A 57413-nucleotide genomic window follows, 5' to 3' on the forward strand; every position below is an offset into this window, starting at 1 on the left:
GGTATTGTAAATTTTAACGGCCAGCCCGGAACGCCCCCTGATCGCGTAGACTTCGCCTTCCCCCCCCTTTCCGAGCAACTCAGCAACTGAAACCCGATCCTTTCCGACAATAATTTCTTGCATCGTCATCGCCCGGAAATGAGAATCAGCGTTTTATCATCGTCGGAGCGAGCACAAACCGATGGACCGGCAAGGTAGGTAGCCAGCTTCGCCGAAAGGTCGATCAGGCGTCCTTCACCCGATGCCACATCGACCGGATGCATCATTGGATCGAAAAACCGTGTATACGCGGCCCGTTCCAGATGTGACAATGCCAGATCGCCAACGCCGTCAGAGAACAGAGTGAAAGCATCATGTTCACTCGGATGACGGGTGATGTTTAGACGCGGCCCAGGGTCATCGGTGACAAAATATGTACTGGATGCGTATTCACCGTTCTCGGGCCAACAAAGCACATCCCACTCAGCGCCTTTCCTCCCGACAATGGCGCTATCGCCAACATGCAAAGTGACCGTTTCGTCCGGCGAGACCACAATTGCAGCCAATGTTGCGGCAAATTGCCGGGAAACAGTGCCACGCCCGGCAGCTATTGCAGAAATCCGCCCCCTCAGTTCATCTATCCAATCCGCCAAAACCTCATTGGTCGGCAACTCGGAAGTTTCATCAACCCATTCGCGGAATCGAACCGAGAGGAAACGGCAAATTAGCCATGCGCCAAATGCTCCGAATTTGGCACTGCCGGCACCATCTGACACAACAGCGAAGATACAGCCATTGCGCAATTCCGCAATAGCATAGGCGTCTTGCAACCTATCGCCATTCTGGATATGGGACGTACCAATTACGGATGCGGATGCCCATCGCCAAGCCAAAGCGTTACTCAACTACAGCCCAGCCATCTGGGGAGGCAGGATTCTTGAGCGGAACCGCGTCGCCGGGGTTGGACTGCGAGACAGCACTAAGGGAGCTGGACAACCATTGGAACAGTTCTTTGAAGGCCAGCCCCTTAAGCTTAAGTGGCTGGCGGGTGGCGATCTGGCCAAGCACATCCATATTTGCCTGCACCACCCCTACGGCATAGAACATAAACTCCTTGAGTTCCTCGCCTTGATGGACGCGCCGCTTGGCCTCTTCCCAACCGTCAGTAGGGGCGCCATCGGTAATCAGGAATACCCACGGGCGGTAGTATTTGACACCATTCTCACGGTAGCGGTCCTTGCGCTGACGAAGCATTTCCAGTCCAGTCACAATAGCCTCACCCATCGGCGTTGCATTGTCCGCGACCAGCGTTTCAGGATAGAAATGATCCACGGTGGCAAACTTGGACTTGATCTCCACAGGTCCGAAAGTGATCATCGCCAGCTCTACACGCTTTGCGGCCATCGGATCATTCATGAGTTCTTGTCTCAACGTCGCCAGCCCCTCGTTCAATTCTGAAATTGGCGCACCGCTCATTGAATAGGAGGTGTCCAGAAGCAGAACTACCGGGCAACGCTGTTCCGGGTTTTCAGCGAATTCCACATCACTGAATGGTTGTTGATCGAATTCATTCATATTCTTCACCTTATTCCTAAATAGCTGCACCGAATAGTAGATCACTTAAAGGGAATTCAGCCCGGATTGTGCGATCTGATCAATTGCCAAATCAAAATAAAGCGCCAACCGGACTGAGCAATGCCGATCATAGCACCCATCCCCCGAAATGAACGACGTCAGATGCAGAAAATTGTCCATAAAACACCCGATAAAAATCATGCCCGCTGGCTCATGGCACTGCTGATGTTGCACCGGGGAGAACGCGTCTGCAACGTCGCCAGAACGCTCTGCTTCGCCCGCTCATCCATCGGTCGCTGGATTATCTGGTTTACACTATCGGGCGTTGAAGGTCTGAAATCTTTGCCTGCCGGACGTTCCCGTCGCTGATTGCCCATCGCCGGCATAGTGTGGCTCAGAGCGGCTCCGACGCTGTGCATCCGCGATCTGCATAAAGATGGCCGCAATCCATAAAGCACTGGACGAATGCAGCGCAGAGCACCCGGTCTTTTATGAGGATGAAGTGGATATCCACCTCAATCCCAAAATCGGTGCGGATTGGCAGCTGCGCGGGTATCAGAAACGAGTGGTCACACCGGGGCAGAATGAAAAATATTATCTGGCCGGGGCATTGCACAGCGGCACAGGGAAGGTCAGTTACGTTGGAGGTAGCATCAAAAGTTCGGTGCTATTTATTAGTCTGCTGAAACACCTTAAAGCCACATATCGCTGGGCAAAAACTATCACGCATATAGTGGATAACTACATCATCCACAAGAGCCAGGAAACCCAGCGCAGGCTGAAAGCGAACCCGAAGTTCAGGGGCATTTATCAACAAGTTTACTCGCCGTGGGTAAATAATGTTGAGCGGCTATGGCAGGCGCTGCACGACACGGTAACCCGGAACCATCAGTGCCGGACAATGTGACAACTTCTGAAAAAGGTTCGCCATTTTATGGAAACCGTCAGCCCATTCCCCGGAGCTAAACATGGGCAGGCAAAAGTGTAGCGGTATTAGGCGCAGCTCTTTAGCTGCCAGGGAATACCAGACACAAAAACAAAAAAGCCCGCAATTACGCGGGCTTAGAGGTACTTTACTGCTTTTACGTGCAGGCTGTTGCCAGACGTTAAATCATTCCCACTCAATCGTCGCTGGCGGCTTACCGCTGATGTCGTACACCACGCGGGAAATGCCGTTCACTTCATTGATGATGCGGTTGGACACGCGGCCGAGGAAATCGTACGGCAAATGCGCCCAGTGTGCGGTCATGAAGTCGATGGTTTCAACGGCACGCAGGGAAACCACCCAGTCGTATTTACGGCCATCGCCCATCACGCCCACGGAACGCACTGGCAGGAACACGGTGAACGCCTGGCTCACTTTATTGTACAGGTCAGCTTTGTGCAGTTCTTCGATGAAGATTGCGTCCGCGCGGCGCAGCAGGTCGCAGTACTCTTTCTTCACTTCGCCCAGCACACGCACGCCAAGGCCTGGGCCCGGGAACGGGTGACGGTACAGCATGTCGTACGGCAGGCCCAGTTCCAGACCAATTTTACGCACTTCATCTTTGAACAGCTCACGCAGCGGTTCAACCAGCCCCATCTTCATCTCTTTCGGCAGGCCGCCCACGTTGTGGTGAGATTTGATGACGTGTGCTTTACCGGTCGCGGAAGCGGCAGATTCGATAACGTCAGGATAGATAGTTCCCTGCGCCAGCCACTTCACGTCTTCCAGCTTCAACGCTTCTTCATCGAACACTTCGACAAACACGCGGCCGATGATTTTACGTTTCGCTTCCGGGTCATTCTCGCCCGCCAGCGCGTCGAGGAAGCGTTTTTCGCCTTCGACGTGAACGATGTTCAGACCAAAGTGGTCACCGAACATGTCCATAACTTGCTGAGCTTCATTCAGACGCAGCAGACCGTTATCCACGAACACGCAGGTCAGGTTTTTACCGATAGCGCGGTGCAGCAGCATGGCGGTCACGGAAGAATCCACGCCGCCAGAGAGGCCGAGGATCACTTTATCGTCGCCTACTTGCTGACGAATACGCTCAACTGCGTCATCGATAATCTTGGCTGGCGTCCACAGTGCTTCGCACTGGCAGATATCAATGACGAAGCGCTCAAGCATGCGCAGACCCTGACGGGTGTGGGTCACTTCCGGGTGGAACTGCACGCCGTAGAAGCGTTTTTCTTCATTCGCCATGATCGCGAATGGGCAGCTCTCGGTGCTGGCAACGGTGACGAAATCAGACGGGATAGCCGTCACTTTATCACCGTGGCTCATCCACACGTCGAGCAACGCTTTACCGTCTGCGGTCAGGGAATCTTCGATACCGCGAACCAGGGCGCTGTCAATCTGCACTTCAACCTGAGCGTAGCCGAACTCACGTTCGTTAGAGCCTTCAACGTGGCCGCCTAACTGCATAGCCATGGTCTGCATGCCGTAGCAAACGCCAAACACGGGCACGCCAGCCTGGAACACATAGTCCGGGGCGCGCGGGCTGCCTGCTTCGGTGGTGCTTTCCGGGCCGCCGGAGAGGATGATACCGCTCGGATTAAACTCACGAATCTGTGCTTCGGTAACGTCCCAGGCCCACAGCTCGCAGTAAACACCGAGTTCACGCACACGGCGCGCAACCAGTTGGGTGTACTGAGAACCAAAATCGAGGATAAGAATGCGATGCTTATGAATATTGTCGGTCATTGACGGTAATTCCAGGGCAAGTGAAACAAAATCAAAGCGCCCGGCATTAAGCCGGGCGCGGAAATACTCAAGAACCCATGCGGTAGTTCGGGGACTCTTTGGTGATCGTCACGTCGTGTACGTGGCTTTCCTGAATGCCCGCGCCGCTGATGCGAACGAACTCAGCCTGCGTACGCAGCGCGTCGATAGTACCACAGCCGGTCAGGCCCATGCAGGAGCGCAAGCCGCCCATCTGCTGGTGAATGATCTCTTTCAGGCGACCTTTGTACGCCACGCGGCCTTCGATCCCTTCCGGAACCAGTTTGTCAGCAGCGTTATCGCTCTGGAAGTAACGGTCAGAAGAGCCTTTGGACATCGCGCCCAGGGAACCCATACCGCGGTAAGATTTGTAAGAACGGCCCTGGTAAAGTTCGATTTCGCCCGGGGATTCTTCAGTACCCGCCAGCATGGAGCCCACCATCACCGCTGCTGCACCAGCAGCAATCGCTTTAGCGATATCACCGGAGAAACGAATACCGCCATCGGCGATAACAGGAATACCGGTGCCTTCCAGCGCTTCAACTGCGTCAGATACGGCGGTGATCTGAGGAACACCTACGCCAGTGACGATACGAGTCGTACAAATAGAACCAGGGCCGATACCTACTTTCACTGCGCTGACGCCAGCGTCTGCCAGGGCACGTGCACCGGCACCCGTCGCTACGTTACCCCCGATGATTTGCAGGTTCGGGTATTTAGCACGGGTTTCACGAATACGTTGCAGAACGCCTTCAGAATGACCGTGAGAGGAGTCGATCAGCAGAACGTCAACGCCTGCGGCAACCAGCGCATCAACGCGCTCTTCGTTACCAGCGCCTGCGCCAACGGCCGCACCCACACGCAGACGACCCTGCTCATCTTTACAGGCGTTAGGTTTACGCTCTGCTTTCTGGAAATCTTTTACGGTGATCATGCCGATCAGATGGAAGCTGTCATCGACCACCAGCGCTTTTTCGACGCGCTTTTCATGCATTTTCGCAAACACGACTTCGCGCGTTTCGCCTTCACGCACGGTCACCAGACGCTCTTTCGGCGTCATGTAGACGCTGACTGGCTGGCTCAAGTCCGTGACGAAACGTACGTCACGACCGGTAATGATGCCCACCAGCTCGTTGTTTTCTGTTACCACCGGGTAGCCAGCAAAGCCGTTGCGAGCGGTCAGCTCTTTGACTTCAGCCAGGGTTGTGGTTGGCAGCACGGTTTGCGGGTCGGTCACCACGCCAGATTCATGCTTCTTCACGCGGCGAACTTCTTCCGCCTGACGCTCGATAGACATGTTTTTGTGAATAAAGCCGATGCCGCCTTCCTGCGCCAGAGCAATGGCCAGGCGTGCTTCAGTCACGGTATCCATGGCTGCGGAGAGCATAGGAATATTCAGACGAATAGATTGAGTCAGTTGGGTGCTGAGGTCAGCGGTATTCGGCAGAACAGTGGAATGAGCGGGAACGAGGAGGACGTCGTCAAACGTCAGTGCTTCTTTGGCGATACGTAGCATGGGCAATATCTCTACCTGGGGGGTTAATAAATATTGCCGTGGCATTATACAGAGCGTAATCGGTTGCATCCACACTTTTTTGCAATTAATCCTTGCGATTACCTCTGAGCAGGTTACTATCGACTGAATAACCTGCTGATTTAGAATTTGATCTCGCTCACATGTTACCCTCTCACTCCCCCGCAATTTATACCGTCAGCCGCCTGAATCAGACGGTGCGACTGCTGCTTGAGCAGGAAATGGGACAGGTGTGGATCAGCGGCGAAATCTCCAACTTTTCTCAGCCCTCCTCCGGTCACTGGTATTTCACCCTCAAAGACGATAACGCTCAGGTACGCTGTGCAATGTTCCGCAACAGCAACCGCCGGGTAACGTTTCGTCCTCAGCACGGCCAGCAGGTTCTGGTTCGCGCCAATATCACGCTGTATGAACCCCGAGGTGATTATCAAATCATCGTCGAGAGCATGCAGCCAGCCGGGGAAGGTTTACTTCAGCAAAAATACGAGCAGCTGAAAACGCAGCTGTCTGCGGAAGGTCTGTTCGATCAGCAATTTAAGCAGCCACTTCCCTCACCGGCGCATTGCGTGGGCGTTATCACCTCGAAAACCGGTGCTGCGCTGCACGATGTTTTGCATGTCCTTAAACGCCGTGATCCGTCACTTCCCGTGGTGATTTACCCAACGGCTGTTCAGGGTGAAGATGCGCCAGCACAAATCGTTCGAGCCATCGAGCTGGCGAATATACGCGAAGAATGTGATGTGCTGATCGTGGGTCGTGGCGGCGGTTCGCTGGAAGATTTGTGGAGCTTTAACGACGAACGTGTAGCCCGGGCGATTTTCGCCAGCCGCATTCCGGTTGTGAGTGCTGTCGGCCATGAAACAGACGTCACGATTGCAGATTTCGTGGCGGATTTACGAGCCCCCACGCCTTCTGCTGCGGCTGAGATTGTTAGCCGTAATCAGCTGGAGCTGTTACGTCAGGTGCAGTCAGCACAACAGCGGCTGGAAATGGCGATGGACTACTTCCTTGCTAACCGTAATCGCCGCTTCAGCTTGTTGCATCATCGTCTGCAACAGCAGCACCCGCAGCTTCGGCTGGCGCGTCAGCAAACCGTGCTAGACAGACTGCGCCAGCGCATGAACGTTGCGCTCGACAGCCAGTTGAAAAAGGCAACCTTACGCCAGCAGCGCGTGACACAACGTCTTAATCAACAGAATCCTCAGCCACGTATTCATCGAACACAGACACGTATTCAGCAACTGGAATACCGTTTGTCGCAGACGATTCGAGCCCAACTCAGCAGCACACGTGAACGTTTTGGCAATGCCGTGACGCATCTGGAAGCCGTCAGCCCACTCTCGACGCTGGCACGCGGCTACAGCGTAACCACCGCCGCAGATGGCAAGCTGGTAAAACAGGCGAAACAGCTGAAGGCGGGAGAAACGCTGACCACACGTCTGGCAGATGGCGTGGTGGAAAGCGAAGTCACCAAAATCACACCGGTGAAAAAAACTCGCGCCCGTAAAGCTTAACCACTTTGCCGGGCGGCACTGCGTTTGCCCGGCCTGCAAAACCCCGATTCCTGCATGTCAATGTAGGCCCGGTAAGCGTCAGCGCCACCGGGCATTTCACACGTCTTTACGGTGCGACAGCCACAAACTCCACGCGTTTTTTCGAAATCAGTCCGTGTCCGTTCTGGCAGAAATAATCTACCGCTCCGCAAGCTTTTAGGACTTCCAGCGGCTTATGGCAGTCCGGGCACAACGCGGTCAGAGTGAAATCCTGTGAGCACTTTGCGCAATGCGCTTTATCGCCCTGCTGTTCCAGCGGGCCATGACAAACCGGGCAAGTCAGTTCCATCGTTAACTCCAAAGTCAGGCTGATATCATCGGGCTATTTTATCACAGCCCTCAATGCGGGCCGCGCAGTTGCTGCTGCAATTGCAGTAAAGCGGTCACTTCCGCGATACGACGATGCGTGAACTGGCTTATCTGCTGCGGCGCGCGACGAAACAGGCTGTTCTCACCCAAAATCATGCGTTGCAGACAGCGTTCATAAACCGGGCCGTTCAATGTCCAGCGCTGTACAGTTTCGCCTTTCATCACTTCCAGTACTTCTCCGGTGGCGCTGCGGTCCTGACTCAACACCGTGCCGTCTCGCAGAGTCAAGCGAATGCCTTTTTGGCCGCCAGACGGTCCGGCGTATTTATTCAGCCAGATATCAAAAGGTACACCGCTGATTTCACCTTGCAAATGCGCACGCCCTTCCGCAGTGGTGAAGTCGCCGTGAGCAATCGGCTTGCCCAGCCTGTCACTGGCCTCCGTCAGCGTAAGCACTAACTGATTGTTGGCGCCTGCCGCCGCAAGCGTTTCATGCATCATCGCCAGCACGTGGGTGCCGATATCGACAATCACACCGTCCGGGTGACGCAGCGTGCGAGTATCCGGTTCGCCGGTGGCAAAATTCAGCGCTATCGGCTCGCCTTGCTCGTTAAAACCGCTTGGCTCCTGCAGGAAACCTTCGATTTTCACGACATCGGCAAGAGAGGTGCTCAATGGCCCTGTCGCGGAAGCACCTGCTTCTGGCTGCCAGTCATTTTCAAGCTTGCCGTGAATCAGTTGTGTAACGCCATCTCGCGCCATCCAGTGATCCAACGCCAGTACACGGTCTCGATTTTCGGGCAGCGCCAGTAACGCCTGAAGATGCTCAAGCTGCGCGAGGCTCGCGGCAACGGGTTTCTCTATCACTATGCGGGGAATATCTGATTGAAGCGCCTGCTCAAGCACGGGCAAGTGCCAGAGTGAGGAGGTGGTGATAAACAACGTCTCAAGAGGCTCGGCAAGAAGTGCAGCGAGAGAGGCGCAGCGGTTTACGCCGCGGGGTTGCCGTTCAGGTTGAATATCAAACCCTGAACAGCGTAAAGAAGCATCAAAGAGGCGGTGTAATGCGGGTAAATACGCTGTCTCCAGGACAGCACCAAGACCAATAAATCCTACATGCATCTTTCACCTCGTTCATTGGATTACCGGGGGCCTATCCTACCCCCGGCAAGACCAAATGACACTCAGGCGTTGGTTACCGATTTTTGCTCAGGTTTGGTCTGAACGTTTTCCAGCATCCGGCGAACCGGAACGATGAGGATAATCAGCACCGCAGCACAAATCAGCAGGGCGATTGAGCAGCGAGCGAAGAGATCAGGCAGCATATCCAGCTGATCCGCTTTCACGTGACCGCCAATCAGGCCCGCTGCGAGGTTGCCCAGCGCGCTTGCGCAGAACCAAAGCCCCATCATCTGACCGCGCATTCTTTCCGGTGCCAGCAGCGTCATGGTCGCCAGACCAATCGGGCTCAGACACAGTTCACCCAGCGTCAGCATCAGGATACTGCCGACCAGCCACAGTGGAGATACGCCCGCGCCGCCGTTGCTCAGCACGTCCTTTGCAGCAAGCATCATCAGGCCAAAGCCCGCGGCCGCAAACAAAATGCCGATGACAAACTTAGTCATACTGCTCAGGCGTACGTTTTTACGCGCCAGCATCGGCCATGCCCAGCTGAATACAGGTGCCAGCAGAATAATAAACAGGGCGTTGATGGACTGGAACCAGACGGCCGGGATTTCAAAATCACCGATCATACGGTTGGTGTAATCGTTGGCGAACAGGTTAAAAGAGGTCGGCTTTTGTTCGAACGCAGACCAGAAGAAGGCCGCAGAAACCAGCAAGATGAAACAGACCAACAGTCTGGCGCGCTCTTTTCGGGTCAGGCCAGCAAACGCAAACAGATAAATAAAGTACAACGCGACCGACGCCGCAATCACGTAAACCAGCGTGCTGGCAACGGCGACAGGATTAATGACAATCACGCCCATAGAAATCAGCGCGACAATAATCGCCACACCCACGGCTAAAGCCAGTAACCAGCCGCCCACACCGTTTTTCTTCGCTACCGGGCTGTTCCAGGTGGAATCCAGGCCCACTTCGTTGTCGTAGCGTTTCATCGCCGGGACCGCAAAGATGCGGAAAATAACCAGCGCCACCAACATACCGATACCGCCGATACCAAAGCCCCAGTGCCAGCCGTGGGTTTTGATCAGCCAGCCGGAAATCAAGGGCGCGATGAACGACCCCATGTTGATGCCCATGTAGAACAGCGAGAAACCGCCGTCACGGCGTGCATCACCCTTTTTATACAGGGTGCCCACCATGACCGAGATACAGGTCTTGAACAGGCCTGAGCCGAGCACAATAAACATCAGGCCGATGAAGAACAGGCTGTCACCCATCATGGCGGACAGAGCAATCGACAGGTGACCCAGCGCAATCAGGATGGAACCGTACCAGACTGCTTTTTGTTGCCCTAACCAGTTATCGGCTAACCAACCACCGGGCAACGCAGCCAGATACATGCTGCCAGCGAAAATGCCGACGATGGCAGAAGCATTTTCACGCGCCAGCCCCATGCCGCCGTCATAGACGGTCGCCGCCATAAACAGGATCAGTAAAGGACGAATGCCATAGAACGAGAACCGCTCCCACATTTCCGTGAAGAACAGTGAGCCAAGCGGATAAGGATGACCGAAGAACGTTCGGCTTTCGTTTTTACTACCAGAGGAATACATAAACTCTCCCAACTAAAGATGTTGTCGCATTTGCAAGCACAGATTTGTCCGTCAGCCAGTTATTTATCCGGCCATTCATTGACAATCGGCGAAGTATTATTTAACCATTTGATAACCCGGCGCCAGCTTTATCTGGTGAGCGGTCAGGGACTTTAAGATGAAAATTCGACGTTTGTCTATTTTCTTAGATTTTATGTTGGCACAAAAGGGATAGTGATTGACATTATCAGGACTCATACAAACCGCAATAATGTGTGAGGATGGCGAATGAAAAAGCCCGCAAGAATGCGGGCTCAGATTGCTGACAAAGAAGGAAAAAGCGTGGTTTTTCCTTCTTTGTGGTGAGCAGCCGAAAATCAATGAATTGATTTTCCTTATTTTTTGTTCGGTCGCTAATGACAAAACTGCACTCGTTAGAGGTTTGTCATCAATCTCAGCCCGCAAGAATGCGGGCTTTGACAGAACGCGGCAAATCGCGATAGCGCGTTATTTGCCTTTTTTGATGTGAAAAACAAATAAGCGCCATTTCGACTGTTTTTAAAGGAATTAACCACTTATTACAATGATCTGTGTACACCCTTGTGTACACGAAGAGCAGGAGTTCTCAACTGTTCTGTATGATTATCAATCAATGAAAGTTACTCAATCCTACGCAGATTAGTGATTAAAATCACGCTCCAAAGGACTCAGCCGCTTTTCTGGCTTTGTAGTAAGCGTAGGTAGTATCTTCCATGACTCCCGCTGTATCACGGTAGCCGATTTGATTGCTCTCCAAACAAATGCACTCAAAACCTGCGACCATCTTTAGCAGATCCCAATACTGCGAATAGTCTTCTGATTGGTGCAGCCAGAAACGGAACTTGATCCCACTGATATCATGGGAGGGGAATTTATAAGCATTTTCCAACAGGATTTTGAAATCCTTCTCTCGAATTAACATTTCTGGCCCCAGCCAGGCAAAATCCTGATTTGCATATCGTAAGGAATAACTAAATCGCCGCCGATTATTAGACACTGGTTTATTCAGTTTCTTGACAACCAGAATATACGGTAGCCCGAATGAGAGTGTAGTCCCCTCAATTTCAATCGGTTCACCCATTTGTCATAGCCTCCCTCAAAAGCCAAAACCAGCAGAATATCAGATCTACACCAGCGTAAACTGCGCGAAGGCCCAACTATCCGTAACTGTCTGCACATCTTTTTTCTGCGCACTCCCCCCAAAAAAGCGGATCTTTCCGGATCAGGTAACACCAGGTTTTTCTCAACAAAAAATCTAGCAACGGCGAGGGCTGCAGCGACGTTTTTACGTTTCCGCGCACTTGAATTTTGCGCGAACTTTTTCGCATTTTGCGCAGTGGAGTTTTTTAATTTCGCAGGTGTAAAAATTCGATCAAGCGGGCCGTCATGCTGGCTGCGGCCTCCAGAGATTCGCCCCCCCTCTCCGCCAGATTTCTGCAGATAAGCATTTAAACAAAGGCGGCTTGATTGCCGCCTGACTGTTTTAAGTATTACGCACCAGCCAAACTACCTTTTCCCCGAGGAATACGGCCACAGCCGCCGCCAGCGCATTAAACACGATGTACATCGTGAAATAGTTATCCTCTACGCGATCAGGGTAAGGCTCCAGCTTCTCAGTCGGGATGTAATTCATCAGATTTGTGACTGTATATTTCAGGCTTTCGGCCAGCGGGTCGAATATCCCTGAAAGCATCAGGACAAATGTGATTGCCAAAAACACCAGGAGGCGTAACGACCACTTAGCCAGAAGTGACATTGCAGCCCCCTGAAGCATTACCGATCACCGTTACTTCACCATAAGCCCAGAGCTTGTCCCCCTGTAAAATACGGTGACGGTGGGCTTTCAGCAACGCAGCGCGTACCACGTAAAAATCACGCGATAGGAAAAAAGTTATGCAGCCCTCACTGATACCTGAACCGTCAGGCCGTGGCGGGTGTAAGCGGAAATGGCCGCGCTGGTAGTGATGGCGTGCATCGACGTCAAAATTCATATAGTCATCAACGAGCCCATCCTTTCTGAACAACGCAAACCAGTCGTAATAGTTATTACCTGTGAATGCGTGTTTAAACCAGGTTTGAGTGTGGGAGTAAAAGCTACCTTCCGGGCGATCAACTATCCAGTAACTACCCGGAGGCACGGTGGCGTTCGTCATGTATGAACATTCTGGCTTGTTTGCCAGATCACCCAACCCAGAAAAAACCGGAAACGAACCAACGCCCCCCACATCCAAACGGGCCACGCGGCCTTCGTCATAGAGATGATTAAAATCGACTCTGCAGCTGATCATCAAGCCACCACTCGCTGATTCCATGAGTCTGTGTATGAAATATTCCCGTCGAGATAAAGCCAGGTAATACTTTCATACGCCAGCGAAACAGATTCAGTAGGATTGTTCATCTGGCCGCCAGTATTCTTAAAGTTGTGCATCACTGGCGTGACTGCCACCACTTTGACGTTTTCCAAAATGATGTGCATGAATTCCTCCTCTACACCTGCGTCATTAATCCGATACCACTTAATGATCGCCTGCTGGAGTGTTTCGCCCTGACAGACGGCACGGTTCAGGTAAGGAGTGGCCTTATCCAGCTCTTTGGTGAAACTTAGCTGATCATGCACACGCGTGCCGGTAAGTTTGCCAAAGGTATTATCGTAAGGAATGTGTACGCCGTGGTTAAAGCTCTGCATTTCAATTGCACCCTCACGCAACAAAACGTTGCTACTCCCTTGGATCAGGGTTCCAGCAGAGTTGTAGAGCCAAATATAGGCAGGAACAGCCATGTCATTATCCTTTCAGTGAGTTTAATCCTCCTACTTTCTTACGCTTGCGTGGTGCTATTTCTTAAACTAAAGATGCTATTTATTGCGTGTAAACTCTGAAAATGAACATGCAGAAAAACCAATCATTTCACTTTTTGCATCACACCCTATCTTCATTGCAACTTATTCAATTAAAAGGAGATACCTCCTAATATATAATATGGGTTTTAATTCTTCAGGATAATCATATGCTGTATTACCGATTTCGCCCAATGAGCACTCTGTCAGTCAAAGAATTGCTTTACGATGAATTATATTTTTCATATCCCCGAGAACTAAACGACCCACTTGATGGAATAATTACGTATGAACTGAGCGAGGACTATCCAAAGTGGAAACGGCTTTTGGATTTCGCTTGGAAAAATATATCTGTAGACACAACTAAAATCGCCGATATCTTTGCTAAAAACTCACCTATTTCAGTAAGAATGCTGACTGAATCGCCTGATTTTTTATTAAAAAAATATCAACTGCGTTAGCCCCATCTCAACAAGGAATGGCGACACCTCTTGCAGAAATTTTAAGAAATAAAATCTCTACCTATCTCCCATCAGAGGGATGCTCAGTTTCATTTTCAAAGACCTATCAAAATGCATTAATGTGGTCACATTATACGGGCAAGCATGAAGGATTCTGCCTTTTATTCAGGAGCATCGATGGTCACATTAACCAAAGCCCATTAAACTATAACTCATCATTCAAAACAAGTCAGCAGGATTCACCATGTAATAACAGGAACTTCAAGGTTCACGATGTGCAATATGGAGTCAGACAAAGTATAGATGGTTTTACTTTATTCCCCAAACGTGTCTATGGAGAGGAGTTTTCTTCTGAAGATCACAAACTATATTGGGAAAACATAGAAAAGTTGTATTTAACGAAATCTGTATGTTGGGAATATGAGCAAGAGGCAAGATTATACACCCCCGCAGGTTCAGCATTATCACCAATAGATAGAATTTTTCACTATGACAGCAACCAAATAGCTGGGGTTATTTATGGAATGAGAATGACTGAGGATAATAAAAAAATCATTCGAGAGATTCTTTTGAGGAAAAGCAAGGAACGTTATATACGCTCTGAAGGTAACCGCATTCTCTTTAATATTATATCTTTTGAAGCCAAGTTTGATGATAACCAGCATTCGATATCTATAACACCATCAGAGATTTTTGACTGTGGCGAAGCAATAAAAGCAATCTCCTCTGAGTTCACAGAAAAATTTACTTCATGGTCAAATGGCGAAGCGCTATATTTTCAGCACACAGAAAAAGGAACAAGTTGCAAAAAGATAACACTCGATTAATATACATGCAGCCCGCTTTTATACGGGCTGTTTCTCAGATCAAACCCTCGGCTTAATCAGCTACTGCGAAACCGACATCAAACTTAACGCCCGTTGCCATGCGCTGGCCGTGATTACGGCGCAGTCCATCTGAAGCCCATCGCTGTCTGATCTCCCTTCAAACCGTTCATTCGATTTAATCCAGGCTTTAGCTTTGGCGTAACAGCCCTCCAGTTGTACCCAATGCGGGATAGATCATGAATGGGTACTCATTTTTATACCCAAACCCATTGAGTACATCCACGGGTACAACTGAGTTATGAGCTGTGATGCATCGTTATGCTAGCCCTTGATAGCAAAAAAGCCCGACACAATGCAGGCTTCTGGATTTTTTGAAAGCGGATGATTTTCAGTGAATCGTTATTTGCCTTTTTTGATGTGCTTAATCAGACGCTTACGTTTACGCATCTGGTTTGGCGTCAGCGTGTTGCGCTTGTTGGCAAACGGGTTCTCGCCTTCCTTGAACTGAATGCGGATAGGCGTGCCCATTACGTCCAGTGATTTACGGAAATAGTTCATCAGATAGCGTTTGTAGGAGTCCGGCAGGTCTTTCACCTGGTTGCCGTGAATCACCACAATTGGTGGGTTGTAACCGCCAGCATGCGCGTACTTCAGCTTCACACGACGACCACGGACCAGCGGTGGCTGGTGATCGTCTGCGGCCATGTTCATGATGCGGGTCAGCATCGCGGTACTCTGACGTTTGGTTGAGCTGTCGTAAGCTTCGCGAACGGATTCAAACAGGTTACCTACGCCACTGCCGTGCAATGCGGAGATAAAGTGCACACGCGCAAAGTCGATAAAGCCCAGACGGAAGTCGAGGGTCTCTTTGACCTGCTCACGCACTTCGTTGCTCAGGCCATCCCATTTGTTGACCACGATGACCAGTGAGCGCCCACTATTGAGGATAAAGCCCAGCAGCGAGAGATCCTGATCGGAAATGCCTTCACGGGCATCGATAACCAGCATCACCACGTTGGCGTCTTCAATCGCCTGCAGCGTTTTTATAACGGAGAATTTCTCAACGGTATCCGTGATTTTACCGCGCTTACGCACCCCGGCGGTGTCGATCAGAACGTATTCACGTTCATCGCGTTCCATCGGAATGTAAATGCTGTCGCGAGTGGTGCCCGGCATGTCATAAACAACGACGCGATCTTCACCGAGAATACGGTTAGTTAGCGTTGACTTACCGACGTTAGGACGGCCAACGATAGCCAGTTTGATGGGCAGGCTGCGCGGGTCGAAATCGTCTTCCGGCTCTTCAGCTTCTTCACCATTCTGCTCGGCTTCGAACTGTGCCCAGTATTCAGCGTCTTCGTCCACTTCTTCCGCTGGCGCAATTTCTTCCATAAACGGCAGCAAGGCTTCTTCAATCAGGCTGGTGACACCACGACCGTGTGAAGCGGCGATCGGATGAATATTGCCTAAGCCGAGTGACCAGAAATCGGCCATCGCTTGATCCGGGTCGATACCGTCCGTTTTGTTCGCCACCAGGAAAGTTGGCTTTTCACGGGAGCGCAGGTGTTTGGCAATCGCCACGTCTGCAGGCATCAGGCCTGCACGGGCATCAACCATAAACAGCACGACATCCGCTTCTTCAATCGCCAGCAGGGATTGTTCCGCCATGCGGGTTTCCACACCTTCTTCGGTGCCGTCGATACCGCCGGTATCGATACAGATAAACTCGCGGCCTTCCACTTCAGCACGACCGTACTTACGGTCACGAGTCAGACCCGGGAAATCCGCGACCAGCGCATCTCGTGTACGCGTCAGGCGGTTGAACAGCGTGGATTTTCCAACGTTAGGGCGCCCGACAAGCGCGACCACAGGTACCATGTTAAATGCCTCATTAATTCTAAAAACAGTAAAACGGCCCCTGCTTCAAACAGGAGCCGTCTTGCAATGCAAACCGCAAAAAGACTTAGCGCGTAATAGCGTACAGCGTGCCGTCTTTCGCCTGGATAACCAGTTGACCGTCAGCCTGTACGGGCTCGGTCAGGAAACCAGAGCTGTCTACTTTTTGCTGAGCGACAAAGTGTCCGTCCTGCGGGTCCAGCCAGTGCATGTAGCCTTCGCTATCACCGACGACCAGACTTCCATTATACAACACCGGAGCGGTCAGCAGGCGGTGCAGCAGATCGCTTTGTGTCCACAGCGTCACGCCACCGTCCGTGCTGAGTGCCAGCACGCGGTCATTCTGATCGACCAGATAGATACGGTTGCCTTCAACAACAAAATCGTTCACCGAACCCAGTTCACGTTTCCACATGATCTGGCCGCTGCGCAGATCCAGCGCCGTCAGGTTGCCGTTGTAAGCCAGCGCATAAACAACGCCATCTACGATAACCGGCGTGGTGTCGACATCGCTAAGACGATCGATTTCGGTTGGGCCAGTGGCCTGAGAAATACGTTGCTGCCAAATCAGCTGACCTTGCTGCATCAGCACGGCGTTAACGCGACCGTTATCACCCCCGACAATCACCGCACCAAAGGCTGTTGCCGGTGCAGATTCGCCACGCAGAGAGAGCGCAGGCATGTCGAGGTTAACGGTCCACTTAATCGCACCGTCGCTTTCATTCAGCGCCTGCAGCTGGCCGTTGCTGGTGTGAATCAGCACCATGCCATCGCTGGCAACCGGTCGAGACAGTGCTTCACCGGCAACGCGAGTTTGCCAGGCAACGCTACCGTCGCTGCTGTTCAGAGCATAAACCTGCGCTTTTTCAGAGCCGATATAGACGTGACCGCCGGCAACCGTAACACCGCCAGAAAGCAGCGCAGGCGCACGAGAGAACCAGCCATCTTTTTCAGCCAGGTTCACAGACCAGAGTTCTTTCCCGTCATTGGCGTTAACAGCCTTCACAGTACCTTTACGGTCTGCCGCGTAGACGTTGCCATCGGCAATCGCCGGATGCAGGTTAGAGTAGAAATCATCAATACCGCTACCCACGGACGTGCTCCAGGAAGTAGACGGCGTAAACTGGTTTTCAACCGTTGGCAGCGGGGACATTTTGACCACGTCTTCTTCGCCGCTAAACAGTGAACAACCGCTCAATAACGTAACAGACAGCAGTCCTGGCAAAAGTAATTTACGCAATTGCATCGAGTCCCTCTCAGATGGACAAATTATTCATTTTCATGCGCATCATTTCGCTGAGCGCAGGTGAAGCATTACTTTTCACGCCAGCTTCCCAGGCGGCGCGAGCCCCCTGCTTGTCGCCTTTGCTTAACAGAATCTCACCGCGTAAATCCGCGACGATGGCAGCCCAACCTTCCCCTTTAATCCCTTCGAGGGTTTTTAAGGCGGCATCAGGCTGTTTCATCTGCAACTGCACACGGGCCAGACGCATGTTGATAACGGATTTCAGGTTATCGTCAGAAGCAGCGGCTAAGCCAAGCTGCAACTGTTTTTCTGCTTTGTCCAACTGGTTAGCATCAACAAACTGCTGTGCCAGTTCGAGCCCGGCAAATGCACCGTAGGTGTTCTTCTCGCTCGCTGCGAATTTTTCCGCAGCGGCAAAGGTTTCTGGCTTGTTCGCCTTCACCGCTGTCACGGCATTTTCATAGGCCTGTGAAGACTCACGGGAGGTATTTTCCTGATGCGAGTTCCAGTAGCGCCAGCCAACCAGCGCCCCAATACCCAGAATCACGCCTACCGCCAGCGCTTTGCCATTCTCAGCAAAGAAATTCTTAATGGCGTCGACCTGTTCGTTTTCGTTACTGTAGACTTCCACGCAGTTCTTCTCCTGAATAATTTTCCCGGGCGATTAACCCAGCAATGTGCGCAAATGCGCGGCAACGCTGTCCTGCGTTACAGTCGCCTGCTCACCAGAGCGCAAATCTTTCACCACCACATTGCGGTCCGCCACTTCAGATTCACCCAGTACCAGTGCGGCGCGAGCGCCCCATTTATCAGCACGAGCAAACTGCTTCTTGAAGTTACCACCGCCATGGTTGGTCATCAGCTTGATGCCCGGCAGCTCGTCGCGTACCGCTTCCGCCAGACGCAGTGCGGCTGACTGAGTATCGGCGCCAGAAGCGACCAGGTATATATCGACAACAGGATCGGCTTTAAATTCCGGATTAACGGCCTGAACCAGCAAAACTAATCGCTCAAGGCCCATCGCAAAACCGACAGCCGGCGTTGCACGCCCGCCTAATTGTTCAACCAGACCGTCATAACGACCACCGGCACAGACAGTGCCCTGAGAGCCGAGGCTGCTGGTAACCCACTCAAACACCGTGCGGTTGTAGTAGTCGAGGCCACGCACCAGACGCTGATTCACGGTATAGGCAATGCCTGCCGCATCCAGCAAAGCACAAAGGCCTGCAAAGTGTTCGCGAGACTCTTCGTCCAGATAATCGCCGAGCGCTGGCGCATCATCCAGCAACGCCTGCACGTCCGGGTTCTTGGAATCCAGCACACGCAGCGGGTTGGTATACATGCGACGTTTGCAGTCTTCATCGAGCTTATCTTTGAACTGCTCAAGATAGGCTACCAGCGCATCACGATAGTTCGCACGCGCTTCCAGGGAACCGATGGAATTCAGTTCCAGGCTGACATGCTCAGAAATGCCCAGCGCACGCCACCAGCGGGCCGTCAGCATGATCAGCTCGGCGTCAATGTCCGGGCCTTGCAGACCAAACACTTCGCAACCCAACTGATGGAACTGGCGGTAACGCCCTTTCTGCGGACGCTCGTGGCGGAACATCGGACCGATGTACCACAGACGCTGTTCCTGATTGTACAGAAGACCATGTTCGATGCCGGCGCGTACGCAGCCCGCAGTGCCTTCAGGACGCAGCGTCAGGCTGTCGCCATTGCGGTCCTCAAAGGTGTACATCTCTTTTTCAACCACGTCGGTGACTTCACCGATAGCGCGTTTGAATAACGGGGTCTGCTCTACAATCGGCAAACGGATTTCGCTGTAACCGTAGCTGCCGAGCACCTGTTTCAGCGTGCCTTCAATGCGCTGCCAAAGAGCGGTATCGCCCGGCAGGTAATCGTTCATGCCGCGAATGGCTTGAATGTTTTTTGCCACGTGTTTTCTCTTTATAGATACAAAAATGAACCCTGACGCCGGTGCGCCTGCGGGTTCAATCATACACGGGAAGCGTGCTGCTTCCCAAGTCGTAATGACGGACAAAGCAGGTAAAAGTGGTGTTTTTCCTGCTTTGTGGGTGTCAGTCGAAAATCAATGCATTGATTTTCTTTGTTTTGATTTCAGGGCTGGCGCTGATTTGGTGAAGAAATGAACGACCGCCCTTCATCTGGATGTTATTTTGCTTCGACCTGCTGAACGTCAATGCGACGAGCTTCGTCGAGGATGCTGGCTTTGGCACGAATACGGGCTTCAAGCTGGCTAATCATATCGTCGTTATCCAGACGGTCTTTACGCACGCCGTCTTCGTACAGGCCGCTTTTCTTATTGCCGCCGGTCACGCCGAGCGTGGAAACCAGTGCTTCGCCTGGACCATTCACGACACAACCGATAATGGACACATCCATTGGCGTGATAATGTCTTCCAGACGCTGCTCCAGTGCGTTAACCGTACCGATCACATCAAATTCCTGACGTGAACAGGTTGGGCAAGCGATGAAGTTGATCCCGCGCGCGCGGATGCGCAACGACTTGAGAATGTCGAAACCGACTTTGATCTCTTCAATAGGATCCGCAGCCAACGAGATACGCAGCGTATCGCCGATCCCTTCTGACAGCAGTAAACCCAAACCGATCGCAGATTTCACTGCGCCAGCACGAGCACCACCCGCTTCGGTGATCCCCAGATGCAGAGGCTGATCGATTTGCTTCGCCAGAAGGCGGTAAGATTCCACAGCGAGGAACACATCAGACGCTTTCACGCTGATTTTGAATTGATCGAAGTTCAGACGATCCAGATGATCCACATGACGCATGGCAGATTCGAGCAGCGCCTGAGGCGTTGGCTCGCCATATTTTTCTTGCAGATCTTTTTCGAGCGATCCGGCGTTCACGCCGATGCGGATAGGAATATTTTTGTCGCGCGCGCAGTCAACAACCATGCGAATACGCTCTTCGTTGCCGATATTGCCCGGATTGATACGTAAACAGTCAACGCCGTATTCAGCCACTTTCAACGCAATGCGGTAGTCAAAGTGGATATCAGCCACCAGCGGGACAGTAACCTGCTGCTTGATGAGCTTGAAAGCTTCCGCCGCGTCCATCGTTGGAACGGAAACACGAACGATGTCGGCACCGACACGTTCAAGCGCTTTGATCTGGTTAACCGTTGCTTCCACATCGGTGGTGCGCGTGTTGGTCATGGACTGTACGGCGATAGGAGCTCCATCGCCAACAGGCACGTTCCCAACGTAAATACGCGTTGATTTTCTACGTTGAATTGGAGCCTGGTTATGCATGAAAAATCTCCCGCAGTACGCGTTTATTACTGAGCCTGAGCCGGCGATTGTTCGGCATTAAGGGTCAAACGTGCAACCTGGTTTGCTCTGATAAAACGGCTCAGATCAACCGGCTTACCCTGGAACTGGATCTGAACGGCCGCTGGTGCGCCAATTTTGAGTTTGTACGGAGCCTGGCCAGCTAGATTGAGCGTACCGTCTTTACGTTGCAACCCGCTGAACAACTTTTTGCCCGTAGAGTCGGTGACTTCCAGCCAGCAGTCAGCGTTGAAATTCATCACCAGCGCGCTAGCGTCTGCCGTTGCGCCAGCCTGATCGGTCGGCAGCGGATCTGCGGGGTTGACTGCTGGAGTTTCTGCGTTGGCTGCTGGAGCTGCCGTATTTGCTGTTGCGGCGTTGTCGACGTTTGCCTGAGAAGGCGGGACAACGGCATTGTTCTGCACATCCGGTGCAGGTGCTGTGGTTTCTGGTGCCGCCGTCTGAGCATTATCAGCCGTCGCATCTGGCGCCTGAGTTTGCGTACCGCTGGTGTCCAGCGGTACATTTTGACCGCTGTTGCTGTCGTTCGCATTCAGCTCAGCGCTGGATTGATCGGCCATGGTGGTGATCTCTTCCTGCTGGGCCTTGTGGTTCTGCCACCACCACGCGCCCGTCAGGCCAATCACCACAAACAGCACCAGCCAGGTGAAGCTCATTAACCAACCGTCACGTTTTTTGCGACGTTTGCCCAGAGACATATTCTGCCCCATGGTCACTTTCGCGGCGTGCGCTGGCATCTCTTTTGCCATCATCGGCAGCAGTTCTTCTTCAGGAATATGGACAAAACGGGCGTAGGAACGGATATAGCCTCGCAGGAACGTTGAAGCAAGCTCGGCGGGTGCCTTGTCGTCCTCAATGTCACGCACGGTGGAAACCTTCAGGCATAAGCGTTCGGCGACAGCTTGCTGGCTGAGTCCGAGTTGTTCACGGGCATTACGCAGACGCGTACCCGTAGTTTGTGCTGCTTGTTGATCTTGAGTGGCTTCAGTATTCATTCGCTACAGTTGCTGGTACGTAAATTTAAGGTTCTGGTGCGGGGTGAACCTGCACCGCGAAACATCTGATTGCCCGTCATCAGACAGGCAGTATAAAAACGCATGGCTAACCTGTTGTTGCCCGCTACATACTGCCTCAATCCTTGCAGAAACGCACCGTAATTATTAACTGGATCAGTGCGTTTCGGTTATTCCTTAAACATTTCAGTCCCTGCGCACAAAAACGTGCATTAGAGACTATTTATCAGACCGCTTTAACGTCGATCGGTTCACCCTGCATGCGTTTGCGCATCGTACGCTTAGTTCGATCGATAACATCGCCTGCCAGCTGACCACACGCGGCATCGATATCATCACCACGCGTTTTACGCACGATAGTGGTGAAACCATAGCCCATCAACACTTTGGAGAAACGGTCGATTCGGCTGTTAGAACTGCGACCATATGGCGCCCCTGGGAACGGGTTCCATGGAATCAGGTTTATCTTGCAAGGCGTGTCTTTCAGCAGCTCAGCCAACTGATGAGCGTGCTCGGTGCCATCGTTGACGTGATCCAGCATAACGTACTCAATGGTGACACGGCCCTGATTAGCGTTAGATTTTTCCAGATAACGGCGAACCGCGGCGAGGAACGTTTCGATATTGTACTTCTTATTAATCGGTACGATTTCGTTACGAATTCCATCGTTCGGCGCGTGCAGGGAAATGGCCAGCGCGACGTCAATCATATCACCCAGTTTATCCAGCGCAGGAACCACGCCTGAAGTAGACAGGGTTACACGGCGCTTGGACAGGCCGAATCCGAAATCATCGAGCATGATTTCCATCGCTGGCACGACGTTGGTCAGGTTGAGCAGCGGCTCACCCATGCCCATCATCACCACGTTGGTGATGGGACGCACGCCCGTTTTCTTCTGCGCGCCGATAATTTTCGCCGCACGCCAGACCTGGCCGATAATTTCTGAAACGCGCAGGTTACGGTTAAAGCCCTGCTGCGCCGTGGAACAGAATTTACACTCCAGCGCACAACCCACCTGTGAAGAGACGCACAATGTGGCGCGATCGTCTTCCGGGATGTACACGGTTTCAACGCGCTGATCGCCTACGGCAATCGCCCATTTGATGGTGCCATCAGAAGAACGCTGCTCTTCCACGACTTCCGGAGCGCGGATTTCAGCCAGTTCTTTGAGTTTGGTGCGCAGGACTTTGTTGATGTCAGTCATCTCATCAAAGTCGTCACAGCAGTAGTGATACAACCACTTCATCACCTGATCGGCGCGGAAAGGCTTCTCGCCTAAGTTCTGGAAAAACTCACGCATCTGCTGACGGTTTAAATCCAGCAGGTTAATTTTTCCGTTTTTTTCAGGAATGGCAGGCGTGACGACTTCAGTGGTGTTAACTAAATCAGACATAATGTTTTCCGGCCTCGTTGTTACACGTTATGGCCCCTGGAGGGTTGAAAAAGAAACGCCCCGGTGAGCGGTTTGCTCGTCCGGGGGCGTGACATTGTACAAATTCTGGCGCACGGATGCCACGTTTGCACGCGACATCAGTGAAATAAAGTGTAATACCCGATTAACGGGTACGAGCGCACACTTCGCCTTCACCGAAGAAGTAGGCGATTTCACGTTTTGCAGACTCAACGGAGTCAGAGCCGTGGGTGCCGTTCTCGGTGAAGCTGTCAGCGTAGTCTGCACGCAGGGTGCCAGCCAGCGCGTTCGCCGGGTTGGTTGCGCCCAGCAGGTCACGGTGACGCTGCACAGCATTTTCGCTTTCCAGCACGGACACCACGATTGGGCCAGAAGTCATGAACTCAACCAGACCATCGAAGAAGGGCTTACCGTCGTGTTCAGCGTAAAAGCCACGAGCCTGCTCAACGGTCAGGTGCAGCATTTTGGTACCGACAATCTTGAACCCTGCTGCTTCAAAGCGCGCAAAGATGTTGCCAATAACGTTTTTTGCCACCGCGTTCGGCTTAATGATGGAAAAAGTACGTTCAATAGCCATGATAACCTCTAAATATTGTGTTGTTGTGCATACGGACGTATGACCTGGCGCGCATTATAATGAGCAATAATCCTGCTGCCTATGGCTTAAGGTAACATTTTTTTAAAATAAGACGACTTTGAGCAACACTCACGACCAAGGCGCAAGAATCCTCTTATTGCAGGCTGAAACTCGCCGTCGCCGTTTGTCCCGCCTCGTCCATCACCACCAACTGATACTCTCCGGCATGGTCAAGCACCAGCGTGGCAGTATTCCCTGCCGACTCCAGTGGTTCACCGTTGAAATACCACCAGCGCCGCCCTTCTCCCCCGCTCGTTTGTAATGCCAGTGAAGCTTGCTTTGCCCCCGGAAGGCGCTTGATCACCATGCCATCACGCACGCCCGACAGCGTCAGGGGGATCAAATCCTGCTGATGTAATGGCGGGCAGGTTTTAGACGCCACAGGTAAACGCGCCGCACGACGTTCGCCCACAGGCAGCCACGGTTCCAGCGGGAGCGGCCAGACATCCAGGTTTTGCTGCTGTGCGCCCGGACAGTCCGCCGCCACGCGTTCGCCTTGCTGATTCAACCAGACGGGGAAACGAATCCCTCGCAAGCCTTCCTGCCCCGGCAACAGCAACGTCGGCGGCTGGCTGTTGTCCAGCAACCAGGTGGATAACCGGCGACGGCAGTTGGTGTCCCCGGCATCAAGTGACTGCCCGCTTGGCCAGCAAACAGTGCCAGCACTCACCGAAGCCGGACGAGGATCGACAGGCAGACCATTTTTAACCGAAGCGCTACGCGAGAGCAGCATATTGCTGACCTGGTTTAGCAGCGGCACGGCGCTGATAAAGCCGAATTGCCCGACAACAGGCGTTCCGTCCGGGCGGCCTGTCCAGATACCAATCACATAACGAGCATTGATCCCCATCGCCCACGCGTCGCGATAGCCGTAGCTGGTGCCCGTTTTCCAGGCCAAAGGAACGACCGACGGCAGAGAGCCATCCGGTAGCGGCTGATCTTCCCCGGCCAGAATGCGGCGGATGATCCACGCCGATCCCGGTGAAAGCAGCAGGCGTTCGATCAGCGGATCGCCCTCTAACATGCGCAACCGTCCGGCCTGCCCATGACGTGCGAAGGCGCTGTAGGCGGCGGTGATATCAGCCAGCCTCGCCCCTGCACCGCCCAGGATCAGCGAAAGATTTGGCTCCGCGCCGTTAGGTAAGATGAGAGGCAGACCAGCGTTTCGTAAACGGGCGGCAAATTGCTTTGGCCCATAAGCCTCCAGCACTTGTACCGCAGGAAGATTCAGCGATCGCACCAGCGCATCACTCATGCTGACTGGCCCGTGGAAGCCGCTGTCAAAATTGCCGGGCCGGTAATCACTGAAGCGCCTCGGCACATCCTGAAGCAAAGAGGCCGGATGAATGAGCCCGTCATCCATTGCCAGGCCGTAGATAAACGGTTTTAGCACCGATCCCGGCGAACGAATGGCGCTAACCATATCAACGTGCCCGAAGCGGCTGTCGTCATTGATATCGACCGACCCCACCCAGCCACGCACTTTCATATTGGTATGATCGACGACGATCATCGCCAGCGAACTGCGTGGCGGCAAACGTGATTTCCAGTTCAGTGCCAGTTCTTCCAGCTGACGCTGCAATGACGCATCCAGCGTGGTGACGACTTTCTCATTGCGGCTACTGGCAAGCACGCGTCGGGAAAAAAGCGGTGCCAGTTGGGGCATTTGCCTTGGGAACAGCCAGACAGGTTCCTGCCGAGCCTCTTTCACCACCTGCGCGGACCACACTTTTTGCGTGAGCATACGTTGCAGAACTTTGTCACGCGCTGCCTGAGCACGTTCAGGCCAGCGATCCGGGCGCAAACGACTGGGTGCCTGAGGCAGCACAGCGAGCAACGCAGCCTCAGAGTAACTCAGCTGTTGCGGGGGTTTTCCAAGATAGGCCCAGCTTGCGGCGCCAATCCCCTGAAGCGTGCCGCCAAAAGGCGCACGATTAAGGTAAAGCGTCAGGATCTGCCGTTTATCAAGATGCCACTCAAGTTGGAAGGCACGCCAGAGCTGGCGGATTTTGCCCCCAAGCGTTCGTGAATGAGGATCGAGCAGACGCGCAACCTGCATCGTGAGCGTGCTGCCACCGGAGATAACTCGTCCTGCACGAAGATCCTGCCATGCAGCACGCAGCACCGAGAATGGATTTACACCGGGATGATCCCAGAACCAGCGATCTTCATACTGGATCAACGCCTGTAAATAACGCGGCGAGACATCTTCGATGGTGACTGGATAGCGCCAGATCCCTTCTGCATCAGCGAAGCGCCACAGCGGTGTACCGTCTTCTGCCACCACCACTCGCGCGGGTGCGACTTCTTTCAACGGCAACGGCCAGATCCTGTCTGCCAGCCAGACGGCCAGACACAGTGAAATGAAAAATCCCGCCAGCCACCGCCAACGGGATTTTTTGAGCAGGGTTAATCGCATCTTACGGAACGATGATCAGCGGCCCGTCTGCTGTTCCGGTTGCCCGCCATTGTGGAACGTACATCGATTCCACCTGCGACACAGGAACATCATAGGTGCCCGGCGTGACGGCACGCGCAAGGTACACCAACGTGACAGGCTGCCCCTGATTCACCGCCACCGCCGCAACAAACCGATCGTCACGGAATTCGATATGCTGAATATCGGCCTGCTGCATCTGGTTCAGCAAGTTCTGCACTTCCGCCCCGTTGTCCTGCAGGCTGGCACTGCTGTTCGCCAGATTCTGGTTTTCCAGCTCCAGCCCGGCAGGCAGCAGATCAACCACCAGCGCATCCGGCACATTCTGGTTGGCTTTGATTTGCAGCTGCACCAGCACCAGATCGCCGCTACGCAGGGAAGAGAGCGACTTCAACTGCCCCTCCGTGCCAAAGAACTGACGTTCAATCTGCAGCACATTGCTGGAAGGCTGTGGGGCATATTCCGGGTAACCGCTGCTGTCCAGACGCAGCCACAGTGGCTGAGTTCCGGTGTTTTTCACGCTGAGCGAAGTCAGTTGATCGGCGGTCAGGTTACGCGACAGCGCTTTATCACCGCTCAGGGCTTCCGGCTGCAGCGACGTTTGTGCCTGCCAGTTGCCCGGCAAGTCCTGCAAGCCTTTCGCCGCCAGGAACAGCGCGTTCATTTCCTGAGTCGACAACCAGCGCTCGCCGAACGCCTGCTGAGACAGGGTGTTGAGCAACGTGTTCTGTGCCTCTGGCAGCAGCTTGTTCTCTTCCAGCAGACTCAGCATCAGCGCATTGTCGCGCAGCACGCTGCCGTAATCCGCCATCCAGCGAGTGTTATCCTGTCTTGGGGTTTTCAGCCCTTGCTGGATAGCCAGTTCGCCGCGTGGCGCATCGCCCATCGCTTTCAACGCCAGGCCCAGTTGCACTAACGGCAAGCCTGCTTTGGCCTGAGCATTACGCTCCCAGATTTCGCGCAGTGCACCCAATGGCGCTTTTTGCTGACGAGCCAACACCAGTGCCGCATAAGACTGCACCGCGAAGCGGCTTGCCTGTGAATCATCGGTGTAGCGAATGGTCATCAGGCCCGGTTCCTGCAGATAACGCAGCAGACGGTTATTACCTTTGGTAAGGGCATCCGCTGGGACGCTGTAGCCTTGTTCGCTGGCGCGAGTGAGGAAATCCATCACATACGCCGTCAGCCAGTACTCTTCCGCGCCTTCCTTATCCCACAACGCAAAACCGCCGTCGTCACGCTGCATTTGCAACAGGCGAGAGATACCGATATCAACGGCAGCACGACGTTTATCGTCGCTGTCTCCGGCAATGCCCAGCGCTTTGAGCTGCGCTGCATTGGTATAAAGCTGCGGGAACAGGCCACTGGTCGTTTGTTCCAGACAACCGTAAGGATAAGCTTTCAGTTCGCGAATATAGCGCCCCAGATTCAGTGGCGGCTTGCCGCTGAACAACAGTTGCCCTTCCAGCGTGGCTGGGGAGAATCCTTCAACGTGCGCGGCTGGCGCTGTCCAGCTTTCACCCGGTTGCAGGGCAATCCCGGTATTCACCGTTTGCGCCGGGAAGGCAGGACGCACACCAATTTTCCACTCTTTCTGCAATGGCGCGAAGGTTTCGCCCGGCAGCGTCAGGCCGGTGACGGTCGCCTGAACGGCACCTTCACCAAAACCATCACCCGCACTGACAGGAATAAACAGCGTCATGCGAGCGCCAGGCTCAAGCTTCATCGGCTGCGGCTGAGCACCCTGCAGTTGCAACAACCCGCTGGTCGTCAACTGGACATTCAGCGCCTGCGGTTGGTCCGTCAGGTTAGTGACATCCAGCGTCAGACGGCTGTTGTCGCCACTCGCCATAAAGCGTGGCGTGTTGAGTTCTGCAATCACTGGCGCGGCAACAACTACTTTACTGTCGCTGCTGCCGAAATCCTCTGCGGTCCAGGCTTGAGCCATCACGCGCAGTTCGCCGTTGAAATCACCAATCGGCAGCGTAACGGTGCCTTCACCTTTGTCGTCCAGTGTGACAGGCTGAGCCTGCTGGGCAACAATCGTCACGTGATTGACCGGCGGTTTGCCGCCACGTTTCAGTTCATCACCATCGCCACCAAATTTCAGGCTGGCAAGACGGCCCTGACCTTCAATCACCTGGCCGTAAATATCATAGATATCTGCGCCATAGCGTTTCTGTCCAAAGAAGGCATTCCACGGATCGGGCGTCGCATAATCCGTAATATTCAGCACACCGCTGTCCACCGCGGAGACCAGCACGTTCACCTGTTTTGGCAAAGCACCGTCTTTCACGCTGGCTTTGATTTTCACCGTTAATGGCTGATTCGGACGCATCTTCTGCGGCGTATCAAGGGCCACATTCAGGCGGCGATTTTCATCCCCAAGCGGCAGATGCAGTAAGCCAACAGCACGTTTCGGCGTGGCAGATTTTGATTTATCGCCAGGGCGAATCACCAGCGTGCTGAGATAGAGGTCGTGGCGGTTCCACTTCTGATCGACCGGAATCGACAGATCCATGCCTTGTTCAGGCACGTCAATTTCCTGCCACCACAGCGGGCCTTCACTGGATTCCACCATCGCATAGCCTTTCCCTGCGGCAGGTGCCGAGATATGCAGCTTAATGGTGTCACCTGCGGTGTAGGCTGGTTTGTCGAGTTTCATGGTCACACGATCAGGACGCGCCGCCCCGGTGCCATCACTGTTATCCTGCCAGCTGTAGCCCGCCCAGAAGCGAACGCTGCTGACGGTTTCATCTGGCGCTTTTACTTCCAGGCGGTATGAGCCCCACTCTACCGGGAAGCTGACTTTGCCCGTTTCATCGGCTTTCAAATCCAGAGTTTGCTCGCCTTCGACCAGATCCTTTTGATCATACTGTGACTGCCAGCCTTCGCTGTCAGACCAGTTCCACGAGTAGTCACGGCGTTCGCGAATCAGGCGAACCTGCAAGCCTGATACGGCTTTTTTCTCGCCCTGAGCGTTGGCGTAAACAATGTCGAAAGCCGCATTGCTGTCTTCATCGACAATGGGCTGATTGGTGGTGCTGTCGGTGCGATAGTCATACACCGCTTTGCTGGCAAATTCAGGGCGAATCCCCGCCAACGCTTCAGCAGGCCAGATCGCCTGTTCAGCACGACGCGTCACAGGACGGCCGCCAGACTCAAGCAGGCTTGCCTGCAAGATAACCTGTAAAGGCGAGTGCGTTTCCTGCCACTGGCTTTCGGTCGTGACTTCACCGCGCCCTTTATCATCCAGCTTCATCTGCACTTCATCGAGCGTGCGGGACAGGTTTTCTTCGGCGATATCGCCAAACTGGTAGCCCGGCAGTGCAGCAACGGCTTCACGCAGCGGGCGCAGGAAAAGTTTGCCCTGCAAGGCATTGCCGTTGGCTGGTGCGCCATACAGGTAATAGCCCGTCACGCCGAACTTCACTTCGTCCGACGAGTCGATGGGCGCTTTTTCAGGTGTCAGATTTAAGGCCATGCGCTCGGGCATGAAATCTTCTACGTGGAAATCCCACTCGCGTTTCTGGTTGTCACCGGCACTGGCGCGGACATGCCACATGCCTGTCGCCGCGCTGGCATCCAGTTTCCAGTTGAACTGATACAGGCCATTCACCGCTTTACTCATCACGGTGCGAACCACCTGCCCGTCCGGCTGAACCACTTCCAGCTTCACGGGTTGATCCGCCAGCGGTTTGCCATCGCTGTCGCGCAGCAGCCCGTTCACAATCACGGTTTCACCAGGGCGATAGAGGTCGCGCGGGCCGAACATAAAGAACTGCTTGCTGTACCCCGGCGCACCGGCGATATCAAACTCCGACAGATCCAGCGCCGGGAGCTTCAAATCCAGCAGTGTGGTTTGCCCGTCTTTGCGTGCCAGCAGCAGCGCGGCTTCCTTGTCGGTTTGCAAGGTGACATGGCCTTTACCATCGCTGTTGGCCTGAGCCAGCGTCTGGCCTTTGTCATTCAGCAACTGCACGTCGATGCCGCTTTGCGCCGCGCCGTTTTCCAGACTCTGGGTGAAGATATCGAGGCGGTTATGATAACGGTGTACGGACACGCCAATATCGCTGAGGGTAAACAGCGTGGCGGCATTGCTGTAGGTGTAATGCCCGGCCTGATTCATCACCGCCACGTACACCCCCGCCTGCTGCAACGGCTTGATGTCGCTTAAAGGCAGCAGAAGTTTTTCGCGGGTATTGCGTTCAGGATTCAGGTCAAAACGGCCGGTGTACACCAGATCGGCCATTTTCAGCAGCTCATCGGACTCCCAGTTGCTGAGCGAGCTGCGGTATTCCCACTGGCTGACAAAAGCGGCCAGTGATTCAGGTTTGATACGGAAGAAGTTAACGTCAACGTTATTGACGTTAAGCGCCATCACTGGCAGCCCGGCCACCACTTTGCCCGGCAGCAACGAGCCACGGCTGGCGAAACCGACGCTTGGCGCGATATCACGCGTCTCGATGGCTTTTTCGTAAGTCTTGTCAAAGCTGGCTTTATTCACCGCCACCAGATCAGGATCAACGGTCAGCACCAGATTGCGCTTCGGCTCAAGGTGGCGCATGCGCAGTTCTTTGAGATTCGGGGCCAGTTCCCAGGCACCGTCCACCTTGCCGCTTTTTTTATCGACCAGATGCACCCGGCTGGAAAAATCCTGCACCGGGTCAAGGGGAATGGAGAAAGTCAGGACCAGCGTCGCGGCGCCGTCAAGCTGCACTTCAGATGCATCAATCAAGGTAAGTGCTTTGCCCTGGCTTTGTGCAGCGAGCTTTTCGAGCGCGGCGGCATCAGGCTTAGCGGAAATCGCCTTAGGCTGGGTGTCCGACGTTGATGCAGCAGGTTTTGCGACCTGCGGCGTGTCCTTATCATCACAACCACTTAGCGACACGGCGGTGAGCAGCGCGAGCGACAGCGCAGCGATTCGATACGGTTTCATCCATTAACCTCTGGCCCGAAAGCCTCAAATTTTCGTCAACACAGTATTATGCGGAATTAACACTTTTACCAACAGCAAAAAAATTCTGATAAATGCAGTATTTGGGAAAATCGCGGATCCTTTCGCCCACCGCCTCGCCGCCTGCTGATAGTCCGATCACAGCGCAGAAGGTTACCTGTTACCTTCCGCGTCATTTGTTTTTAAAACAATCAGATAAATAGATTTACCTGCCTCACGCCTGCTAACGTTATCCCTCAGACGCACCCTGAGTGCGCGGTTCACCTAAGAGAGAACGTGATGAAACGAGCCGTGAACGCCCTACAAAACTTCGGAAAGTCATTATACGGACCGGTGCTTATCTTACCGATTGTCGGTCTGTTTATCGCCCTCGGGAACGTGCTGGGTAACGGCAGTCTCGCCGGGTATCTGCCCTTTCTGGCGAACCCACTGGTGCAAAACCTTGGTCAGTTGATCGCCAAATCTGCCGTTTCGGTGCTGGTGAATCTGGCATTAGTGTTTGCGGTTGGCATCCCGATTGGGCTGGCGGCACGCGATAAGGGCTACGCGGCGCTGATTGGGCTGGTGACTTTTGTGGTGTTTATCAATGCCATGAATGTCACCCTTCAGCTTCAGGGGCAACTCGCTCCGGTCGAACAGATGAAAGCCGCTGGACAAAGTATGGTGCTGGGCGTGCAGGTACTGGAGATGGGCGTCTTCGCTGGGATCCTGACGGGCGCGCTGTCCGGTTATCTGTACAACAAATATTCCGGCGTACAGTTTAACGGGGCGATGGCCGTCTATTCCGGGCACTGCTTTGTTGCCATCGTAATGCTGCCGGTTGCCATGCTGCTTGGCGTGCTCATGAGCGAGCTGTGGCCCTTTGCTCAACACGGCATCAGCGCCGTGGCGCTGGGCATCAAAGGCTCCGGGGCGGTTGGCGTGCTGGTTTATGGTTTCCTTGAGCGCATTCTGGTGCCCACCGGCCTGCATCATCTGGTTTATACACCGTTCCTTTATACCGAGTTGGGCGGCACGAAGGAGGTCTGCGGCTCGCTGTATCAGGGGGCGCGCAATATCTATTTCGCTGAGATTGCCTGCCCACAGGTGAAACAACTGAGCAGCACTGTGGTGTGGGATGCCCGCGGGATCAGCAAAATGTTTGGCCTGCCCGCCGCAGCGCTGGCGATGTACGTCACGGCCAAACCCGAGCGCAAGGCCGCAGCCAAAGCGATCCTCATTCCTGCGGCACTGACGTCGCTACTGGTGGGCGTCACCGAGCCCATCGAGTTTTCCTTCCTGTTTGTCGCCCCGCTGCTGTTCGTGGTGCATGCAGTGCTGACCGGCATCGGCATGATGCTGTTCTCACTGTTCGGCGTACATGCCATCGGCGCGAACGGCATCATCGATTTCATCCTCTATAACCTGCCGCTGGGCACCACGAAATCTAACTGGCCGCTGTATATCGTGGTCGGTACCATCATGTTCGCCCTCTACTTTGTTTTGTTCCGTTTCCTGATCCTGCGCTTCGACATGAAAACGCCGGGCCGCGAAGATGACGCCCAGCAAACCCGGCTCTACAGCAAACAGGACTATCAGGCCAAAGGCGGCCAGGACGGGGTGGGTGAAAGCATCATCAAGGGCCTCGGCGGCCGCGAAAATATTGAAGTGGTGGACAACTGCTACACCCGCCTGCGCGTCACGGTGAAAGATGTCGCCCTGATTGACGAACCGGGACTGAAGGCGACGGGTGCGAAAGGCATTATCAAGCAAGGCAACAACGTTCAGGTGGTCTACGGGCTGCACGTCAAAAAAATGCGAGAAGCCGTTGAGACGTTTCTCTGAAGGAGCAATACATGGTTAATCCTCCCTTTATTCTGTCTATTGCCGGGGGCGGCAGCACCTATACCCCAGGGATTGTCAAAAGCCTGATGGTACAGCTGGAAGCCTTCCCGCTGGCGGAAATTCGGCTGTATGACATTGATGCCGCGCGCCAGGATACGATTGCGCCGGTGGTTGAAAAGGTCATTCGCGATCACAGCCAGACGGTAAAATTCACCGTCACCAGCGACCCGGAAGTGGCGTTTAGCGGGGCACATTTTGTTTTCGCCCAGATGCGCGTCGGCCAGTATAAAATGCGCGAGCAGGATGAGAAGATCCCACTGCGTCACGGCGTTGTCGGTCAGGAAACATGTGGTCCGGGTGGGCTGGCGTATGGGCTGCGGACTATTATCCCGATGGTGGAGCTTATCGATTTGGTCAGCCGCTATGCCGATGAAAAAGCGTGGATCGTCAACTACTCCAACCCGGCGGCCATCGTGGCTGAAGGCGTGCGCCGTCTGCGTCCAAACGCCCGGGTCCTTAACATTTGCGATATGCCAGTGGCGGCAATGCGCAACATGGGGGCTGTCCTTGGCGTCGATCGTCACCGTCTGGAGGTGGACTATTTTGGGCTGAACCACTTCGGCTGGTTTACCCGGGTGCTGGTCGATGGCGAGGATAAACTGCCGGAATTGCGTCGCCACATCGCCCGCTTCGGCTTGCTGACCGAAGACGCGGCCAAAACTGATCCGCAGCATTCCGATCCGTCGTGGGTGAAAACCTGGCGCAACATCAAACCCATTATGGATAACTTCCCGGACTACTTGCCCAATCCGTACCTGCAATATTACCTGATGCCCAACCAGATTGTGGCACAGCAAAACCCGGACTATACCCGCGCCAACGAAGTGATGAACGGACGCGAGAAAAAACTGTTTGCCGCCGCGCAAGAGTACAAGCGCACCGGCATTCTGTCTGATGCCTTTCACGTCGGCGTCCACGGGGAGTTTATTGTCGATGTGGCCCGTTCACTGGCCTTCAACCTGCGCCAGCGCCATCTGGTGATGGTGGAAAACCGCGGGGCGATTACCAACCTGCCCTACGATGCCGTGGTGGAAGTCCCCGCCTATATCACTTCGGAAGGGCCGGAGCCGGTGCGTATCGGTCAGGTGCCCCTGTTCCACCAGACGTTGTTGCAACAGCAGCTCGCCTCTGAGCAACTGCTGGTTGAGGCTACCCTTGAAGGGAGCTATGAAAAAGCGTTGCAGGCTTTTACCCTCAACCGCACCGTGCCGACGATGGAGCATGCCAAAGCCATCCTCGATGAGATGATTGCCGCCAATCATGACTACTGGCCGGAGCTGCAAAAAGCCTGGCAGGATGGCGAAGCGGTGAAAAAATAAGGGGTTGCTCGCGAGTTGAACGTGGTTTGCTTGTCGGTATCGGAGAAAACACCGACAATCCATGACAGGAAAAGAAAAATGGAGGCAACCCATGTCCACCTCATATTTTGTTGCAGCCGACTGGCTGATTGAACACCGTAACGACCCGCAAATCCAGGTCATCGACGCGCGAATGGCTCCGGCAGGCCAGGAAAACCTGCGTGATATGGCCGCCGAATACCGCGCCGGGCACCTGCCTGGGGCGGTCTTTTTTGATATCGAAGCCCTGTCGGACCACACTACCCCGCTGCCGCACATGCTGCCGCGCCCGGAAGCCTTTGCGGTCGCGATGCGTGAGCTGGGCGTCAGTCGCGATAAGCACCTGGTCATCTACGACGAAGGCAACCTTTTTTCCGCCCCGCGCGCGTGGTGGATGCTAAAAAACTTCGGCGTTGAACAGGTCTCGATTCTCGCGGGTGGCCTGGCAGGCTGGAAACGCGATGAGCTGCCACTTCAGCAGGGCGGTGTCTCTCTGCCGGAAGGGGATTTTGAGGCCACCTTCGATGCCAGCGTGGTGAAGCGGCTGACCGACGTGCTGCTGGCCAGCCATGAAAAAACGGCCCAAATCGTCGATGCTCGTCCAGCCCCGCGCTTTAACGGCCAGGCGGATGAACCGCGTCCCGGCCTGAAGCGCGGCCACATTCCCGGCGCGTTAAATGTACCGTGGGGCGATTTGGTCTTTGAGGGCGAACTGAAAACCACCGATGAGCTGCAGGCCATTTTTGAGCGTCAGGGCGTGGACCTCAACCAGCCGATTATCACCAGTTGCGGCTCCGGCGTGACGGCGTGCGTGGTTATCCTGGCGCTGGCGACGCTGGGCGTCACTGGCATAACCCTGTACGACGGAGCCTGGAGCGAATGGGGCGCAAGGGAAGATTTACCGATTGACCCAGCGCAATAATGGATAACCGTCTGGCAACGCTGTTAACGCGCGGGGATTCCCTGACCCGCGCGGAATATCGCGTATTAGCTCACCTCACCCAGCATCCTTTGCTGGTCGGCAACATCACGGTGCGCGAGCTGGCGCAGGCGACGTTCGTCTCCACCGCCACTATTATGCGCCTGTGTCAGAAGCTAGGATTCAGTGGCTTTAGCGAATTTATCTGGCACAGCAAACAGCTGCTTGCCGACACTCCGCACATTGCCTCCCAGGCCGAAAGCCGGCCGCAGCTGCCAGCGCTGTTTAATCAGTTTATCGCCAATTATCAGCAGACATTTCAGTGGGCGACACCAGAGAAGCGTCAGCAGTTTTCGGCCTTATTACGCCACAATGAGAGCTTTTTTCTGTACGGTGCCGGGTTTTCCTATCTGTTCGCCGAATACCTGACCAAGAAATTGCAGGTGCTGGGAAAAACGGCCTTTATCTCAGGGCCGGGCGACAGCCGTAATATCTTTCTCAGCAACGCCGCCCGTTATCAGGTTTTTATCGCGGTATCGCGCAGCGGTGAAACGGAACAGGTCCTGGATAAAGCAAGGATTGCCGGAAACATCGGCATGACGGTGGTGGCCTTCACCCGCGCCTCGGCTAACACCCTGGCGGGGATGGCGGATCTGCATTTTGCTTTGTATGACGAAGCGGTACATTACGCCGCCGAAGCCGCAGGCGTCACGTCGTTTGAGTCGAATCTGGTGCTACTGATGGATTTGTTGCTGCTGGAAGCTACGGGGTGAGACAAAATAAACAGTAAAGCCTTCTCCAGGAGAAGGCTGAGAGTGATGACAAACCTCTAACGAATGAGATTTACCATAGGGCACCGAATAAAAAACAAGGAAAATCAATTTATTGATTTTCGGCTGATAACCACAAAGAAGGAAAAACCACGCTTTTTCCTTCTTTGTCAGCAGTCTGAGCCTTCTCCAGGAGAAGGCTTTGAATGTGAACGCCCTCTCCACGTGGGAGAGGGCATCAGACCGCACTCAAATAATCCGGTTCTGCTTAAAATCGCGCAGGAAGCTGCCCCAGCGGCGTTCATAGAACGGGGTGATGTGCGCCAGCATAAAGTGGCTGATACCCTTCTCGCCCTCAACAACCTGACAAATATCAATCGGCTCGTCGCCCGGCAACGTATCGGTCGCCACGCTGCCTGTCGTCTGAATAATCGCCTCGATATCGCCGTCTGCTTCAATCCCAATTAGCAGGTTTGGCTGCTCGTCGGCGCTCTCTTTGATGGAGCACAGAAAAGCACGTTTGACCGTTTTCAGGGATTTGAACAGCGTGGTCAGCGAATCGACCATTTGCGCAGGCGGTTCCGCCACTTCAGACAGCAGCAATGAAGCGCCGCCTTCCAGTACCGTTTGCGTGCTGAGCGGGTTGCCTTCTTCACCAATCAGATGGCTGATTTCACGCGGAGTGAACTCTTTCCCGGTCGGCAGTTTGGCATTCAGAAACAGCGCTTCGCCGAGCGTCATTTCAAACAACGTGCGCACCGGCATAACCACAAATGCCTGTTCGACATCTACAGCCTGCTGCATCGCTTCCAGTGAAGAGAAGAAAGGGATAACCGTGGTGCCGTCATCTTTCTCCCAGTGCTGCAAATCCAGCGCGCTGTCTTCAACAACCTGCTCGCCTTCCGCCGCCGTGCCTGGTACCCAGACGGTGGCTTCAAGCAGTGCGCGGAAGAAAGCCGGACGGTGCGCGGGTTCAGTCGCTGCCTGTTCCAGTAAAGTTTCGAGTTCGTTTTTTTGTTCGGACATAGTTTCACTACTTCAAAATCGCCCGGCGGCGCAGCGCTTGCACGGGCCTACAGGTTTTGTAAGCCGGGTAAGCGCAGCGCTTGCACGGGCCTACAGGTTTTGTAGGCCGGGTAAGCGCAGCGCCACCCGGCAAGACAATTATTCAGCGGTCAACAGATTGGCAATGGTACGTACACCCAGACCGGTCGCACCGGCCGCCCACTGCTCAACGGCAGATTTGCGGTAGGTTGCAGAGCAGTCGATGTGCAGCCAGCCTTCGTGATAGTTCTCAACGAAGTGCGACAGGAAACCTGCTGCGGTGCTGGCACCCGCCGGGTAAGCGGCGCTGGCGGTGTTGTTGAGCTCAGCAAAGTTAGACGGCAGCTGGTTGCGATGGAACTCCGCCAGCGGCAGACGCCAGAACGGTTCGTTTTCCGCCGCAGCGCTCGCCATCAGGCGGGCAGCCAGTTTGTCGTCAAAGCTGAACAGCGCGTGGTAATCGTTACCCAGCGCCGTTTTCGCCGCACCAGTCAGGGTGGCAGCATCGATAATCAGCTCTGGTTTCTGCGCACAGGCGTCAATCAGGCCATCGGCCAGTACCAGACGGCCTTCAGCGTCAGTGTTCATCACCTCAACGTTTTTGCCGTTGCGATAGCGGATGATGTCGCCCAGCTTGAACGCATTGCCGCTAACCATGTTGTCTGCACAGCACAGATACAGCTTCACACGCTTGTTCAGACCGCGAGTGATAGCGAAAGCCAGTGCACCAGTCACCAGCGCCGCGCCGCCCATGTCGGACTTCATGGAGTCCATGAACGCGCTCTGCTTGATGCTGTAACCGCCGGAATCGAAGGTGATCCCTTTGCCCACGAGGCACGCGTAAACCGGCGCATTGTCATCGCCAGTTGGGTTGTAATCCAGCGCCAGCAGCACAGGAGGACGCTCAGAGCCACGGCCCACGGTGTGGATGCCCATGTAGTTTTGCTCGCGCAGGTCTTCGCCTTTGGTGATGCGATAATGCACATTGTCACAGCCAAAGCGGCACAGTAAATCAACGGCACGCGCGGCAAGCTGCTCCGGGCCCAGTTCTTCTGCCGGAGCATTGATGGTGTCGCGAACCCAGTCGATGATCGCCAGACGGTTTTTCAGCTCGTCGTCCTGGTTCGCCCACTCGACGTTACGGGTGCCTTTCGGCCCCTTGTAGCCAGCCCAAAACGCCCAGCTACGGTCGGTGTCCCAGCCTTCGCCGGTCAGGGAGACATTCTTGATGCCCATGCCGTCGATTTTACGGGCAGCGCGCTGGATCAGGCCCAGATCGTCTTTGCCGTTCAGATGCAGGGTAATGCCGTCGTTGTTAATGCTGTAGCTGGCTTTCTCACCCCAGCGCGCGTCGGCTGGCTGAGTGGAGAGCGTAATCTTCATCGCTTCGGTCATTGTCTTTATCCTTATTGAGCAAACGGGCCGCCTGAGGCAGCCCGTTTCGCGAAAATCATTCTGCTTCGTCTAACCAGACTAACAGAATCGCCTCGAGAATTTTTTCATTGGATGCGTTGGGATCATCCTCAAAATCTTCCAGCTCGCAAATCCACTGATGCATATCTGTGAAGCGAACCGTTTTTGGATCGGTGTCGGGCCAGGCATCGTATAATGCTTCGCCGATTTCACGGCTGTCAGTCCATTTCAGGGCCATATTAGTGCTCACGTGCGTGGTTGATGGTGTAACGCGGCATCTCAACGACCAGGTCTTCATCGGTGACGCGAGCCTGGCAGCTTAAGCGGCTTTCCGGCTCCAGACCCCAGGCTTTGTCGAGCATGTCATCTTCGTCTTCGGTGCTTTCAGGCAGCGAGTCAAACCCTTCACGTATGATGCAGTGACAGGTGGTGCAGGCGCAGGATTTCTCACAAGCGTGCTCAATCTCAATGCCGTTGCGCAGCGCAACGTCAAGGATGGTTTCACCGCGTTCAGCTTCCAGAACTGCGCCATCCGGACAGAGATCCTGATGAGGCAAAAAAACAATCTTTGGCATATTAAACCTCGTCCACGGACTGGCCTTTCAACGCTTTACGGACCGACTGGTCCATGCGGCGAGCGGCAAATTCCTGGGTTTGTGTGTCGATATTTTTAATGGCTTCTTTTATGGCTTCGGCATCACTGCCCTCGGCCGCGGTCTGCAGAGCGACCACGCCGTCATCAATCGCCTGACGCTCTTGCGCGCTCAGCAGAGCGGCATCCGCGGCCAGGGCGCTGTTCAGGCTTTCCAGCACGCGCGCGGCTTCTACTTTCTGTTCTGCCAGCATGCGCGCCTGCACGTCCTGTTCGGCGTAACTCATCGAGTCTTTAATCATCGACGCGATCTCGTTGTCGCTCAGGCCGTAAGACGGTTTCACCTGGATGGACGCTTCCACACCGGTGGATTTCTCCATCGCCGTGACGCTCAACAGGCCGTCAGCATCCACCTGGAAGGTGACGCGAATGTGTGCTCCGCCCGCAGGCAGCGCCGGAATACCGCGCAGCGCGAAACGCGCCAGTGAACGGCAATCCTGAACCAGCTCGCGCTCGCCTTGCATCACGTGGATGGACATCGCGGTCTGGCCGTCTTTGAAGGTGGTGAACTCCTGAGCACGCGCCACCGGAATGGTGGTGTTACGTGGGATGACTTTCTCCACCAGGCCGCCCATCGTTTCAAGACCAAGCGACAGCGGGATCACATCCAGCAGCAGCATTTCGCTGTCCGGCTTGTTGCCAACCAGAATGTCTGCCTGAATGGCCGCACCGATAGCGACCACTTTATCTGGGTCGATGGAAGTCAGCGGCGTGCGGCCAAAGAACTCGCCTACTCGCTCACGCACCAGTGGCACACGAGTGGAGCCGCCAACCATCACCACATCTTTCACTTCTTCGGCTTCGACGCCAGCGTCTTTGAGTGCGCGACGGCAAGCCAGCAGCGTGCGTTTTACCAGCGCCGCGATCAGCTCGTTGAACTGTTCGCGAGTAATCTCGCCCTGCCAGCCAGCGACGTTTACGCTCACGCGATCTGCATCGCTAAGCGCAATTTTGGCCGCAATCGCCGCGTCCAATAGCTCGCGCTGCAGGCGGTTGTCGGAACGATCCGCAATGCCTGCTTGCTCACGAATGAAATCCGCCAGCAGATGGTCGAAATCGTCACCGCCGAGTGCAGAATCACCGCCGGTCGCCAGCACTTCAAACACTCCACGGCTGAGGCGCAGAATCGAAATATCAAAGGTGCCGCCGCCAAGATCGTACACGGCAATCACGCCTTCCTGCCCGGAATCCAGGCCGTAGGCAATCGCTGCCGCCGTCGGTTCGTTGAGCAGACGTAAGACGTGCAGGCCCGCCAGACGCGCTGCGTCTTTGGTGCCCTGACGCTGTGCATCATCAAAGTACGCGGGAACGGTGATCACCACGCCATCCAGAGAGCCTTCAAGGGCTTCTGTTGCGCGGGCTGCCAGCGCTTTGAGGATATCGGCGGAGATACGAATAGGGTTCAGCACACCGCTTGCGGTAGCCAGCATCGGCAAGCCGTTTTCGCTGGCCTGTAGCTGATAAGGCAAATGCGGGTAACGTGCCTGGACATCGGCAAGGGAACGGCCCATCAGGCGTTTGACTGAGCTGATGGTATTCACAGGATCAAGTGCGGCGTTGGCGCGCGCATCAAAGCCCACGTCATACCCTTGTGCCTGATAGTGCACAACGGAAGGCAGAAGATGACGCCCCTGATGGTCAGCCAGCGTTTCTGCCTGGCCGCTTCGCACGGTCGCCACCAGTGAGTTGGTGGTGCCTAAGTCAATGCCCGCCGCCAGTCGACGCTGGTGCGGCGCAGCACTCATCCCAGGCTCGCTAATTTGTAATAAGGCCATGTTGAGCTTCCAGAATCAAAAATCGAGCAGCTTTTCTTCGAGTTGTTCTGCTGAGCTGCGCAGTTTATCGAGAAAACGCAGTTTACGCACGGTATCTGCCGCCGCGTCCCACGTTTCATTATCGAGTTCCGCTACCATCTGCTGATGGCGCGTATCGAACATGCCTTTCACGCGTTTCATGAAAGCTTCCAGCTTGTCGCTGTCTTTGGCGCGATCAATCTCATCCAGCTCTTCACGCAGTTCAAGCTGTTCCATCAAAAAGGCTGTGTCGCGAACCGTGTGCTGTTCACTCGCCAAATCGAAACCCTGCAGGGAAAGCAGATATTCCGCGCGAGTCAGCGGATTACGCAGCGTCTGCCAGGCCTGATTAATGGTCGCAGACTGCTGAACCGCAGCAAGCTGATCGGCAGAGGAGTGGCTGGCAAATTTGTCCGGATGATTCTCGCGCTGAAGATCCTGAAAGCGCGTCGCAAGCTGCTGGCTATCGAGGTGATAAGAAGCAGGCAGACCGAAGAGAGTGAAGTAATCCATAGCTATCTCTGAAAAAGCAAACCCCACAGGCAGCCAGGCTACCGTGGGGTTATCTTACGCGTGTTTAAACGTGGAAGCTTTCGCCACAACCACACTCGTCTTTCACGTTCGGGTTGGTGAATTTAAACCCTTCGTTCAGGCCTTCTTTGACGAAGTCCAGTTCGGTGCCGTTGAGGAATTGCAGGCTTTTGCCATCGACCACTACCTTCACGCCTTTGTCTTCAAACACGGTGTCTTCCGCGTTCGGTGCATCGACAAATTCCAGCACGTAGGCCATACCAGAGCAACCGGAAGTCCGCACGCCCAGGCGCAGACCGAAGCCTTTGCCACGGTTGGCCAGGAAGGAGCTTACTCGCGCGGCAGCGCTGTCGCTAAGGGTAATCGACATAACAACCTCAATTATTTTGCTTCACGTTTGCTTTTGTAATCCGCAATGGCGGCTTTGATCGCGTCTTCTGCCAGGATGGAGCAGTGGATTTTCACCGGCGGCAGTTCGAGTTCTTCTGCAATATCGGTGTTTTTAATCGCCTGAGCTTCGTCCAGGGATTTGCCTTTCACCCACTCGGTCACGAGAGAGCTGGAGGCAATCGCAGAACCGCAGCCATAGGTCTTGAAGCGCGCGTCTTCAATGATACCTTCATTGTTGACTTTGATCTGCAACTTCATCACATCGCCGCAGGCTGGTGCACCGACCATGCCGCTGCCGACGCTGTCGTCGCTGTTGTCAAAAGACCCGACGTTGCGCGGATTCTCGTAATGATCGATAACTTTTTCGCTGTAAGCCATGATGAATTCTCCTTATTGGGTACCGATTAGTGATGCGACCATTCGATGGTGTTCAGATCCACGCCCTGCTTGAACATTTCCCACAGCGGAGAAAGGTCACGCAGACGACCGATAGATTTCTGTACCAGAGCGATGGTGTAGTCGATCTCTTCTTCGGTAGTAAAACGACCTAAAGAGAAACGGATGGAGCTGTGTGCCAGCTCGTCAGTCATGCCCAGTGCACGCAGCACGTAGGATGGCTCAAGGCTTGCAGACGTACAGGCAGAACCGGAAGAAACGGCCAGGTCTTTCAGCGCCATGATCAGCGACTCGCCTTCAACGTAGTTAAAGCTGACGTTGAGGATGTTCGGTGCGCCCTGCTCGAGATCGCCGTTCAGATACACTTCTTCCATATCTTTCACGCCTTCCCACAGACGGTTACGCAGCTTGCGCAGGCGTGCCATCTCGGTGTCCATCTCTTCTTTGGCGATGCGGTAAGCTTCGCCCATGCCCACGATCTGGTGGACAGGCAGTGTGCCGGAACGCATGCCACGCTCGTGACCGCCGCCATGCATCTGTGCTTCGATACGAATACGCGGTTTACGACGCACGTACAGCGCACCAATACCTTTCGGGCCATAGATTTTGTGGCCAGAGAAGGACATCAGGTCCACTTTCAGCTGGCTCAGGTCGATAGGCAGTTTGCCCACGCTCTGGGTCGCATCAACGTGATAGATGATGCCGCGCGCACGGCACAGTTCGCCGATAGTCGCGATATCCTGCACCACGCCGATTTCGTTGTTCACGTGCATGATGGACACGAGGATGGTGTCGTCACGCATCGCCGCTTCGAGCTCTTTCAGGTCGATGATGCCGTTGCTCTGAGGGGCGAGGTAGGTCACTTCAAACCCTTCACGCTCCAGCTGACGACAGGTGTCGAGCACCGCTTTGTGCTCGGTTTTGCAGGTGATGATGTGCTTGCCTTTTTTCTGATAGAAGTTGGCCGCACCTTTGATCGCCAGGTTGTCAGATTCAGTCGCACCAGAGGTAAAGACGATTTCACGCGGGTCAGCGCCCACCAGCTCTGCAATCTGATTGCGGGCGATATCTACCGCCTCTTCAGCATGCCAGCCAAAACGGTGTGAACGGGAAGCCGGGTTACCAAAGTTTCCGTCCAGGGTCAGGCACTGCATCATTTTCTCGGCAACACGCGGGTCCACCGGCGTGGTTGCGGAGTAGTCGAGATAAATCGGTAATTTCATTGCTCTTAAACTCCGTACATCGCTCTAATGCAAGGAATCAGGCTAAACGGCTGGATGTACGACCGTGTAAACGGGGCATGCTGCCCCGGCCTGATTCTGAAATCTTTTTATTACGCGCGTAATTTGACGTCGATCGCGTCTTTCGCGCGGGTATTGCGATGAGATTCGTGCGTGTGCTGACGGTCAGACACGTCCAGCACTTCCTGGTTATTCACCAGTTCACCCAGGGTGATGTTATTCAGGAAACCGGTGAGACGGTCGCTCAGATCGCGCCACAACGCGTGGGTCAGGCATTTATCGCCGCCCTGGCAGCCGCCTTTACCCTGGCAACGGGTGGCGTCGACGGATTCGTCTACTGCGCTGATCACTTCGCCAACGGCGATGCTACCGGCTTCTTTGCCCAGCAGGTAACCCCCGCCAGGACCACGAACGCTGGAAACCAGGCCATTTTTACGCAGGCGGGAGAACAACTGTTCCAGGTAGGAAAGTGAAATTCCCTGACGTTCAGAAATATCAGCCAACGGAACCGGGCCCGCTTCGGAGTTGAGCGCAACGTCCAGCATCGCGGTCACGGCATAACGCCCTTTAGATGTCAGTCTCATGTCTTACTTAACCTCAAACTCGCCCCTGCCCGGGGTTGTTATTAAAATGTGTGAATTGCATAGCAGGGCCAAGTCTGACATTCCCGACTAAAATGGTCAACTATTTACTTGACTGTTTTAGTCAGGTATTTAACGTTCCGTGCGCTCTTTATTTGCCCGGCGGCGCTTCGCTTGCGCGGGCCTACGTTTTTGTAGGCCGGGTTAGCGAAGCGCCACCCGGCGATACCGCATTACTTGTCTTTCTTTAACTGATCAATAGACGCCAACATGCCACGCAGGATGTTCAGCTCCTGGCTTTCCGGGCGTGCGCGAGTGAACATACGACGCAGCTTGTTCATCACCTGACCGGGATGGTTTTCACGAATAAAACCGGTCATCAGCAGCGTCTGCTCAAGGTGGCCGTAGAAACGCTCCAGGTCATCCACCAGCGGGTACGGTGTCTCTTCTTGTTCAACTTTCTCGCCTTTCTCTTCTGCCGCCAGCCACGCCATGCGTACTTCGTAGGCAATAACCTGCACCGCCATCGCGAGGTTCAGCGAGCTGTATTCCGGGTTCGCGGCTATCGCCACGTGGTAGTGACACTTCTGCAATTCGTCGTTGGTCAGGCCCACACGTTCGCGGCCAAACACCAGCGCGACGGGCGCATGTGCACCTTCACTCACGCTTTTCAGCCCACATTCACGCGGGTCGAGCATCGGCCATGGCAGCGTACGGGAACGTGCGCTGGTGCCGACAACAAGGCTACACCCAGCCAACGCTTCGTCGAGGGTATCGACAATGTGCGCATTGCCAATCACATCGCTGGCACCGGCGGCCAGGGCAATGGCCTGAGAGTCAGGTTTCACCAGCGGGTTCACCAGCCACAGATTCGTTAAGCCCATGGTTTTCATGGCGCGAGCGACAGAACCCATGTTGCCGGTGTGGGACGTTTCTACCAGTACGATTCGGATATTTTGCAGCATTGTCTTTCTTCGGCTAAAGATTATTCGCCGCATATTACCATAAAGCGAAGACAGAATCCGAATTCGCTGCTATTATATGCGCCGTTTTTCCCGTTCTTTAACATCCAGTGAGAGTGACCGATGCAACATCCTATGTTGACCATCGCCGTGCGCGCAGCGCGCAAGGCGGGTAATGTTATTGCCAAGCACTACGAGATGCCAGATTCCGTAGAAACCAGCCAGAAAGGCAGCAATGATTTCGTGACGAACGTCGATAAAGCCGCAGAAGCGATCATTATCGAAACGATTCGTAAGTCTTACCCGCAGCACACCATCATCACCGAAGAAAGCGGTGAGCATGTCGGCGAAGATCTGGATGTTCAATGGGTTATCGATCCACTGGATGGCACCACCAACTTCGTTAAACGCCTCCCACATTTCGCTGTTTCCATCGCCGTACGCATCAAAGGCCGTACAGAAGTGGCTGTGGTTTACGATCCGATGCGTAACGAACTGTTCACCTCTACCCGTGGTCAGGGCGCACAGCTGAACGGCTACCGTCTGCGCGGCAGCACGGCTCGCGACCTCGACGGTACCATTCTGGCAACCGGTTTCCCGTTCAAAGCCAAACAGCACGCACCAGCGTACATGAACATCCTCGGTAAACTCTTCACCGAATGCGCGGACTTCCGTCGCACCGGTTCTGCCGCACTGGATCTTTGCTACGTTGCCGCTGGCCGTGTTGACGGTTACTTCGAACTGGGCCTGAAGCCGTGGGATTTTGCAGCAGGTGAGTTGATTGCTCGTGAAGCCGGCGCCCTGGTCTGCGATTTCACTGGCGGTCACAACTTCCTGACCACTGGTAATATCGTCGCGGGCAACCCACGCGTCGTGAAATCGATGCTGGCTAGCATGCGTGATGAACTGAGCGAAGCGCTGAAGCGTTAATCGCTTTCCCCTCACCCCGGCCCTCTCCCCAAAGGGGCGAGGGGGAAAATCGCACCAAGCGGTTCCCACCCAAAGTGGTAGAAATGAAAATCGCACCATACGGTTCCCTCTCCCCTCGCGGGAGAGGGCTAGGGTGAGGGGTTGTTTTAAGAACAAAATTAAAAAGGTCGTAACCCCCGTCCCACCGGCACCGCACTCATCCACATCACCACCGCTGCGACGATTAAAATAGCTCCGCCTGCAAACGCTAATGTTGTCCAGCCTACCTGTCTCCACAGCACGGGTGCCTTATTTTTACTCAGCCTGACCGCCAACTGGCGAAAGCTGTGCACCAATAACGCCAGCGATGAAATCGTTATCGATGTGCCTGCCGCCATTGCCAGTGCCGAAACCACACCCCAACTGAACACGCCGATCACTTTGCTGAACAGCAGCACCATGATCGCTCCCGAACAGGGCCGCATGCCCATTGAGAGAATAATCATCAGCCTTGCGCGCCAGTCATTGCCGCTTTCAAGCTGCTGAGGATCGGGCAAATGTTGATGCCCGCAGCCACAATTCGCGTCATGAACATGGTGCGGTACAAAGGATTTGTAGGTCGGTTTACGCAGCAACTGACGCAGTTTTTTCAGCGCACGCCAACACAGCAAGACGCCAAGAACGCCCACCAGCGCATAGCTGCCCTTCTCCAGCCAGAAGCTGCTCAAATGGAGCTGGCGTGCGGGAAGCGCTAACAGCGTGAGCACCACCACAACCAATCCTATCGCCACTACCCCTTGCAACAATGAAGCCGCAAGCGTCAGGCCGATGCTCGATTTCAGTTTTGAAGGGTGCGTGGCAAGCCAGGTGGTGATGACGATTTTGCCGTGGCCCGGCCCGAGTGCGTGAAGCACGCCATAGATAAAACTAAACGCCAGAAGAGACCCGCCTGCTTTAGCCGGGTTCTCTGCCACGGCCTGTAATAAGCCGCTCATCTGCTGATTAACATCCCGCTGCCAGAGGATGCTTTTCATCATCACCTGCAGCCATGCACTCCACAGCCAGATGCCACCGACAACCGCCAGCAGCAAAAAAACAGCCAGTGGCCAGAGTTGCAGCCAACTGCGGGAACGCGTCGAGGGGGGAAAAATTACGGACATGTGAGCGTCACCTGTTGAGCAAACTGTTTACCTAAATCCATGCTTTCGGGCGGCGCGTCAGCCTTATCGAGCGACAGCGCATAAGCGGTCAAATCTTCACTGGGTTTGGGCGTATGCACGCTAAGTTTACAGCCCTTTGGCAGACTCGCAGGCGGCGTGACATCTGCATCTTTATCGTAATGCATATCAACAAAATAAGTCGGATCAAAGGTAGCAAACTGGTAGCTCTGCCCGGCAAGCGGCTGCGGTTGCGCCAGTGGCAAGGTGAACGTCAGCACCGCCTTATGCCCTTCGCGGGCGAGGCCATAGGCCGTGGGAAGATTATCGAATTTCACCTTCTGCTTACCGTGCCAGAATTCGGTGAAGTAGTGCTGCCCGAGCACGTTGGCCATCACTTCCGCCGCCAGCTTTTTCCAGACCTCATCGCCCGGTTTGGCCTTTCCCGCATCATAAAGCAGATCCGCAGAAGTGATTTCGTCCATCGTCCAGCGCATTTCGATGGCGGTTAGCTTGCCCTCTTTCGCCACCAGTTGGCTTTGCAGGGTGATAAAACTGTGTGGGTGCGCCAGCGCCTGCCACGATAAAAGCGCGCTAAACGCCAAAACTGTGCCCTGTTTCACTCTTGTCATCGCAAACTCCGTGAAAAATTCTGTGACCGACTCCTGCATTCCTTGCGCAAAGGCCTTTCTGCGGCTCTCATGTGTTAAACATTTAACTATTCTTATCAAAAACCCTTACTGGAACCTGACAGATGATGACCGTGCAAGAACTGCCATCTGTGCTTTCCAGTCCACAGCGCCGCTGCCAGATAATGTTGATGCTCTATCTGCCAGGGCAGTCCGTGACGCCGGAAGCGATAAGCCGGGTTAACCGTGTTGATGACACGGTGGCTCGCGACGATATCGCCGAAATTCGTCATGTTATCCAGCGCTATCATCGACTGAACATCGTGACGCTTGCAGACGGCAGCTACCGGATTGAAGGCACCACACTTGACCAACGCTTATGCCTGATTCACTGGCTGCGTCGCGCGCTGCGGTTATGCCCCAGTTTTATCAGCGGGCAGTTTACCCCATGGCTAAAAACCCAGCTTAAACAATCCGGCATTTCGCGCATTCTGTATGACGATACCAACCTGCGGGCGCTGGTCAATCGCTGCGGGCAGAACTTACAGCGGCAATTCGACAGCCGTGACGCAGCGTTTTTGGGGCTGTATCTGCAATATTGCCTGCTCAAGCAACAGCCGCAACAGGCTCCTGAATTTAACGACGGCCAGCGAAAATGGGCGCAGGCCAGCGCGGAGTATCAGGTTGCGGCGGAAATTGCTCGCCACTGGCAGCGGCGCACGTTGAAAGAAGCCCATCCGGATGAGCATCTGTTTCTGGCCTTGCTGTTTATGATGCTGAAAGTGCCTGATCCGAAACGCGATCATCACACTCAGGAAGTGCGGCTGTATCGCAGCATCAACCAGCTTATCGACCACTTCCAGCAGCTCTCCGATCACCGTTTTACTGACCGTCGCGGCCTGCGCGATCAGCTGTATGTTCATCTGGCTCAGGCCATTAATCGCAGCCTGTATGGCGTGGGGATTGACAGCAGCCTGCCGGAAGAAGTCCAGCGGCTTTATCCACGCCTGATGCGCACTACTCAGCAGGCGTTGATCCCCTTTGAAGACCATTACGGCGTGCGTTTTTCTGATGAAGAGATGGGGCTGATTGCGGTTATTTTTGGCGCGTGGTTGATGCAGGAGAGCGATCTGCAGGAAAAACAGGTGCTGTTGCTGACGGGCGATAACCCGCAACTGGAACAAGATATTGAGCAACAGCTGCGTGAGCTGACGTTGCTGCCGCTCAATATCAAATATCAGACGCTGCATGCCTTCCAGCAGGAAGGGGCACCGAAAGGCATCGCGCTGGTCGTCACGCCTTATACCATCGCGCTACCGCTGTTTTCTCCGCCGCTGATCCATGCCGGAGAGCCACTCAATGAGCGGCAGCGGCGGCATATCAGTCAGATGCTGGAAGGATCAGGTTGAGGTGTGATTTTCGGGCGCACAAACATGGCTGGGATCGCCAGCAAAGCCATTACCCAGAACACGCCCTGATGTAAGTGCTGATAGAGGAAACCCGCAAAGACCGTCATGATGGCGATACTGCCGCCCATCGCTACCGCGGAATAAACGGCCTGCAGGCGAATCACTTCGCTGCCCTGACGCGCCGCGATGTAACGCATGGCCGCCAGATGACAAACGGTGAACGTCCCGCAGTGAAGGATTTGCGCCACAATCAGCCACGGCAACTCCGTGGTCCAGCCCATGATGCCCCAACGCGCCAGCCCGCAGAACGCCGAAAGCAGCAGCAAATCACGCGCGCCGAAGCGACGGAATACTTTCTTGCTCACCGCGAAGATGATCACTTCGGCGACCACACCCAGCGACCAGAGATAGCCGACAGCCGATGCTGAGTAACCGGCTTCTTGCCAGTAAATCGCACTGAAGCCGTAATACGCGGCATGCGCGCCTTGCAGCAGGCACACACAGGCCAGGAAGCGCCAGCTCTGTGTGACGAGTGATTTCCACGCAGGCCAACCAGCCGATTCCTGTTGGCGCGATGCGCCTTGCGGCATGATTGACGGCGTAATCATCATGCCGATGAGCATCGAAGCTATGCCAATGCTGAGCAGTGCCAGAATGGCGTGATAGTCAAACAGGCTGACCAGTTTGCCCGTCAGCGCCGAGCCAATCACAAACGCGACAGAGCCCCACAGACGCACTCGCCCGTAATCCATGGTTATCTGTTTTTGCCAGGTGTTGGCCAGCGCATCGGTTAACGGCACCAGCGGAGAGAAAAACAGGTTGAAGCCCACCATCATCGCCATTATCCAGGCGACATTCGTCCCAGCCCAAAAAGCGAGAATAAACAGCAGCGTTAAGAGTGCGAGGATGCGAACGGCGCTGATCAGGCGTGACGGATCGGTGACGCGCGGCGCAATCAGCAGGCTGCCCAGAAAACGAGCCACCAGCCCAGCTCCCAGCAATACGCCGATGGTTTCCGGTGTCAGGCCAGTGCCTGCCAGCCAGACGCTCCAGAAAGGTAAAAAGATGCCGTAGCTAAAAAAGTAGGTGAAGTAACTGAGCGCCAGCCAGCGCGTGGAATGCAAGACCATGATTCCCTCCTAAATGGTGGCGTTAGTCTGGCGACAAACGCCCCGGCTGGCAAGTCACTCCAACAATCTAATAACATCATTCGACAAATGCGCTTTCAGGCACGATGTTCCGTCGCCGCCGAAGAGGGAGCCTGATGGCGTGCCGCCAGTTGTTCTTCCAGCGCTTCCAGCGTAATCCCTTTGGTTTCCGGCACATTACGCTGAATGTAAATCCAGCCCAGCGCACAGATAATACCGTACAGCGAGAAGCTGCCTGCCGCGCCCAATCCGGCATTCAGTAAGGGGAAGGTGTAAGTCAGCACGAAGCAGGCAATCCATAACGCCAGCGTGCCTAACGACATTGCCAGGCCACGAACGCGGTTCGGGAAAATCTCTGCCAGCAGCACCCAGGTCACCGGGGCCAGCGTCAGCGCATAAATGGCAATCGCCGCCAGCACCAACAGCAACACCGGCCAGCCCATAATACCCAGCGCATACGCCCCGGCAATTAGCGCATAAATCACGGTCAGCCCGCTGGCACCGAGCAACATCAGCTTGCGGCGACCGATTTTGTCCACCAGCGGCAAGGCGGCGAGCGTGAAGATGAGATTGATAATGCCGGTGGCAACAATCGATTTCAGCGTGCCGTTGATATCAAACCCGGCGGAGGCAAAAATCTCCTGCGCATAGTTGAAGATGACGTTGATACCGCACCACTGCTGAAAGACCGCGAGCACCATGCCGATGATCACCACCGGGCGTACCTGCGGTTGCAGGAGCGTAGCAAACGAGACGCGATGCGTGTCTTTCGCCAGCGTGTGGGCGATATCGTTCAGGGTTTGTGTGGCATAGGAAGAAGAACCGATCTTTTCCAGCGTCTTGCGTGCCAGGGCTTCTTTCCCGGCTTTCATTAACCAGCGTGGGGATTCCGGCACCACAAACAGCAGCAGTAAAAACGCCAGCGCAGGCACCAGTTCCGCACCAAACATCCAGCGCCAGCCCGTTTGCCCGTTCCAGGTTTCAACAATCGCTTGCTGTGTCGCCCCTGCGGCGACTGGTTCTGCAATCAGCAGATTAATTAACTGCGCGGCCAGCACGCCAATCACAATAGTGAGCTGGTTGACCGCCACAAAACGGCCCCGCTTCTCAGCTGGGCTGACTTCAGCGATGTACATTGGGCTGAGCGCGGAAGCGAGCCCTATTCCCACGCCGCCGACGATGCGATACACCACAAACATATCGAAATTGCTGGCCATCGCGGTGCCCCACGCCGAGGCCGTGAACAAAATCGCCGAAGCGATAAGCGGCAGGCGACGGCCAAACTTATCCGCACACCAGCCGGACACCAGCGCACCTGCGACACAACCGGCCAGCGCAGAACTCATCGCCCAGCCGGACTGTACCGGATCGGTAATAGAGAAATAAGCTTCGTAGAAAGGCTTCGCACCACCAATCACCACCCAGTCATAGCCAAACAACAAACCGCCGCAGGCGGCGACCAGGCAGATGGTCCAGACGTACCCCATTTTTAATTCTGTTTGCGTATGACTCATGGACTCTGTTCCTTTGTCAGTCGGGCTTCGTGGGCCCGTTACCGGCTAAAAAAATGAGTCTAATGAGAAGATTAGGCGCAAAAAGATGCGCCCGGCACGCAATAAACTTAAGGCGGTTCACTGAACGTGACACCCTGCTGGCACAAGATGTCGACAGCGTCAGGACAGCGATGCCACATGCAGTATCATCAACATCGTCATCGAGCCACCTGGCGCCAGTAGCGTCAACTCGCCAGCACCCGGCCGATGGTGATCGTCGGGAGCGTGGCTCATCGGTTCAAGACAGAAGAACTCGAACTGATAACCCGCGTCAAAAGCAGGATCGGAGACAAACAGGAAGTAGCACGGCGCAGGAGGCGTGGTCTCCATCGTCAGCTGATAGCCTGCCTGTGGCTGGAAAATATGCGCCACACCATCCCAGTGAGCAAAGCCATTATTCAACCAACGACGCGGCAGCGCTGAAGGCTGGCTGAAATCCAGTTCCGGAGGCAAGCGTTCGCTGAACTCGCCTGCCAGCCACTGCTCACGCTCCAGCCAGTATCCCTGCGCTTTAGCCTGAATCAGCGTCTCGGGCGTTAGCGGAAAGAAAGGATGCCAGCCCAGACCAAAAGGCTGCGTCTCTTCGCCTTCATTGGTGACAGAAAGCGTCACCGTCAGCGTGTCTGCCTGTAAGTGGAAAGCCTGCCGCGCCAGATAACGGTACACGCCGTGGCGATGCTGATACACCAGCGTCAGAGCGTCGGCGCTCTGCGATTCAGACTGCCATTCGCCGAGCCAGCCGTCGCCGTGAAGATAGTGTGAGTCCCAGTCAACATTGGCTTCAAACTGGTGCGTTTTTCCCTGCCATTCAAAGCGATTGCCGCTGACTCGATTGCCAAAGGGCACAAGGGGAAAACAGGATGAATCCGTTGCAACACCATTGTTCTTCCCTTCCCGCAGCAGCGGCACATCCTGCCACCACAAGCCCTCAATCACACCGCCCGTTGAGGAAACCGCCAGGCGGAGGTCGCCGTTTTGTAAGCTGTAGAGCGCCATGCTTTGCCTCCTTATTCCGGAAAGTTAATCACCACTTTTCCGCACTTACCGCTGGCCATCAGCGCATATGCCTCGCTCGCCTGCTCCAGTGAAAAGCGGTGGGTGATGGCGTTACGCGGCCAGAGTTTCCAGTCGGTAAGGTCATGAGCGCACTTTTCCATGTGGAACAGGCTGGTGACCCAGGAACCGATGATCCGGCGCTGGTGATGCATAAGATCGGCGCTGACTTCAAACTCAACTTTGCCTGTTTCACCGATATACACCACCCGCCCCCAGTCCGCCGTGGACTGCAACGCCAGCAGACGCCCCGCCGCATTCCCTGAGCAATCCAGCGCCACGTCTGCGCCGCCACGGGTGATGTCAGCGATAATTTCAGGCAGGTTTACCGTCGTCGCCAGATAACCGTTGTCCATTACGCCAAGCTGTTTCGCCATCGCCAGACGCTCCGGTAGCATATCGACGCCGATAACCCGCTTGGCTCCGCGTCCACGCGCCAGCATCATCGCCATCATGCCCACCGGGCCAAGGCCAACCACCAGCACGTTGTCACTCCCCGACACTTCACCACGCAAAATGCCTTCGTAAGCCGTGCCCACGCCGCAGCTGATAAACGCGCCATCCTCATAGCTCAATGCTTCCGGCAGCATAATCAGGTCTTTTTCTTCCGCCAGCAGATACTCCGCATGGCCGCCATCACGCTGCCAGCCGTACGCCGCTTTGCCTTTTCCGGTACAGGAGATAGGAAAGCCGCGACGGCAGTTGGCGCAGAAACCACAGCCGGAAATGTGATACACCAGCACCCGGTCGCCTTCTTTAAAATGACGGCATCCCTGTCCCGTGGCGACAATCTGCCCGCAGGGTTCATGCCCATTGATGAATCCCTGATACAGCGGTTTGTCCGGAGCCGCCGCCGTCGCACGGTGTTGATGATAGATGTAGTGCACGTCACTGCCACAAATCCCGGAGGATTTCATTTTGAGCAGCACCTGATTAATACCCGGCGTCGGCACGGGCACTTCCCGCAGGTCGACCGTTGAATTCCCGGGTAAGTAGGCAGCCAGCATCTTATTCATAGTTCCCTCATCGCTCTTAATTGAAAATTCAGGCCTGCCGCAGGTGCGCCAGGCTCATCGTTCTTCAGCGCTTTGCTTTTTGGCTGCGCTGGGTCAGCAGGATGTTGGCCAGCACGGCGGCCACAATGATCACGCCGCGTACCACCTGCTGGAAAAAGGAGTTGATGCCCAACAGCACCAGGCCATTGCCGATAAGCGTGATAACCAGCACGCCAAGCAGCGTGCCAAACAATGAGCCACGGCCACCGGAAAGTGCGGTGCCCCCGACCACCACAGCGGCAATCACGTCAAATTCCAGCCCGTTGGCTGCACCCGCATTTCCTGAGCCAAGGCGTGCGGCGAGCAGGATCCCGGTGATGGCCGCCAGCAAACCGGAAAGTGTAAAGATAAGAATGCGCACCCGGCGGACGTTGATACCGCAGAGCTGAGCCGCCGTCGCGTTACCGCCGACCGCAAACACCGAGCGCCCAAAAGCTGTTTTTCGGCTGATAAACACGAACGCCACAAACAGGATCATCATGACGATGGCGGAAACCGGCAGGCCGAGAAACTGGCCGCCGAGCCAGTCCAGCACGTCGTTTTCATCGATGGGTACCGGCAGCGCGTTGGTCATAAACAGGCCCATGCCGCGCAGGGCGCTCCACAAACCCAGCGTGGCAACAAAGCTCGGCACGTTAAAGACACCACGCAACACCCCGGCGAGCGTGCCCATCAGCGCGCCGAGCAGCAGCACCAGCAGGCAGGCAACGCTCAGCGGCACCTGGTATTGCAATAAAAACGCCAGACACACCGACACGAACGCCACCATCGGCCCGACGCTGACGTCGATTTCCCCGGCGATGATAATCAGCGTCATCGCCCACGCCGCAATGCCGATGGTGGCGGCATCGCGCAGGATGTTCATCTGATTATTCAATGAGATAAAACCGGGTGCATTCAGGGAGAACACCAGGTAAAGCAGGGCAATAACCACCAGCAGGCCGATTTCGTTGATATGGCGGCTGACGATAGTTTTGAGTGAGACACCTTTGCCTTGCGTCAGCAGGATTGGCGATGCAGACATGTTCAGTTTCCTCGTGATGAGCCCATCAGTGGACGGACAAAATGGCGGACATCAGCGCATCCACACTGACGGGTGAACGAAATTCCTCGGTAAACGTGCCGTGCTGAAGCAGCAAAATGCGATCGCACACCAGCGGCAGCTCTTCCACTTCACTGGAGATAAAGACCACGCTTTTTCCCTCGGCGGCCAGTTCGCGTACGATGCGGTAAATCTGCTGCTTGGCTTCAATGTCAACGCCGCGGGTGGGCTCGTCCAGCAGCAGGATTTGGCTGGCGGCATACACCCAACGGCCAATCACCACTTTTTGCTGATTGCCACCGGACAGCGTGCCAATCGGCGTCGTGCTGCTGGCGGCTTTCACGGTCATCCTTTGCATCACCTGCTCCGTGAGGCGACGTATCACCGGCCATTGCAGAACACCGCGAACACTGACTTTGCCTTGATGAGTGATAACGGTGTTTTCATCGACCCCGAGCCAGGGAATGATCCCCGCTTCCTTGCGATTTTCCGGGGTGTAACCGATGCCCCGGCGCAGCATGCCCTGATAGTCAGGCCGCGTGATGCTTTCGCCATTGACGACTAACTCGCCAATCTCTGCCTCTTCCAGCCCAAGCAACGCTTTCAGCAATTCGCTGCGCCCCGCGCCAAGCAGCCCGGCAATCCCCAATACTTCGCCACGGTGCAGGGTGAAACTGATGCTGTTCAGTTTTGGGGCCTGACGCAGCTCGCGCACTTCCAGCACGGCGTCTTGCTCACTGTTAAGCGAAACAATCGGATCGCTTTCGATGTGATCGCGCCCAAGCATCAGCGACACAATCTCGCGAGTAGAGGTGCTTTCAAGGTCGACATCCCCGGCCACTCGCCCGTCGCGCATGATGGTGGCGCAGGAAGCAATCCGGCGGATCTCCTCCATACGGTGGCTGACATACACCACCGCCACGCCCAGCGCGGACATCTTTTTAACCGCATGGATAACCAGCTCCACTTCCGCACTGGCAAGCGAACTGGTCGGTTCATCGAGGATCACCACTTTCGGCTGGCCCTTCATCACCCGCGCTATCTCCACCAGCTGTTTTTGCGCCGGGCTAAGTGAGGAAACCAGCTGAAGCGGATCGACCTCTACGCCCAGCGCCAACAGGCTTTGACTGGCCTCGTCTTTCATCTGCTGGTAGTCAATCATGCCGTTGCGTTGCGGCCAGTGCCCAAGACACAGGTTCTCTGCCACGGTCAGCCCTTCCACCAGGCTGAGCTCCTGATACACCGCGCGAACGCCCAGTTCAGCCGCCCGACGGGTGAGCGTAGCTTCATCTCCCTCAAGCCGTATTTCGCCTAGCCAAATCTCGCCGCTGTCGGGCTTTTCGCTGCCGGTCAGTAAACGAATCAACGTGGATTTCCCCGCGCCGTTCTTACCGAGTAGCGCGCGTACTTCCCCTTTTTTCAGCGTGAAGCTGACATCTTCCAGTGCCACCACGCCGGGATAGCGCTTGTTGCCGCCGATAACCTTCGCGACAGGCAGCGAGATGCATTGCGTTGCCGTCATCATGATCCCCTCAGCTCACTCACGGCAGACCATCAACGTGCGTCGCCAGCCACTGCTTGCCGTCTTCGGTGGTGCTGTACAGGTCAATCGGCACCTGAATCACTTTCTCTTTTGGCGGGTTTTTATTGATGACGTTCAGGGTCTGAGCAAATACCGCATCGCCCATTTTCTTGCCGGAGATATCCACCACCGCCTTCAGAACCTGATTGCTCGCCAGCTCCTGCGCGATTTCCGTGGTCATATCCGAGCCGAACACCGCAATTTTTCCGACCTGATTCTGGTTACGCACGGCTTTCACCGCGCCGAGCGTGGCTCCGCCAGATTCACCCATAATGGCGTTCAACCCTTGAGTCGAAATGATCAGCTTCTCACCGACCGAAATGGCTTTGTCGAGCACCGTGCCTTCCTGATTCGCCACGATGTGTGCGCCCGGCACCCGCGCTTTCAAAGCTTCCTCAAACCCTTTGCGGCGCTGAACGCAAACTTCAAAAGCTTCACAGTTGATAACGGCAATCTTTGGCTCGCTGATATGGCTGGCCAGGAAGTAGTCCGC

General features: G+C 54.8%; 52 protein-coding genes and 1 pseudogene (2 of these 53 only partly in view). 11 read left to right on the forward strand and 42 right to left on the reverse strand.

Annotation, left to right across the window (positions count from 1 at the left end):
* The 3 genes in view from ACLW56_RS06690 to ACLW56_RS06700 are tightly spaced (at most 2 nt apart) and all read right to left on the reverse strand, a layout consistent with a single transcriptional unit that may run on beyond the window.
* A protein-coding gene (locus ACLW56_RS06690) for a helix-hairpin-helix domain-containing protein (RefSeq protein WP_330983013.1) crosses the window boundary here: on the reverse strand, positions 1–123 show its 5' end (the start). 2031 nt of this gene lie to the left of the window's left edge; 123 of the gene's 2154 nt are visible here — the first part of the coding sequence; it begins with the start codon at positions 121–123; its stop codon lies beyond the left edge, outside the window.
* Between the two features lie 2 nt (positions 124–125).
* Entirely contained in the window at positions 126–884 is a 759-nt protein-coding gene (locus ACLW56_RS06695; protein ID WP_330983014.1) for a PP2C family serine/threonine-protein phosphatase, read from the reverse strand.
* A complete protein-coding gene (locus ACLW56_RS06700) occupies positions 877–1554 on the reverse strand; it encodes a vWA domain-containing protein (RefSeq protein WP_330983015.1) in 678 nt (225 codons plus the stop codon). The genes ACLW56_RS06695 and ACLW56_RS06700 overlap by 8 nt, the downstream gene beginning before the upstream one ends.
* Before the next feature lie 120 nt (positions 1555–1674).
* Here ACLW56_RS06700 and ACLW56_RS06705 point away from each other — a divergent pair.
* Positions 1675–2542, forward strand: a pseudogene (locus tag ACLW56_RS06705) (IS630 family transposase).
* 123 nt (positions 2543–2665) lie between these two features.
* On the opposite strand, the gene guaA reads toward ACLW56_RS06705, so the two are convergent.
* Both guaA and guaB read right to left on the reverse strand, forming a co-directional pair.
* The gene (gene guaA / locus ACLW56_RS06710; RefSeq protein WP_330983016.1) at positions 2666–4243 is read right to left on the reverse strand and encodes a glutamine-hydrolyzing GMP synthase; all 1578 of its coding nucleotides are present in this window, start codon (positions 4241–4243) and stop codon (positions 2666–2668) included.
* A gap of 67 nt (positions 4244–4310) precedes the next feature.
* Positions 4311–5777, reverse strand: a complete 1467-nt coding sequence (gene guaB, locus ACLW56_RS06715) for an IMP dehydrogenase (protein ID WP_330983017.1) — start codon at positions 5775–5777, stop codon at positions 4311–4313.
* Positions 5778–5938: 161 nt separating this feature from the next.
* On the opposite strand from guaB, the gene xseA reads away from it, so the two are divergent.
* Positions 5939–7309 carry an exodeoxyribonuclease VII large subunit gene (xseA, locus tag ACLW56_RS06720; RefSeq protein WP_330983018.1) on the forward strand — a complete coding sequence of 457 codons (1371 nt, stop codon included), beginning with the start codon at positions 5939–5941 and terminating at the stop codon, positions 7307–7309.
* Positions 7310–7415: 106 nt separating this feature from the next.
* Here the strand turns inward: xseA and ACLW56_RS06725 are convergent, their stop codons facing one another.
* From ACLW56_RS06725 to ACLW56_RS06755, 7 genes are all read right to left on the reverse strand, one after another.
* Entirely contained in the window at positions 7416–7637 is a 222-nt protein-coding gene (locus tag ACLW56_RS06725; protein ID WP_330983019.1) for a zinc ribbon domain-containing protein, read from the reverse strand.
* A 50-nt stretch (positions 7638–7687) separates the two neighbouring features.
* The gene (locus tag ACLW56_RS06730; RefSeq protein WP_330983020.1) at positions 7688–8779 is read right to left on the reverse strand and encodes a Gfo/Idh/MocA family oxidoreductase; all 1092 of its coding nucleotides are present in this window, start codon (positions 8777–8779) and stop codon (positions 7688–7690) included.
* A 62-nt stretch (positions 8780–8841) separates the two neighbouring features.
* On the reverse strand, positions 8842–10395 hold the full coding sequence (locus ACLW56_RS06735; RefSeq protein WP_330983021.1) for a peptide MFS transporter: 1554 nt from the start codon (positions 10393–10395) through the stop codon (positions 8842–8844).
* A 670-nt stretch (positions 10396–11065) separates the two neighbouring features.
* Positions 11066–11494: a hypothetical protein gene (locus ACLW56_RS06740; protein WP_330983022.1), complete on the reverse strand. Its 429-nt coding sequence runs from the start codon at positions 11492–11494 to the stop codon at positions 11066–11068.
* A 402-nt stretch (positions 11495–11896) separates the two neighbouring features.
* Positions 11897–12169, reverse strand: a complete 273-nt coding sequence (locus tag ACLW56_RS06745; RefSeq protein ID WP_330983023.1) for a hypothetical protein — start codon at positions 12167–12169, stop codon at positions 11897–11899.
* Positions 12153–12725, reverse strand: coding sequence for a DUF2778 domain-containing protein (locus tag ACLW56_RS06750; RefSeq protein WP_330983024.1), 573 nt, complete (start codon positions 12723–12725; stop codon positions 12153–12155). Before ACLW56_RS06750 ends, ACLW56_RS06745 begins: the two co-directional genes overlap by 17 nt.
* A complete protein-coding gene (locus ACLW56_RS06755; protein WP_330983025.1) occupies positions 12701–13192 on the reverse strand; it encodes an Hcp family type VI secretion system effector in 492 nt (163 codons plus the stop codon). The genes ACLW56_RS06750 and ACLW56_RS06755 overlap by 25 nt, the downstream gene beginning before the upstream one ends.
* Positions 13193–13419: 227 nt before the next feature.
* On the opposite strand from ACLW56_RS06755, the gene ACLW56_RS06760 reads away from it, so the two are divergent.
* Both ACLW56_RS06760 and ACLW56_RS06765 read left to right on the forward strand, forming a co-directional pair.
* Complete coding sequence (locus ACLW56_RS06760) at positions 13420–13710, forward strand: hypothetical protein (RefSeq protein ID WP_330983026.1); 291 nt, start codon at positions 13420–13422, stop codon at positions 13708–13710.
* Between the two features lie 17 nt (positions 13711–13727).
* On the forward strand, positions 13728–14537 hold the full coding sequence (locus ACLW56_RS06765) for a DUF2971 domain-containing protein (RefSeq protein WP_330983027.1): 810 nt from the start codon (positions 13728–13730) through the stop codon (positions 14535–14537).
* A gap of 399 nt (positions 14538–14936) precedes the next feature.
* Here ACLW56_RS06765 and der read toward each other — a convergent pair whose 3' ends face one another.
* The 4 genes from der to hisS form a co-directional block, all read right to left on the reverse strand.
* The gene (der, locus tag ACLW56_RS06770; protein WP_330983028.1) at positions 14937–16415 is read right to left on the reverse strand and encodes a ribosome biogenesis GTPase Der; all 1479 of its coding nucleotides are present in this window, start codon (positions 16413–16415) and stop codon (positions 14937–14939) included.
* A gap of 85 nt (positions 16416–16500) precedes the next feature.
* Entirely contained in the window at positions 16501–17679 is a 1179-nt protein-coding gene (gene bamB, locus ACLW56_RS06775) for an outer membrane protein assembly factor BamB (protein WP_330983029.1), read from the reverse strand.
* A 10-nt stretch (positions 17680–17689) separates the two neighbouring features.
* Complete coding sequence (locus tag ACLW56_RS06780) at positions 17690–18310, reverse strand: YfgM family protein (RefSeq protein ID WP_330983030.1); 621 nt, start codon at positions 18308–18310, stop codon at positions 17690–17692.
* Between the two features lie 33 nt (positions 18311–18343).
* On the reverse strand, positions 18344–19618 hold the full coding sequence (gene hisS / locus ACLW56_RS06785; RefSeq protein WP_330983031.1) for a histidine--tRNA ligase: 1275 nt from the start codon (positions 19616–19618) through the stop codon (positions 18344–18346).
* Here hisS and ACLW56_RS06790 point away from each other — a divergent pair.
* Entirely contained in the window at positions 19605–19832 is a 228-nt protein-coding gene (locus ACLW56_RS06790) for a hypothetical protein (protein WP_330983032.1), read from the forward strand. The two genes, hisS and ACLW56_RS06790, sit on opposite strands and share 14 nt — an antisense overlap.
* Positions 19833–19854: 22 nt before the next feature.
* Here ACLW56_RS06790 and ispG read toward each other — a convergent pair whose 3' ends face one another.
* The 6 genes from ispG to ACLW56_RS06820 all read right to left on the reverse strand — a co-directional run bounded on the left by ispG (position 19855) and on the right by ACLW56_RS06820 (position 31452).
* Positions 19855–20976 (reverse strand): flavodoxin-dependent (E)-4-hydroxy-3-methylbut-2-enyl-diphosphate synthase, encoded by a 1122-nt coding sequence (gene ispG, locus ACLW56_RS06795; RefSeq protein ID WP_330983033.1) that lies wholly within the window; start codon positions 20974–20976, stop codon positions 19855–19857.
* A gap of 26 nt (positions 20977–21002) precedes the next feature.
* A complete protein-coding gene (gene rodZ, locus ACLW56_RS06800) occupies positions 21003–22010 on the reverse strand; it encodes a cytoskeleton protein RodZ (protein ID WP_330983034.1) in 1008 nt (335 codons plus the stop codon).
* Between the two features lie 244 nt (positions 22011–22254).
* Positions 22255–23421: a bifunctional tRNA (adenosine(37)-C2)-methyltransferase TrmG/ribosomal RNA large subunit methyltransferase RlmN gene (locus ACLW56_RS06805; protein ID WP_330983035.1), complete on the reverse strand. Its 1167-nt coding sequence runs from the start codon at positions 23419–23421 to the stop codon at positions 22255–22257.
* A 163-nt stretch (positions 23422–23584) separates the two neighbouring features.
* On the reverse strand, positions 23585–24016 hold the full coding sequence (gene ndk / locus ACLW56_RS06810; protein ID WP_330983036.1) for a nucleoside-diphosphate kinase: 432 nt from the start codon (positions 24014–24016) through the stop codon (positions 23585–23587).
* Between the two features lie 154 nt (positions 24017–24170).
* On the reverse strand, positions 24171–26495 hold the full coding sequence (gene pbpC, locus ACLW56_RS06815) for a peptidoglycan glycosyltransferase PbpC (protein ID WP_330983037.1): 2325 nt from the start codon (positions 26493–26495) through the stop codon (positions 24171–24173).
* Position 26496: 1 nt separating this feature from the next.
* Positions 26497–31452: an alpha-2-macroglobulin gene (locus ACLW56_RS06820; RefSeq protein WP_330983038.1), complete on the reverse strand. Its 4956-nt coding sequence runs from the start codon at positions 31450–31452 to the stop codon at positions 26497–26499.
* 297 nt (positions 31453–31749) lie between these two features.
* Here ACLW56_RS06820 and ACLW56_RS06825 point away from each other — a divergent pair, with 297 nt between their 5' ends.
* From ACLW56_RS06825 to ACLW56_RS06840, 4 genes are all read left to right on the forward strand, one after another.
* The gene (locus tag ACLW56_RS06825) at positions 31750–33294 is read left to right on the forward strand and encodes a PTS transporter subunit EIIC (protein WP_330983039.1); all 1545 of its coding nucleotides are present in this window, start codon (positions 31750–31752) and stop codon (positions 33292–33294) included.
* Between the two features lie 11 nt (positions 33295–33305).
* Positions 33306–34673, forward strand: a complete 1368-nt coding sequence (locus ACLW56_RS06830) for a 6-phospho-alpha-glucosidase (RefSeq protein ID WP_330983040.1) — start codon at positions 33306–33308, stop codon at positions 34671–34673.
* Positions 34674–34764: 91 nt separating this feature from the next.
* Positions 34765–35613, forward strand: a complete 849-nt coding sequence (sseA, locus tag ACLW56_RS06835) for a 3-mercaptopyruvate sulfurtransferase (RefSeq protein ID WP_330983041.1) — start codon at positions 34765–34767, stop codon at positions 35611–35613.
* Positions 35613–36383, forward strand: a complete 771-nt coding sequence (locus tag ACLW56_RS06840; RefSeq protein ID WP_330983042.1) for a MurR/RpiR family transcriptional regulator — start codon at positions 35613–35615, stop codon at positions 36381–36383. The genes sseA and ACLW56_RS06840 overlap by 1 nt, the downstream gene beginning before the upstream one ends.
* A 246-nt stretch (positions 36384–36629) precedes the next feature.
* Here the strand turns inward: ACLW56_RS06840 and sseB are convergent, their stop codons facing one another.
* The 11 genes from sseB to trmJ all read right to left on the reverse strand — a co-directional run bounded on the left by sseB (position 36630) and on the right by trmJ (position 45386).
* A complete protein-coding gene (sseB, locus tag ACLW56_RS06845) occupies positions 36630–37406 on the reverse strand; it encodes an enhanced serine sensitivity protein SseB (protein ID WP_330983043.1) in 777 nt (258 codons plus the stop codon).
* A gap of 138 nt (positions 37407–37544) precedes the next feature.
* Positions 37545–38819 carry an aminopeptidase PepB gene (gene pepB, locus ACLW56_RS06850; RefSeq protein ID WP_330983044.1) on the reverse strand — a complete coding sequence of 425 codons (1275 nt, stop codon included), beginning with the start codon at positions 38817–38819 and terminating at the stop codon, positions 37545–37547.
* Between the two features lie 55 nt (positions 38820–38874).
* Positions 38875–39075 carry a Fe-S cluster assembly protein IscX gene (gene iscX, locus ACLW56_RS06855; RefSeq protein WP_330983045.1) on the reverse strand — a complete coding sequence of 67 codons (201 nt, stop codon included), beginning with the start codon at positions 39073–39075 and terminating at the stop codon, positions 38875–38877.
* Between the two features lies 1 nt (position 39076).
* Entirely contained in the window at positions 39077–39412 is a 336-nt protein-coding gene (fdx, locus tag ACLW56_RS06860) for an ISC system 2Fe-2S type ferredoxin (protein ID WP_330983046.1), read from the reverse strand.
* Position 39413: 1 nt separating this feature from the next.
* Entirely contained in the window at positions 39414–41264 is a 1851-nt protein-coding gene (gene hscA / locus ACLW56_RS06865) for a Fe-S protein assembly chaperone HscA (protein ID WP_330983047.1), read from the reverse strand.
* 15 nt (positions 41265–41279) lie between these two features.
* Entirely contained in the window at positions 41280–41795 is a 516-nt protein-coding gene (gene hscB, locus ACLW56_RS06870; RefSeq protein WP_330983048.1) for a co-chaperone HscB, read from the reverse strand.
* A 64-nt stretch (positions 41796–41859) separates the two neighbouring features.
* Positions 41860–42183, reverse strand: coding sequence for an iron-sulfur cluster assembly protein IscA (iscA, locus tag ACLW56_RS06875; RefSeq protein ID WP_330983049.1), 324 nt, complete (start codon positions 42181–42183; stop codon positions 41860–41862).
* Positions 42184–42194: 11 nt separating this feature from the next.
* The gene (gene iscU / locus ACLW56_RS06880; protein ID WP_015703172.1) at positions 42195–42581 is read right to left on the reverse strand and encodes a Fe-S cluster assembly scaffold IscU; all 387 of its coding nucleotides are present in this window, start codon (positions 42579–42581) and stop codon (positions 42195–42197) included.
* Between the two features lie 26 nt (positions 42582–42607).
* Complete coding sequence (locus tag ACLW56_RS06885; protein WP_330983050.1) at positions 42608–43822, reverse strand: IscS subfamily cysteine desulfurase; 1215 nt, start codon at positions 43820–43822, stop codon at positions 42608–42610.
* 110 nt (positions 43823–43932) lie between these two features.
* Positions 43933–44424: a Fe-S cluster assembly transcriptional regulator IscR gene (gene iscR / locus ACLW56_RS06890; RefSeq protein WP_330983051.1), complete on the reverse strand. Its 492-nt coding sequence runs from the start codon at positions 44422–44424 to the stop codon at positions 43933–43935.
* Between the two features lie 230 nt (positions 44425–44654).
* Positions 44655–45386 (reverse strand): tRNA (cytosine(32)/uridine(32)-2'-O)-methyltransferase TrmJ, encoded by a 732-nt coding sequence (gene trmJ, locus ACLW56_RS06895; RefSeq protein WP_330983052.1) that lies wholly within the window; start codon positions 45384–45386, stop codon positions 44655–44657.
* 120 nt (positions 45387–45506) lie between these two features.
* Here trmJ and suhB point away from each other — a divergent pair, with 120 nt between their 5' ends.
* Positions 45507–46313 (forward strand): inositol-1-monophosphatase, encoded by an 807-nt coding sequence (gene suhB / locus ACLW56_RS06900; protein ID WP_330983053.1) that lies wholly within the window; start codon positions 45507–45509, stop codon positions 46311–46313.
* A gap of 158 nt (positions 46314–46471) precedes the next feature.
* Here suhB and ACLW56_RS06905 read toward each other — a convergent pair whose 3' ends face one another.
* Both ACLW56_RS06905 and ACLW56_RS06910 read right to left on the reverse strand, forming a co-directional pair.
* On the reverse strand, positions 46472–47452 hold the full coding sequence (locus tag ACLW56_RS06905) for a nickel/cobalt transporter (RefSeq protein ID WP_330983054.1): 981 nt from the start codon (positions 47450–47452) through the stop codon (positions 46472–46474).
* A complete protein-coding gene (locus tag ACLW56_RS06910) occupies positions 47443–48081 on the reverse strand; it encodes a DUF1007 family protein (RefSeq protein WP_330983055.1) in 639 nt (212 codons plus the stop codon). The genes ACLW56_RS06905 and ACLW56_RS06910 overlap by 10 nt, the downstream gene beginning before the upstream one ends.
* A 122-nt stretch (positions 48082–48203) precedes the next feature.
* On the opposite strand from ACLW56_RS06910, the gene csiE reads away from it, so the two are divergent.
* Entirely contained in the window at positions 48204–49487 is a 1284-nt protein-coding gene (gene csiE, locus ACLW56_RS06915) for a stationary phase inducible protein CsiE (protein WP_330983056.1), read from the forward strand.
* Here csiE and ACLW56_RS06920 read toward each other — a convergent pair.
* The 7 genes from ACLW56_RS06920 to ACLW56_RS06950 form a co-directional block, all read right to left on the reverse strand.
* Positions 49463–50617: a 3-phenylpropionate MFS transporter gene (locus tag ACLW56_RS06920; RefSeq protein WP_330983057.1), complete on the reverse strand. Its 1155-nt coding sequence runs from the start codon at positions 50615–50617 to the stop codon at positions 49463–49465. The two genes, csiE and ACLW56_RS06920, sit on opposite strands and share 25 nt — an antisense overlap.
* 95 nt (positions 50618–50712) lie before the next feature.
* Positions 50713–52149 carry a sugar porter family MFS transporter gene (locus tag ACLW56_RS06925; RefSeq protein WP_330983058.1) on the reverse strand — a complete coding sequence of 479 codons (1437 nt, stop codon included), beginning with the start codon at positions 52147–52149 and terminating at the stop codon, positions 50713–50715.
* Positions 52150–52308: 159 nt separating this feature from the next.
* The gene (locus ACLW56_RS06930) at positions 52309–53184 is read right to left on the reverse strand and encodes an aldose 1-epimerase (RefSeq protein ID WP_330983059.1); all 876 of its coding nucleotides are present in this window, start codon (positions 53182–53184) and stop codon (positions 52309–52311) included.
* A gap of 11 nt (positions 53185–53195) precedes the next feature.
* On the reverse strand, positions 53196–54257 hold the full coding sequence (locus ACLW56_RS06935; protein ID WP_330983060.1) for a zinc-binding dehydrogenase: 1062 nt from the start codon (positions 54255–54257) through the stop codon (positions 53196–53198).
* A gap of 64 nt (positions 54258–54321) precedes the next feature.
* A complete protein-coding gene (locus tag ACLW56_RS06940; protein ID WP_330983061.1) occupies positions 54322–55320 on the reverse strand; it encodes an ABC transporter permease in 999 nt (332 codons plus the stop codon).
* Positions 55321–55345: 25 nt separating this feature from the next.
* Positions 55346–56863, reverse strand: a complete 1518-nt coding sequence (locus ACLW56_RS06945) for a sugar ABC transporter ATP-binding protein (protein WP_330983062.1) — start codon at positions 56861–56863, stop codon at positions 55346–55348.
* A 16-nt stretch (positions 56864–56879) separates the two neighbouring features.
* Positions 56880–57413 carry the 3' portion of a substrate-binding domain-containing protein gene (locus tag ACLW56_RS06950; RefSeq protein ID WP_330983063.1) on the reverse strand. It continues 450 nt past the right edge of the window, so the window shows 534 of its 984 coding nt (coding positions 451–984); its start codon lies off the right edge, out of view; it ends in the stop codon at positions 56880–56882.

The sequence above is a fragment of the Pantoea sp. sgz302252 genome (assembly GCF_047713085.1).
Taxonomy (GTDB): Bacteria; Pseudomonadota; Gammaproteobacteria; order Enterobacterales; family Enterobacteriaceae; genus Scandinavium.

What these genes read in the sequence shown, in the direction of transcription:
- ACLW56_RS06700 (WP_330983015.1), bottom strand. Translation starts at nt 1,554, where the DNA reads ATGAATGAATTCGATCAACAACCATTCAGTGATGTGGAATTCGCTGAA.
- guaA (WP_330983016.1), bottom strand. Translation starts at nt 4,243, where the DNA reads ATGACCGACAATATTCATAAGCATCGCATTCTTATCCTCGATTTTGGT.
- guaB (WP_330983017.1), bottom strand. Translation starts at nt 5,777, where the DNA reads ATGCTACGTATCGCCAAAGAAGCACTGACGTTTGACGACGTCCTCCTC.
- xseA (WP_330983018.1), top strand. Translation starts at nt 5,939, where the DNA reads ATGTTACCCTCTCACTCCCCCGCAATTTATACCGTCAGCCGCCTGAAT.
- ACLW56_RS06725 (WP_330983019.1), bottom strand. Translation starts at nt 7,637, where the DNA reads ATGGAACTGACTTGCCCGGTTTGTCATGGCCCGCTGGAACAGCAGGGC.
- ACLW56_RS06730 (WP_330983020.1), bottom strand. Translation starts at nt 8,779, where the DNA reads ATGCATGTAGGATTTATTGGTCTTGGTGCTGTCCTGGAGACAGCGTAT.
- ACLW56_RS06735 (WP_330983021.1), bottom strand. Translation starts at nt 10,395, where the DNA reads ATGTATTCCTCTGGTAGTAAAAACGAAAGCCGAACGTTCTTCGGTCAT.
- ACLW56_RS06740 (WP_330983022.1), bottom strand. Translation starts at nt 11,494, where the DNA reads ATGGGTGAACCGATTGAAATTGAGGGGACTACACTCTCATTCGGGCTA.
- ACLW56_RS06745 (WP_330983023.1), bottom strand. Translation starts at nt 12,169, where the DNA reads ATGTCACTTCTGGCTAAGTGGTCGTTACGCCTCCTGGTGTTTTTGGCA.
- ACLW56_RS06750 (WP_330983024.1), bottom strand. Translation starts at nt 12,725, where the DNA reads ATGGAATCAGCGAGTGGTGGCTTGATGATCAGCTGCAGAGTCGATTTT.
- ACLW56_RS06755 (WP_330983025.1), bottom strand. Translation starts at nt 13,192, where the DNA reads ATGGCTGTTCCTGCCTATATTTGGCTCTACAACTCTGCTGGAACCCTG.
- ACLW56_RS06760 (WP_330983026.1), top strand. Translation starts at nt 13,420, where the DNA reads ATGCTGTATTACCGATTTCGCCCAATGAGCACTCTGTCAGTCAAAGAA.
- ACLW56_RS06765 (WP_330983027.1), top strand. Translation starts at nt 13,728, where the DNA reads ATGGCGACACCTCTTGCAGAAATTTTAAGAAATAAAATCTCTACCTAT.
- der (WP_330983028.1), bottom strand. Translation starts at nt 16,415, where the DNA reads ATGGTACCTGTGGTCGCGCTTGTCGGGCGCCCTAACGTTGGAAAATCC.
- bamB (WP_330983029.1), bottom strand. Translation starts at nt 17,679, where the DNA reads ATGCAATTGCGTAAATTACTTTTGCCAGGACTGCTGTCTGTTACGTTA.
- ACLW56_RS06790 (WP_330983032.1), top strand. Translation starts at nt 19,605, where the DNA reads ATGTTTTTTGCCACGTGTTTTCTCTTTATAGATACAAAAATGAACCCT.
- ispG (WP_330983033.1), bottom strand. Translation starts at nt 20,976, where the DNA reads ATGCATAACCAGGCTCCAATTCAACGTAGAAAATCAACGCGTATTTAC.
- rodZ (WP_330983034.1), bottom strand. Translation starts at nt 22,010, where the DNA reads ATGAATACTGAAGCCACTCAAGATCAACAAGCAGCACAAACTACGGGT.
- ACLW56_RS06805 (WP_330983035.1), bottom strand. Translation starts at nt 23,421, where the DNA reads ATGTCTGATTTAGTTAACACCACTGAAGTCGTCACGCCTGCCATTCCT.
- ndk (WP_330983036.1), bottom strand. Translation starts at nt 24,016, where the DNA reads ATGGCTATTGAACGTACTTTTTCCATCATTAAGCCGAACGCGGTGGCA.
- pbpC (WP_330983037.1), bottom strand. Translation starts at nt 26,495, where the DNA reads ATGCGATTAACCCTGCTCAAAAAATCCCGTTGGCGGTGGCTGGCGGGA.
- ACLW56_RS06820 (WP_330983038.1), bottom strand. Translation starts at nt 31,452, where the DNA reads ATGAAACCGTATCGAATCGCTGCGCTGTCGCTCGCGCTGCTCACCGCC.
- ACLW56_RS06825 (WP_330983039.1), top strand. Translation starts at nt 31,750, where the DNA reads ATGAAACGAGCCGTGAACGCCCTACAAAACTTCGGAAAGTCATTATAC.
- ACLW56_RS06830 (WP_330983040.1), top strand. Translation starts at nt 33,306, where the DNA reads ATGGTTAATCCTCCCTTTATTCTGTCTATTGCCGGGGGCGGCAGCACC.
- sseA (WP_330983041.1), top strand. Translation starts at nt 34,765, where the DNA reads ATGTCCACCTCATATTTTGTTGCAGCCGACTGGCTGATTGAACACCGT.
- ACLW56_RS06840 (WP_330983042.1), top strand. Translation starts at nt 35,613, where the DNA reads ATGGATAACCGTCTGGCAACGCTGTTAACGCGCGGGGATTCCCTGACC.
- sseB (WP_330983043.1), bottom strand. Translation starts at nt 37,406, where the DNA reads ATGTCCGAACAAAAAAACGAACTCGAAACTTTACTGGAACAGGCAGCG.
- pepB (WP_330983044.1), bottom strand. Translation starts at nt 38,819, where the DNA reads ATGACCGAAGCGATGAAGATTACGCTCTCCACTCAGCCAGCCGACGCG.
- iscX (WP_330983045.1), bottom strand. Translation starts at nt 39,075, where the DNA reads ATGGCCCTGAAATGGACTGACAGCCGTGAAATCGGCGAAGCATTATAC.
- fdx (WP_330983046.1), bottom strand. Translation starts at nt 39,412, where the DNA reads ATGCCAAAGATTGTTTTTTTGCCTCATCAGGATCTCTGTCCGGATGGC.
- hscA (WP_330983047.1), bottom strand. Translation starts at nt 41,264, where the DNA reads ATGGCCTTATTACAAATTAGCGAGCCTGGGATGAGTGCTGCGCCGCAC.
- hscB (WP_330983048.1), bottom strand. Translation starts at nt 41,795, where the DNA reads ATGGATTACTTCACTCTCTTCGGTCTGCCTGCTTCTTATCACCTCGAT.
- iscA (WP_330983049.1), bottom strand. Translation starts at nt 42,183, where the DNA reads ATGTCGATTACCCTTAGCGACAGCGCTGCCGCGCGAGTAAGCTCCTTC.
- iscU (WP_015703172.1), bottom strand. Translation starts at nt 42,581, where the DNA reads ATGGCTTACAGCGAAAAAGTTATCGATCATTACGAGAATCCGCGCAAC.
- ACLW56_RS06885 (WP_330983050.1), bottom strand. Translation starts at nt 43,822, where the DNA reads ATGAAATTACCGATTTATCTCGACTACTCCGCAACCACGCCGGTGGAC.
- iscR (WP_330983051.1), bottom strand. Translation starts at nt 44,424, where the DNA reads ATGAGACTGACATCTAAAGGGCGTTATGCCGTGACCGCGATGCTGGAC.
- trmJ (WP_330983052.1), bottom strand. Translation starts at nt 45,386, where the DNA reads ATGCTGCAAAATATCCGAATCGTACTGGTAGAAACGTCCCACACCGGC.
- suhB (WP_330983053.1), top strand. Translation starts at nt 45,507, where the DNA reads ATGCAACATCCTATGTTGACCATCGCCGTGCGCGCAGCGCGCAAGGCG.
- ACLW56_RS06905 (WP_330983054.1), bottom strand. Translation starts at nt 47,452, where the DNA reads ATGTCCGTAATTTTTCCCCCCTCGACGCGTTCCCGCAGTTGGCTGCAA.
- ACLW56_RS06910 (WP_330983055.1), bottom strand. Translation starts at nt 48,081, where the DNA reads ATGACAAGAGTGAAACAGGGCACAGTTTTGGCGTTTAGCGCGCTTTTA.
- csiE (WP_330983056.1), top strand. Translation starts at nt 48,204, where the DNA reads ATGATGACCGTGCAAGAACTGCCATCTGTGCTTTCCAGTCCACAGCGC.
- ACLW56_RS06920 (WP_330983057.1), bottom strand. Translation starts at nt 50,617, where the DNA reads ATGGTCTTGCATTCCACGCGCTGGCTGGCGCTCAGTTACTTCACCTAC.
- ACLW56_RS06925 (WP_330983058.1), bottom strand. Translation starts at nt 52,149, where the DNA reads ATGAGTCATACGCAAACAGAATTAAAAATGGGGTACGTCTGGACCATC.
- ACLW56_RS06930 (WP_330983059.1), bottom strand. Translation starts at nt 53,184, where the DNA reads ATGGCGCTCTACAGCTTACAAAACGGCGACCTCCGCCTGGCGGTTTCC.
- ACLW56_RS06935 (WP_330983060.1), bottom strand. Translation starts at nt 54,257, where the DNA reads ATGAATAAGATGCTGGCTGCCTACTTACCCGGGAATTCAACGGTCGAC.
- ACLW56_RS06940 (WP_330983061.1), bottom strand. Translation starts at nt 55,320, where the DNA reads ATGTCTGCATCGCCAATCCTGCTGACGCAAGGCAAAGGTGTCTCACTC.
- ACLW56_RS06945 (WP_330983062.1), bottom strand. Translation starts at nt 56,863, where the DNA reads ATGATGACGGCAACGCAATGCATCTCGCTGCCTGTCGCGAAGGTTATC.